This is a genomic window from Streptomyces sp. AB3(2024), from assembly GCF_041862025.1.
GTDB lineage: Bacteria > Actinomycetota > Actinomycetes > Streptomycetales > Streptomycetaceae > Streptomyces.
In genome coordinates this window covers 1-55,099 of record NZ_JBGWAB010000030.1, presented here as the reverse complement: position 1 = coordinate 55,099, position 55,099 = coordinate 1, and the positions used below count along the sequence as shown (strand labels likewise).

The 55,099-nt window shown below is 72.9% G+C and carries 53 protein-coding genes and 1 tRNA gene (1 of these 54 cut by a window edge); 29 read left to right on the top strand and 25 right to left on the bottom strand.

The window, feature by feature from the left end:
* The 4 genes from ACEPPI_RS15255 to ACEPPI_RS15240 all read left to right on the top strand — a co-directional run.
* Window positions 1–898, top strand: partial view of a molybdopterin oxidoreductase family protein gene (locus ACEPPI_RS15255; protein WP_373915758.1) — the 3' portion only. Its footprint begins 1,397 nt before the window's first position; only the last 898 of its 2,295 coding nucleotides appear in the window; its start codon lies beyond the left edge, outside the window; it ends in the stop codon at window positions 896–898.
* Window positions 899–971: 73 nt separating this feature from the next.
* The gene (locus ACEPPI_RS15250; protein WP_373915757.1) at window positions 972–2,459 is read left to right on the top strand and encodes a CitMHS family transporter; all 1,488 of its coding nucleotides are present in this window, start codon (window positions 972–974) and stop codon (window positions 2,457–2,459) included.
* A gap of 98 nt (window positions 2,460–2,557) precedes the next feature.
* Window positions 2,558–3,970 (top strand): aldehyde dehydrogenase family protein, encoded by a 1,413-nt coding sequence (locus tag ACEPPI_RS15245; protein ID WP_373915756.1) that lies wholly within the window; start codon window positions 2,558–2,560, stop codon window positions 3,968–3,970.
* 34 nt (window positions 3,971–4,004) lie between these two features.
* Entirely contained in the window at window positions 4,005–5,084 is a 1,080-nt protein-coding gene (locus tag ACEPPI_RS15240) for a Zn-dependent alcohol dehydrogenase (protein WP_373915755.1), read from the top strand.
* Between the two features lie 59 nt (window positions 5,085–5,143).
* On the opposite strand, the gene ACEPPI_RS15235 is transcribed toward ACEPPI_RS15240, so the two are convergent.
* Entirely contained in the window at window positions 5,144–5,836 is a 693-nt protein-coding gene (locus ACEPPI_RS15235; protein ID WP_373915754.1) for a TetR/AcrR family transcriptional regulator, read from the bottom strand.
* Between the two features lie 89 nt (window positions 5,837–5,925).
* On the opposite strand from ACEPPI_RS15235, the gene ACEPPI_RS15230 reads away from it, so the two are divergent.
* On the top strand, window positions 5,926–7,077 hold the full coding sequence (locus ACEPPI_RS15230) for an acyl-CoA dehydrogenase family protein (RefSeq protein WP_373915753.1): 1,152 nt from the start codon (window positions 5,926–5,928) through the stop codon (window positions 7,075–7,077).
* 91 nt (window positions 7,078–7,168) lie between these two features.
* Window positions 7,169–7,813: a TetR/AcrR family transcriptional regulator gene (locus ACEPPI_RS15225; protein ID WP_373915762.1), complete on the top strand. Its 645-nt coding sequence runs from the start codon at window positions 7,169–7,171 to the stop codon at window positions 7,811–7,813.
* Here the strand turns inward: ACEPPI_RS15225 and ACEPPI_RS15220 are convergent.
* Window positions 7,804–8,265: a MaoC family dehydratase gene (locus ACEPPI_RS15220; RefSeq protein WP_266838238.1), complete on the bottom strand. Its 462-nt coding sequence runs from the start codon at window positions 8,263–8,265 to the stop codon at window positions 7,804–7,806. The two genes, ACEPPI_RS15225 and ACEPPI_RS15220, sit on opposite strands and share 10 nt — an antisense overlap.
* A gap of 117 nt (window positions 8,266–8,382) precedes the next feature.
* Here ACEPPI_RS15220 and soxR point away from each other — a divergent pair, with 117 nt between their 5' ends.
* The gene (gene soxR / locus ACEPPI_RS15215) at window positions 8,383–8,832 is read left to right on the top strand and encodes a redox-sensitive transcriptional activator SoxR (protein ID WP_373915752.1); all 450 of its coding nucleotides are present in this window, start codon (window positions 8,383–8,385) and stop codon (window positions 8,830–8,832) included.
* Here the strand turns inward: soxR and ACEPPI_RS15210 are convergent.
* The 4 genes from ACEPPI_RS15210 to ACEPPI_RS15195 all read right to left on the bottom strand — a co-directional run bounded on the left by ACEPPI_RS15210 (window position 8,807) and on the right by ACEPPI_RS15195 (window position 13,190).
* Entirely contained in the window at window positions 8,807–9,529 is a 723-nt protein-coding gene (locus ACEPPI_RS15210) for a 3-keto-5-aminohexanoate cleavage protein (RefSeq protein ID WP_373915751.1), read from the bottom strand. The two genes, soxR and ACEPPI_RS15210, sit on opposite strands and share 26 nt — an antisense overlap.
* A gap of 59 nt (window positions 9,530–9,588) precedes the next feature.
* Window positions 9,589–10,203: a hypothetical protein gene (locus tag ACEPPI_RS15205; protein ID WP_373915750.1), complete on the bottom strand. Its 615-nt coding sequence runs from the start codon at window positions 10,201–10,203 to the stop codon at window positions 9,589–9,591.
* 154 nt (window positions 10,204–10,357) lie between these two features.
* Window positions 10,358–11,776: a serine-threonine protein kinase gene (locus tag ACEPPI_RS15200; protein WP_373915749.1), complete on the bottom strand. Its 1,419-nt coding sequence runs from the start codon at window positions 11,774–11,776 to the stop codon at window positions 10,358–10,360.
* A 112-nt stretch (window positions 11,777–11,888) separates the two neighbouring features.
* Window positions 11,889–13,190, bottom strand: coding sequence for an exo-beta-N-acetylmuramidase NamZ domain-containing protein (locus tag ACEPPI_RS15195; protein ID WP_373915748.1), 1,302 nt, complete (start codon window positions 13,188–13,190; stop codon window positions 11,889–11,891).
* Window positions 13,191–13,274: 84 nt separating this feature from the next.
* On the opposite strand from ACEPPI_RS15195, the gene ACEPPI_RS15190 reads away from it, so the two are divergent.
* The 3 genes from ACEPPI_RS15190 to ACEPPI_RS15180 all read left to right on the top strand — a co-directional run bounded on the left by ACEPPI_RS15190 (window position 13,275) and on the right by ACEPPI_RS15180 (window position 16,464).
* Window positions 13,275–14,048, top strand: a complete 774-nt coding sequence (locus ACEPPI_RS15190; RefSeq protein ID WP_373915747.1) for an SDR family oxidoreductase — start codon at window positions 13,275–13,277, stop codon at window positions 14,046–14,048.
* Window positions 14,045–15,772: a class I adenylate-forming enzyme family protein gene (locus ACEPPI_RS15185; protein ID WP_373915746.1), complete on the top strand. Its 1,728-nt coding sequence runs from the start codon at window positions 14,045–14,047 to the stop codon at window positions 15,770–15,772. Before ACEPPI_RS15190 ends, ACEPPI_RS15185 begins: the two co-directional genes overlap by 4 nt.
* Window positions 15,773–15,852: 80 nt before the next feature.
* The gene (locus ACEPPI_RS15180; protein ID WP_037688592.1) at window positions 15,853–16,464 is read left to right on the top strand and encodes a TetR/AcrR family transcriptional regulator; all 612 of its coding nucleotides are present in this window, start codon (window positions 15,853–15,855) and stop codon (window positions 16,462–16,464) included.
* Window positions 16,465–16,516: 52 nt separating this feature from the next.
* On the opposite strand, the gene ACEPPI_RS15175 is transcribed toward ACEPPI_RS15180, so the two are convergent.
* From ACEPPI_RS15175 to ACEPPI_RS15140, 8 genes are all read right to left on the bottom strand, one after another.
* Complete coding sequence (locus tag ACEPPI_RS15175) at window positions 16,517–17,716, bottom strand: S8 family serine peptidase (protein ID WP_373915745.1); 1,200 nt, start codon at window positions 17,714–17,716, stop codon at window positions 16,517–16,519.
* Window positions 17,717–17,905: 189 nt separating this feature from the next.
* Window positions 17,906–19,135, bottom strand: coding sequence for an acyl-CoA dehydrogenase family protein (locus tag ACEPPI_RS15170; protein ID WP_373915744.1), 1,230 nt, complete (start codon window positions 19,133–19,135; stop codon window positions 17,906–17,908).
* Between the two features lie 9 nt (window positions 19,136–19,144).
* Window positions 19,145–20,185, bottom strand: a complete 1,041-nt coding sequence (locus ACEPPI_RS15165) for a phosphotransferase family protein (RefSeq protein WP_371679278.1) — start codon at window positions 20,183–20,185, stop codon at window positions 19,145–19,147.
* A 140-nt stretch (window positions 20,186–20,325) separates the two neighbouring features.
* Window positions 20,326–21,237: an MBL fold metallo-hydrolase gene (locus ACEPPI_RS15160; protein ID WP_373915743.1), complete on the bottom strand. Its 912-nt coding sequence runs from the start codon at window positions 21,235–21,237 to the stop codon at window positions 20,326–20,328.
* Between the two features lie 127 nt (window positions 21,238–21,364).
* Window positions 21,365–21,661 carry a hypothetical protein gene (locus ACEPPI_RS15155; protein WP_373915742.1) on the bottom strand — a complete coding sequence of 99 codons (297 nt, stop codon included), beginning with the start codon at window positions 21,659–21,661 and terminating at the stop codon, window positions 21,365–21,367.
* Between the two features lie 73 nt (window positions 21,662–21,734).
* Entirely contained in the window at window positions 21,735–22,055 is a 321-nt protein-coding gene (locus tag ACEPPI_RS15150) for a DUF202 domain-containing protein (protein WP_373915741.1), read from the bottom strand.
* Window positions 22,052–22,450: a YidH family protein gene (locus ACEPPI_RS15145; RefSeq protein WP_030238937.1), complete on the bottom strand. Its 399-nt coding sequence runs from the start codon at window positions 22,448–22,450 to the stop codon at window positions 22,052–22,054. The genes ACEPPI_RS15150 and ACEPPI_RS15145 overlap by 4 nt, the downstream gene beginning before the upstream one ends.
* Window positions 22,451–22,558: 108 nt before the next feature.
* The gene (locus tag ACEPPI_RS15140) at window positions 22,559–23,083 is read right to left on the bottom strand and encodes an NUDIX hydrolase (RefSeq protein WP_373915740.1); all 525 of its coding nucleotides are present in this window, start codon (window positions 23,081–23,083) and stop codon (window positions 22,559–22,561) included.
* A gap of 76 nt (window positions 23,084–23,159) precedes the next feature.
* Here ACEPPI_RS15140 and ACEPPI_RS15135 point away from each other — a divergent pair, with 76 nt between their 5' ends.
* Window positions 23,160–24,818 (top strand): FAD-binding dehydrogenase, encoded by a 1,659-nt coding sequence (locus ACEPPI_RS15135; protein WP_373915739.1) that lies wholly within the window; start codon window positions 23,160–23,162, stop codon window positions 24,816–24,818.
* Here ACEPPI_RS15135 and ACEPPI_RS15130 read toward each other — a convergent pair.
* Window positions 24,815–25,240 (bottom strand): ASCH domain-containing protein, encoded by a 426-nt coding sequence (locus tag ACEPPI_RS15130; RefSeq protein ID WP_373915738.1) that lies wholly within the window; start codon window positions 25,238–25,240, stop codon window positions 24,815–24,817. The two genes, ACEPPI_RS15135 and ACEPPI_RS15130, sit on opposite strands and share 4 nt — an antisense overlap.
* Before the next feature lie 320 nt (window positions 25,241–25,560).
* Here ACEPPI_RS15130 and ACEPPI_RS15125 point away from each other — a divergent pair, with 320 nt between their 5' ends.
* From ACEPPI_RS15125 to ACEPPI_RS15095, 7 genes are all read left to right on the top strand, one after another.
* The gene (locus ACEPPI_RS15125) at window positions 25,561–26,511 is read left to right on the top strand and encodes a hypothetical protein (RefSeq protein ID WP_373915737.1); all 951 of its coding nucleotides are present in this window, start codon (window positions 25,561–25,563) and stop codon (window positions 26,509–26,511) included.
* A 34-nt stretch (window positions 26,512–26,545) separates the two neighbouring features.
* On the top strand, window positions 26,546–28,090 hold the full coding sequence (locus ACEPPI_RS15120; RefSeq protein WP_373915736.1) for an APC family permease: 1,545 nt from the start codon (window positions 26,546–26,548) through the stop codon (window positions 28,088–28,090).
* A gap of 217 nt (window positions 28,091–28,307) precedes the next feature.
* The gene (locus ACEPPI_RS15115) at window positions 28,308–29,753 is read left to right on the top strand and encodes an amino acid permease (RefSeq protein WP_373915735.1); all 1,446 of its coding nucleotides are present in this window, start codon (window positions 28,308–28,310) and stop codon (window positions 29,751–29,753) included.
* A 462-nt stretch (window positions 29,754–30,215) separates the two neighbouring features.
* Window positions 30,216–31,163 carry an AEC family transporter gene (locus ACEPPI_RS15110; protein WP_373915734.1) on the top strand — a complete coding sequence of 316 codons (948 nt, stop codon included), beginning with the start codon at window positions 30,216–30,218 and terminating at the stop codon, window positions 31,161–31,163.
* Between the two features lie 230 nt (window positions 31,164–31,393).
* The gene (locus tag ACEPPI_RS15105; RefSeq protein WP_373915733.1) at window positions 31,394–31,615 is read left to right on the top strand and encodes a hypothetical protein; all 222 of its coding nucleotides are present in this window, start codon (window positions 31,394–31,396) and stop codon (window positions 31,613–31,615) included.
* Window positions 31,616–31,780: 165 nt separating this feature from the next.
* The gene (locus ACEPPI_RS15100) at window positions 31,781–32,212 is read left to right on the top strand and encodes a hypothetical protein (protein WP_373915732.1); all 432 of its coding nucleotides are present in this window, start codon (window positions 31,781–31,783) and stop codon (window positions 32,210–32,212) included.
* A 127-nt stretch (window positions 32,213–32,339) separates the two neighbouring features.
* The gene (locus ACEPPI_RS15095; RefSeq protein WP_373915731.1) at window positions 32,340–32,717 is read left to right on the top strand and encodes a hypothetical protein; all 378 of its coding nucleotides are present in this window, start codon (window positions 32,340–32,342) and stop codon (window positions 32,715–32,717) included.
* A gap of 434 nt (window positions 32,718–33,151) precedes the next feature.
* Here the strand turns inward: ACEPPI_RS15095 and ACEPPI_RS15090 are convergent.
* Window positions 33,152–33,239 (bottom strand) — tRNA-Leu (locus ACEPPI_RS15090).
* A 168-nt stretch (window positions 33,240–33,407) separates the two neighbouring features.
* On the opposite strand from ACEPPI_RS15090, the gene ACEPPI_RS15085 reads away from it, so the two are divergent.
* From ACEPPI_RS15085 to ACEPPI_RS15075, 3 genes are all read left to right on the top strand, one after another.
* The gene (locus ACEPPI_RS15085; RefSeq protein ID WP_373915730.1) at window positions 33,408–34,733 is read left to right on the top strand and encodes a M20/M25/M40 family metallo-hydrolase; all 1,326 of its coding nucleotides are present in this window, start codon (window positions 33,408–33,410) and stop codon (window positions 34,731–34,733) included.
* A gap of 137 nt (window positions 34,734–34,870) precedes the next feature.
* Window positions 34,871–35,104: a chaplin ChpH gene (gene chpH, locus ACEPPI_RS15080; protein WP_373915729.1), complete on the top strand. Its 234-nt coding sequence runs from the start codon at window positions 34,871–34,873 to the stop codon at window positions 35,102–35,104.
* A 148-nt stretch (window positions 35,105–35,252) separates the two neighbouring features.
* Window positions 35,253–36,092 carry a chaplin family protein gene (locus tag ACEPPI_RS15075; RefSeq protein ID WP_373915728.1) on the top strand — a complete coding sequence of 280 codons (840 nt, stop codon included), beginning with the start codon at window positions 35,253–35,255 and terminating at the stop codon, window positions 36,090–36,092.
* Between the two features lie 40 nt (window positions 36,093–36,132).
* On the opposite strand, the gene ACEPPI_RS15070 is transcribed toward ACEPPI_RS15075, so the two are convergent.
* A complete protein-coding gene (locus tag ACEPPI_RS15070) occupies window positions 36,133–36,321 on the bottom strand; it encodes a DUF5703 family protein (protein ID WP_373915727.1) in 189 nt (62 codons plus the stop codon).
* A gap of 47 nt (window positions 36,322–36,368) precedes the next feature.
* Between ACEPPI_RS15070 and ACEPPI_RS15065 the strand changes: the two genes are divergently transcribed.
* The gene (locus tag ACEPPI_RS15065) at window positions 36,369–37,028 is read left to right on the top strand and encodes a hypothetical protein (RefSeq protein WP_373915726.1); all 660 of its coding nucleotides are present in this window, start codon (window positions 36,369–36,371) and stop codon (window positions 37,026–37,028) included.
* An 84-nt stretch (window positions 37,029–37,112) separates the two neighbouring features.
* Here the strand turns inward: ACEPPI_RS15065 and ACEPPI_RS15060 are convergent, their stop codons facing one another.
* Both ACEPPI_RS15060 and ACEPPI_RS15055 read right to left on the bottom strand, forming a co-directional pair.
* Entirely contained in the window at window positions 37,113–39,602 is a 2,490-nt protein-coding gene (locus ACEPPI_RS15060; protein WP_373915725.1) for a helix-hairpin-helix domain-containing protein, read from the bottom strand.
* Entirely contained in the window at window positions 39,599–40,582 is a 984-nt protein-coding gene (locus tag ACEPPI_RS15055; RefSeq protein ID WP_373915724.1) for an aldo/keto reductase, read from the bottom strand. Before ACEPPI_RS15055 ends, ACEPPI_RS15060 begins: the two co-directional genes overlap by 4 nt.
* 108 nt (window positions 40,583–40,690) lie before the next feature.
* On the opposite strand from ACEPPI_RS15055, the gene ACEPPI_RS15050 reads away from it, so the two are divergent.
* Together ACEPPI_RS15050 and ACEPPI_RS15045 are read left to right on the top strand one after the other, a co-directional pair.
* Window positions 40,691–41,740: an LLM class F420-dependent oxidoreductase gene (locus tag ACEPPI_RS15050; RefSeq protein WP_373915723.1), complete on the top strand. Its 1,050-nt coding sequence runs from the start codon at window positions 40,691–40,693 to the stop codon at window positions 41,738–41,740.
* Window positions 41,741–41,971: 231 nt separating this feature from the next.
* On the top strand, window positions 41,972–42,760 hold the full coding sequence (locus ACEPPI_RS15045; RefSeq protein WP_373915722.1) for a ferritin-like domain-containing protein: 789 nt from the start codon (window positions 41,972–41,974) through the stop codon (window positions 42,758–42,760).
* Window positions 42,761–42,796: 36 nt separating this feature from the next.
* On the opposite strand, the gene ACEPPI_RS15040 is transcribed toward ACEPPI_RS15045, so the two are convergent.
* Window positions 42,797–43,789, bottom strand: coding sequence for a magnesium and cobalt transport protein CorA (locus tag ACEPPI_RS15040; RefSeq protein ID WP_373915721.1), 993 nt, complete (start codon window positions 43,787–43,789; stop codon window positions 42,797–42,799).
* 54 nt (window positions 43,790–43,843) lie between these two features.
* On the opposite strand from ACEPPI_RS15040, the gene ACEPPI_RS15035 reads away from it, so the two are divergent.
* From ACEPPI_RS15035 to mshC, 4 genes are all read left to right on the top strand, one after another.
* Window positions 43,844–44,551 (top strand): histidine phosphatase family protein, encoded by a 708-nt coding sequence (locus ACEPPI_RS15035; protein WP_373915720.1) that lies wholly within the window; start codon window positions 43,844–43,846, stop codon window positions 44,549–44,551.
* Between the two features lie 76 nt (window positions 44,552–44,627).
* A complete protein-coding gene (locus tag ACEPPI_RS15030; RefSeq protein ID WP_373915719.1) occupies window positions 44,628–45,218 on the top strand; it encodes a DUF3090 domain-containing protein in 591 nt (196 codons plus the stop codon).
* A 5-nt stretch (window positions 45,219–45,223) separates the two neighbouring features.
* Window positions 45,224–46,018: an SCO1664 family protein gene (locus tag ACEPPI_RS15025; RefSeq protein WP_373915718.1), complete on the top strand. Its 795-nt coding sequence runs from the start codon at window positions 45,224–45,226 to the stop codon at window positions 46,016–46,018.
* Window positions 46,019–46,128: 110 nt separating this feature from the next.
* Window positions 46,129–47,358, top strand: coding sequence for a cysteine--1-D-myo-inosityl 2-amino-2-deoxy-alpha-D-glucopyranoside ligase (gene mshC / locus ACEPPI_RS15020; protein WP_373915717.1), 1,230 nt, complete (start codon window positions 46,129–46,131; stop codon window positions 47,356–47,358).
* A gap of 95 nt (window positions 47,359–47,453) precedes the next feature.
* Here mshC and ACEPPI_RS15015 read toward each other — a convergent pair whose 3' ends face one another.
* From ACEPPI_RS15015 to ACEPPI_RS14995, 5 genes are all read right to left on the bottom strand, one after another.
* Window positions 47,454–48,467, bottom strand: a complete 1,014-nt coding sequence (locus ACEPPI_RS15015) for a PAC2 family protein (protein WP_373915716.1) — start codon at window positions 48,465–48,467, stop codon at window positions 47,454–47,456.
* A 127-nt stretch (window positions 48,468–48,594) separates the two neighbouring features.
* A complete protein-coding gene (locus ACEPPI_RS15010) occupies window positions 48,595–50,202 on the bottom strand; it encodes an FAD-dependent oxidoreductase (protein ID WP_373915715.1) in 1,608 nt (535 codons plus the stop codon).
* Window positions 50,203–50,242: 40 nt separating this feature from the next.
* On the bottom strand, window positions 50,243–51,769 hold the full coding sequence (gene glpK / locus ACEPPI_RS15005) for a glycerol kinase GlpK (protein ID WP_373915714.1): 1,527 nt from the start codon (window positions 51,767–51,769) through the stop codon (window positions 50,243–50,245).
* Window positions 51,770–51,847: 78 nt separating this feature from the next.
* Window positions 51,848–52,630, bottom strand: a complete 783-nt coding sequence (locus tag ACEPPI_RS15000; RefSeq protein ID WP_371679314.1) for an MIP/aquaporin family protein — start codon at window positions 52,628–52,630, stop codon at window positions 51,848–51,850.
* Window positions 52,631–52,954: 324 nt separating this feature from the next.
* On the bottom strand, window positions 52,955–53,722 hold the full coding sequence (locus ACEPPI_RS14995; RefSeq protein WP_356222995.1) for an IclR family transcriptional regulator: 768 nt from the start codon (window positions 53,720–53,722) through the stop codon (window positions 52,955–52,957).
* A gap of 252 nt (window positions 53,723–53,974) precedes the next feature.
* Here ACEPPI_RS14995 and ACEPPI_RS14990 point away from each other — a divergent pair.
* The coding region (locus ACEPPI_RS14990) for a homocysteine S-methyltransferase family protein (RefSeq protein ID WP_373915713.1) at window positions 53,975–55,099 on the top strand (1,125 nt) is incomplete at its 3' end.

Here is a 55,099-nt window from a genome sequence, read left to right as displayed (position 1 = left end):
GGAAGCCGGGCGGCTCGACGAGTGCGAGATCCACGCACGCCTCGTCCTGGCCGTCTCCGGCACGTACGGCGCCGCCGAGCCGTCCGTCGTCGACGAGACGGCGATCCAGGGCGCCCTCGACCGGGAGACCGCGGACCGGAGCTCCCCCCTCCACGGAGCGGCCCCCGCCCGCCTCGCCGAGCTCCTCACGGGCGAGAACGGACCCGAACGGCGGCTCGACCTGATGCTGCGACTCGGCCCGTACGGAGACCTGTTCGGCGCCGCGGGACAGCCGGACGGACAGTCGGACGGGCAGCCGGACGGGTCTCCATACGGGCAGCCGGACCGGTCGGAGGGCGGGCTGAGTCTGGAGCGGCTGCTCGCCCACCCGCACGGAGTGGACCTCGGCCCGCTGCGGCCCCGACTCCCGGGCCTGCTCAAGACCCGCAGCGGCAGGATCGAGCTGCTCCCGGACCCGATCGCGGCCGAGCTCCCCCGACTGCGCGCGGCGCTCACCGGCCGCCCCGCCGCCCTGGTGCTCGTGGGCCGCCGCCACCTGCGGTCCAACAACAGCTGGTTGCACAACGTCCCGGCCCTCACCGGAGGTTCCAACCGCTGCACCCTCCAGGTCCACCCGCGGGACGCGGAGCGGATCGGACTGGCCGACGGAGGGCGGGCCCGGGTCACGGCCGACGGCGGCAGCCTGGAGGTCCCCGTGGAGGTCACCGACGCCGTCCGCGCCGGCGTGGTCAGCCTGCCGCACGGCTGGGGCCACGACCGGGAGGGCACCCGCCTCGCGGTGGCGGCCGCCGAACCGGGAGTGAACGTCAATCAGCTCCTCGACGGCACCCGGCTCGACCCGCTCTCCGGGACGGCGGTGCTCAACGGCTTCCCCGTCGAACTTGCACCCCTGCCCTGAGCTGGGGTTTTGCTCGTATTGCTCACGCGTTGACGTCTTGTTGGCACAAGGAGGCGGCACCTAGGTTCCCTGCATGCTGACCTTCCTCGGCTTCGCCATGATCGCGACCTTCCTGGTCCTGATCATGCTGAAGAAAATGTCGCCCATCGCGGCGCTCGTCCTCATCCCCGCGCTCTTCTGCGTGTTCGCCGGAAAGGGCGCGCACCTGGGGGACTACGTCATCGACGGCGTCGGCAAGCTCGCCCCGACCGCCGCCATGCTGATGTTCGCCATCGTCTACTTCGGCGTGATGATCGACGTCGGCCTCTTCGACCCGATCGTCCGGGGCATCCTGCGCTTCTGCAAGGCCGATCCGATGCGGGTCGTGGTCGGCACGGCCGTGCTGGCCGCGATCGTCTCCCTCGACGGGGACGGTTCGACCACCTTCATGATCACCGTTTCGGCCATGTACCCGCTCTACAAGCGGCTCGGTCTGAGCCTGGTGGTCATGACGGGCGTCGCCGCGACCGCCAACGGCGTGATGAACACCCTCCCCTGGGGCGGCCCCACCGCCCGCGCCGCCACCGCCCTCAAGCTGGACGCGGCCGACATCTTCGTCCCGATGATCCCCGCGCTCGCGGTCGGGCTCCTGTGCGTCTTCATCCTGGCCTACGTCCTGGGCCTGCGCGAGCGCCGCCGCGTCGGCTCCCTGGTGATGCCCGGGGAGGAGGCCGAGGCCGAGGGGGAGTCCCTGGTCGCGGTCGGCTCGGGCGGCAGGACGGACGCGGGCGCGCGGCCGGACGCGAAGGCGGCCGGCGGCGGCTCCGGTTCCGCCCCCGGCTCGGGTTCCGTCTCCGTCGCCGGTTCCGCCCCCGGTCCCGCCTCGGGTACGGGTACGGGTGCCGCCTCCGCCTCCGCCACCGCGCCCGAGGACGACGGCTTCCAGGGGCTCGACCCCGACCGTCCGACGCTGCGCCCGCGCCTCTACTGGTTCAACGCGGGCCTCACCGTCGCCCTGCTCACCGCGATGATCATGGAGCTGCTGCCGATCCCGGTGCTGTTCCTGCTCGGCGCCGCCCTCGCGCTCACCGTGAACTTCCCCCACATGCCGGACCAGAAGGCCCGCATCGCCGCCCATGCCGACAACGTCCTGAACGTCGCCGGCATGGTCTTCGCCGCCGCCGTCTTCACGGGCGTCCTCAGCGGAACGGGCATGGTCAAGCACATGGCCGACTGGCTCGTCGGCGCCATCCCCGAGGGCATGGGCCCGCACATGGCCCTGGTCACCGGCCTGCTCAGCCTGCCACTGACCTACTTCATGTCCAACGACGGCTTCTACTTCGGTGTCCTGCCGGTCCTCGCCGAGGCCGGCGCCGCCCACGGGGTCTCCTCGCTGGAGATCGCCCGCGCCTCCCTGGTCGGCCAGGCCCTGCACATGTCGAGCCCGCTGGTTCCGGCCGTCTACGTCCTCGTCGGCATGGCCAGGGTCGAGTTCGGCGACCACACCCGCTTCACCGTGAAATGGGCGGCCCTCACCTCCCTCGTGGTGCTCGCGGCAGGGATGCTTTTCGGCATCATCTGAGCCGGGCGGCCCCTGGTGCCCCGAAAACTACCGGCGCTAGTTTGTAGGGTGTCGACGACGTCAGCTCTACGCGCTCGTGCGTGCTCGGGAGGAATGCCATGAAGGCCCACGACGGGATGTACATCGGCGGGGAGTGGCGGCCCGCCGCCGGAACAGACTGGATCGAGGTCGTCAACCCGGCCGACGAGCAGGTCATCGCCACCGTCCCGGCCGGGGGCGCCGAGGACGTGGACGCGGCCGTACGCGCGGCCCGCGCGGCCCTCCCCGGCTGGGCGGCCACGCCCCCGGCCGAGCGGGCCGCCCTGATCGGTGCGCTGCGCGACGTCCTGGCGGCCCGCAGGGGCGAGATCGCCGAGACCATCACCGCCGAACTCGGCGCCACCTCCGGCTTCTCGGAGAACGTGCACGTCGGGGCCCCGATCGCGGTGGCCTCCTCCTACGCCGAGCTGGCGGCCGAGTACGCCTTCGAGGAGCGGATCGGGAACTCCACCGTGCTGCTGGAGCCGGTCGGTGTGGTCGGGGCCATCACGCCCTGGAACTATCCCCTGCACCAGGTCGTTGCCAAGGTGGCACCCGCTCTCGCCGCCGGCTGCACCCTCGTCCTCAAGCCGGCCGAGGACACCCCGCTGACCGCACAGCTCTTCGCCGAAGCCGTGCACGAGGCGGGCATCCCGGCCGGAGTCTTCAACCTGGTGACCGGTACCGGCCCGGTCGCCGGGCAGGCGCTGGCCGAGCACGAAGGGGTCGACCTCGTCTCCTTCACCGGCTCGACCGCCGTCGGCAAGAAGATCGGCGCCATCGCCGGCGCCGCGGTCAAGCGCGTCGCCCTCGAACTCGGCGGCAAGTCGGCGAACGTCATCCTGCCCGGCGCCGATCTGCCCAAGGCCGTCGCCGCGGGCGTCGCCGACGTCATGAGCAACTCCGGTCAGAGCTGCAACGCCCTCACCCGCATGCTCGTCCAGCGGGAGCGGTACGAGGAGGCCGTGTCCCTCGCGGCCGCCGCCGTCGCCAAATACCCCACCGGCGACCCCCGCGACCCGGGCACCCGCCTCGGCCCGGTGATCAACGCCAAGCAGCGCGCCCGCGTGCGCGCGTACATCGACAAGGGCGTCGAGGAGGGCGCGCGCCTCGTCGCGGGCGGTTCCGAAGCGCCGCACGAGCACGGGTACTTCGTCGCCCCGACCGTGTTCGCGGACGTCAGCCCCGAGATGACCATCGCCCAGGAGGAGATCTTCGGTCCCGTTCTGGCGATCCTCCCCTACGAGGACGAGGAGGACGCCCTGCGCATCGCCAACGGCACCGTCTACGGCCTCGGCGGCGCCGTCTGGGCCGCGGACGCGGAGACGGCCGTGGCCTTCGCCCGCCGCATGGACACCGGCCAGGTGGACATCAACGGCGGCCGCTTCAACGTGCGCGCGCCCTTCGGCGGCTACAAGCAGTCGGGCGTGGGCCGCGAGCTCGGCCCGCACGGCCTGGGGGAGTACCTCCAGACCAAGTCCCTGCAGTTCTGACCGCGCAGCCCCCGAAGACACGGAGACGAAGACCATGGTCCGCGCCGCCATCCTGCCCGCCGTCGGAGCCCCGCTGGAGATACGGGACATCGTGCTGCCCGAACCCGGCCCCGGGCAGGTCCGGGTGCGGCTCGCCGCAGCCGGGGTCTGTCACTCCGATCTCTCCCTCACCAACGGCACCATGCGGGTGCCCGTCCCCGCCGTCCTCGGCCACGAGGGCGCGGGGACGGTCGTCTCGGTCGGCGAGGGCGTCACCCACGTCGCACCCGGCGACGGCGTGGTGCTCAACTGGGCCCCCTCCTGCGGGGAGTGCCACCACTGCCGGATCGGCGAGGTCTGGCTCTGTGCCAAGGCCCTGACCGGGGTCGGCGCGGTCTACGCCCACGACGCCGAGGGCACCGAGCTGCACCCCGGGCTCAACGTCGCGGCCTTCGCCGAGGAGACCGTCGTCGCGGCGAACTGCGTGCTGCCCGCGCCCGCCGGGATCCCGTTGCCCGAGGCCGCCCTGCTCGGCTGCGCCGTCCTCACCGGGTACGGGGCCGTCCACCACAGCGCCCAGGTCCGCCCCGGCGAGTCGGTGGCCGTGTTCGGGGTCGGCGGGGTCGGCCTGGCCGCCCTCCAGGCGGCCCGGATCGCCGGGGCGGGGACCGTCGTGGCGGTGGACGTCTCCCCGGCGAAGGAGGAACTGGCCCGTGCCGCCGGGGCCACCGACTTCGTGCTCGCCTCCGAGACCACCGCCAAGCAGATCCGCGCGCTCACCGCCGGTCAGGGCGCGGACGTGGCCGTCGAGTGCGTGGGCCGCGCGGAGACCATCCGCGCAGCCTGGGATTCCACCCGCCGGGGCGGGCGCACCACGGTCGTCGGCATCGGCGGCAAGGAGCAGCAGGTCACCTTCCATGCGCTGGAGATCTTCCACTACGCCCGCACCCTCAGCGGCTGTGTCTACGGCAACAGCGATCCGGCCCGGGACCTCCCGGTGATCGCCGACCACGTGCGGGCCGGCCGCCTCGACCTCGGAGCCCTGGTCACCGACCGGATCACCCTCGACGGCATCCCCGCCGCCTTCGACGCGATGCTCGCGGGCAAGGGCGGCCGCTCCCTGGTCGTCTTCTGATCCGGCCGGGCCCGGTCCGACCGGCCGGCCGCACCCCCCCGTGCGGTCGGCCGGGTCGGTCAGGCCCGTGGCTCCCGCAGGGCCTCGTACTGGAGGGACAGGCCGTCCAGCAGGGCCGTCAGGCCCGTCTCGAACGCCCCCTCGTCCACCTCGTGCCTGCGCTCCGCCAGCAGGTGGGCCTGCCCCAGGTGCGGGTAGTCCACCGGGTCGTACGCCGCCTCGTCGTCCACGAACCCCCGGGCGAAGGAGGCCACCGCCGAGCCCAGGATGAAGTAGCGCATCAGGGCGCCGATCCGCGTCGCGTGGGGCGGCGGCCACCCCGCCTCCGTCATCGCCCCGAACACCGCGTCCGCCAGCCGCAGCCCGGCCGGGCGCCGGCCCGGCCCCCGCGCCAGCACCGGCACGATGTTCGGATGGTCCGCCAGAGCGTCCCGGTACGAGTGCGCCCAGGCGTGCAGGGCCTCTCGCCAGTCCCGGCGCGCCCCGCCGTCGCCTTCGAAGCGGCCGGCTCCGTCCTCGCCGCCGCCCGCGTCGAACATCGACAGGTCGACCCGGGCGCTCACCGCGTCCGCCACCGCCTCCAGGATGGCGTCCTTGGTCCGGAAGTGGTTGTACAGCGAGGGCCCGCTGACCCCCAGCGCCGCGGCCAGCCGCCGCGTCGACACCGCCTCCAGCCCCTCCGCGTCCACCAGCGCACCGGCCGCCTCGACGATGCGGTCTCTGCTCAGGAGGGGCTTGCGCGGTCTGGCCATGCGCCACATAGTAGGCCCTGCCAGCCATAAACTACCGGTGCTAGTTAAAGGCCCCGGCATCCGCGACCGCGCCCCGCCCGGAGGCACCCGTGAACCTGGAGCTCAGCGAGGAGCAGGAAGCCGTGCGCCGGCTCGCCCGCGCGTTCACCGAGCGCGAGATCGCCCCGTACGCCGCCGAGTGGGACCGCGCCGAGAGCGTGGACCGGTCCATCGTGAAGAAGCTCGGCGACCTCGGATTCCTCGGCCTCACCGCCCCCGAGGAGTACGGCGGCTCCGGCGGCGACCACGTCTCCTACGCGCTCGTCACCGAGGAACTGGGCCGCGGGGACTCCGCGGTGCGCGGCATCGTCTCCGTCTCCCTCGGCCTGGTCGCCAAGACCGTCGCCGCCTGGGGTACCGAGGCGCAGAAGCGCGACTGGCTGCCCCGGCTGTGCTCCGGCGAGGCCCTCGGCTGCTTCGGCCTGACCGAACCCGGCACCGGCTCCGACGCCGCCGCCCTCACCACCCGGGCCGTGCGCGAGGGGGACGCGTACGTGATCAACGGCAGCAAGATGTTCATCACCAACGGCACCTGGGCCGATGTCGTCCTGCTCTTCGCCCGCACCGGCGGCGCCCCCGGCCATCGCGGGATCTCCGCCTTCCTCGTCCCCGCCGACACCCCGGGCCTGGCCCGCCGGGAGGTGCGCGGGAAGCTGGGCCTGCGCGGTCAGGCCACCGCCGAGCTCGCCCTCGACGGCGTCCGCGTGCCCGCGTCCGCGATGCTCGGTCCCGAGGGCAAGGGCTTCTCCGTCGCCATGTCGGCCCTGGCCAAGGGCCGGATGTCGGTGGCCGCCGGCTGCGTCGGCATCGCGCAGGCCGCGCTGGACGCCGCCGTCTCGTACGCCGCCCGGCGCGAGCAGTTCGGCAAGCCGATCGCCCACCACCAGCTGGTGCAGGAGCTGATCGCCGACATCTCCGTCGACGTGGACGCCGCCCGGCTGCTGACCTGGCGCGTCGCCGACCTCATCGACCGCGGCCGGCCCTTCGCCACCGAGGCCTCCACCGCCAAGCTCTTCGCCTCCGAAGCGGCCGTGCGCGCCGCGGGCAACGCCCTCCAGGTCCACGGCGGCTATGGCTACATCGACGAGTACCCGGCCGGAAAGCTGCTGCGCGACGCCCGCGTGATGACCCTCTACGAGGGCACCAGCCAGATCCAGAAGCTGCTGATCGGCCGCGCCCGCACGGGGGTCTCCGCCTTCTGAGCCGACGGCGGACCCGCCGGAGTCCTGCCTAAGCGCTTGCTCACCCTCCGGTAGGGTGTTCCTTTCACACGGCGAAGAGGGTGAGCGGGCGATGGACAGCGCGGCGGACGGCAGTGGCTACCAGGCGTGGTCGGAGGTCACCCCCGACGCCGCGCGGCGGCTGCTGGTCGCGGCCGTCGAAGCCTTCGCCGAACGCGGCTACCACGCGACCACCACGCGCGACATCGCCGGCCGGGCCGGCATGAGCCCGGCGGCGCTCTACATCCACTACAAGACCAAGGAAGAGCTGCTCCACCGCATCAGCCGGATCGGGCACGACAAGGCGCTGGAGATCCTGGAGACCGCAGCCGCCGGGCCCGGAACGGCCGCCGACCGGCTCGACGCGGCCGTGCGGTCCTTCGTGGGCTGGCACGCCGCGCACCACACCACCGCGCGCGTGGTCCAGTACGAGCTCGACGCGCTCGCGCCCGAGCACCGCGGGGAGATCGTGGCGCTGCGCCGCGAGAGCGACGCCGCGGTGCGCCGCATCATCGCCGAGGGGGTCCGGGCGGGGGAGTTCGACGTCCCCGACGTCCCCGGGACCACCCTCGCCGTGCTCTCCCTGTGCATCGACGTGGCCCGCTGGTTCAGTACCGCCGGGCACCGCACGCCCGACGAGGTCGGCGCGCTCTACGCCGACCTCGTGCTCCGCATGGTGGGCGCCCGGCCGGCCACCGGGCCCGTGGTTCAGAAGTAGTAGCGGGACACCGACTCCGCGACACAGACCGGCTTCGCGCCGCCCTCGCGCTCCACCGTCACCGTCGCCGCGACCTGCACGCCTTCGCCCGCCTCGGTGACCGCCGTGATCACGGCCGTGGCGCGCAGCCGCGAGCCGACCGGCACCGGAGCCGGGAAGCGGACCTTGTCCGTGCCGTAGTTGATGCCCATCCGCATGCCCTCGACGCGCATGATCTGCGGCACCAGGCTGGGCAGCAGCGACAGCGTCAGATAGCCGTGCGCGATCGTGGAGCCGAAGGGGCCCGAGGCGGCCCGCTCCGGGTCCACGTGGATCCACTGGTGGTCGCCGGTCGCGTCCGCGAACAGGTCGATCCGCTTCTGGTCCACCTCCAGCCACCCGCTCGGGCCGAGCACGTCACCGATCCCGGCGCGCAGTTCCTCGGCGGAGGTGAAGATCCTCGGTTCGGCCATGCCCTGCCCCTGTCGTCGGCTGTCACGTCGTCCGCTGTCGCGCAACTAATAAGCGTTTGCTCAGCATGCTGGGGCCCGCATGCGTCTGTCAACGGATCTCCGACTAGGCTCGGCCGCGTGCCGCAGATTCCCGAGAACGTCCACGAACTCACGGTCGGCCAGCTCTCCGCGCGCAGCGGGGCAGCCGTCTCCGCACTGCATTTCTACGAGACCAAAGGGCTGATCAGCAGCCGCCGTACCTCCGGCAACCAACGCCGCTACACGCGCGAGGCGCTGCGCCGGGTGGCCTTCGTACGCGCCGCGCAGCGCGTGGGCATCCCACTGGCCGACATCCGCGTCGCGCTGGTCGAACTGCCGGAGGGGCGCACCCCCACCCCCGAGGACTGGGCGCGGCTGTCGGAGAACTGGCGCGCCGAGCTCGACGAGCGGATCCGGCAACTCAGCGATCTGCGCGACCGGTTGTCGGACTGCATCGGCTGCGGCTGCCTCTCGCTGAAGAAGTGCGCCCTGTCCAACCCGGACGACGTCTTCGGCGCCCGCCTCACCGGATCCCGGCTGTCGCAGTAGCCGCGTCCCGCAGCTCCCGGGCGGCGGCCACCAGTTCGGCATTGGAGCGCGCCGCCCGCCCGTCGGGCAGGTGCAGGACGTCCCCTACGCCGGTCCGCGCGCCGGCACCGCACCGCGCGGCCATCCGCAGCACCGGCCAGGCGGCCGCGTCCCGCCCGTACAGCAGGACCGGCACCGGCGGCAGCCAGCGCAGCGCCGCCACCAGCGCCGGGTCGGCCTCGGCCAGCTCCACCACCAGCCGCACCCGGCCGTGGTCCGGCGGGGCCCACTCCAGGAACCGGGCCAGCGGCTCCGGCCCGGCCCCGCCGCCCAGCGGGACCAGGGCGTCCACCGCCACCCCGCGCGCCAGCAGGGCCCGGCCCAGCGCGCCGGCGCCCGGCTCCGCGAACCGCACCTGGGCCCGGTCGGGCAGCACCGTCCAGGACCGCACCCGCTCCAGCCGCCCGGCGGGATCGGGCTCGGCGTCGACGGCGGCCGGAACCGAGAGGGGTACGCGGACCCCCGCGCCGCGCATCTCCTCCAGCAACGGACCGACCACCCGGGGCGAGAGGCTCTCCCGCCCGCACGGGGCCCTCGGGTGCACCAGTACCTCCCCGGCCCCGGCGGCGACGGCCTCCACCGCCGACTCCGTCAGATCCCGCGGGGTCATCGGCACCGCACCCCCGTCGCCGGCGCCGCGCGATCCGTTGACCGCCACCTGGAGCACCGCCCCCGGCCCCCCGTCCCCGCCCCGACCGCCGTCCCCGCCCGGCCCGCTCACGCCGCGCCCGCCGGGGCCGGGAGCACCACCGCCGGGTGCGCCAGGACCGCGTCCGCGAGCGCCGGTCTCGGCACCACGATCCCGCAGCCCCCGCACACCGGCCCGTCCCACGCCCACGCCCCGGCCCACGCCCCGTGGGCCGTCAGCGCCGCCGACCAGCGCAACTCCCGCTCCCCGCACACCGGGCAGGCCGTCCCGGGCTCCGATTCCAGCGCCTTCACCAGCCGGCGCAGCACCTCACCGAGCGTCCCCTCCGGCCGCACCCCCGGATCGACGCACCGCACCACGGCGTCCCCGCTGCCGCCCCAGGCCCACTCCGGCCGGCGCACCCCGTCGTGCTTCTCACGTCTACGGCGCGCCGCGAACTGCCGCTCGTACTCCAGCCAGACCGCCCGGGCCTCTTCCAGCTCCTCCAGCGCCGCGACCAGGCGCAGCGGATCCGCGCCCCGGTCCTCGGGGGCGATCCCGTGCCGGTCGCACAGGTGCCACCATGTCGCCCGGTGCCCGTAGGGCGCGAACCGTTCCAGGCAGCGGCGCAGCGAATGGCGCCGCAGGGCCCGGTCGTTGCGCGCATCGCGCACCTGGTAGGCCAGACTCCGAAAACCCGCCATCGCACCTTCACCTCCGCCGCCGTGCCCCCGCCCACACCTGTGTTCGCGCTACCCCGTCGAACGAAGCGGCGCGCCCTGACGTGCCCAACATGCCCTGCCGGATGTGGGCGCATGCGGGGGCGGTCGAGGCGTGCGGGTGGCACATGGCCGGAACTCAGCGCCCCATGCGCCCCGCGCCGACCACGATCCGGGCCAGCTCCTCGTGGCAGATGTCGCTGTGCGCCCCCGACGGCGGACCGCCGCGCCGCACCACGGAGCCCGCGTCCACGCTGACGCAACCGGACGCCGGCAGCCCGTCGCGCAGGGCCGCCTCCAGGCAGATCCGCTGTGCGCCCGGCACCGCCTGCACCCCGTCGTGCCCGACCGCGCCCCACCGCTCGTCGAAACCCAGCAGACCGGCCGAATCTCCCGCCATCCGGGACGCCAGGGGGTAGAACAGCCCGAGGGCACTGTCGTGGGAGGAGTGGCAGGCCACCACGGGGCCGTCGACCCTGCGCTGGAGCCCCCGCAGGGCGCCGCCGCGGCGCGGGTCGTGGGGGAGACGGTCGCTGAAGGCGTAGTGGGAGAAGGCTCCCTGGAGCAGGGTCAGCGACTTCAGGTGCCGCGCCCCGTCCGGTACGGCGCGCAGGGAGAAGGACACCACCCGCGCCCCGAAGCTGTGGCCTATCAGGTGGACGCGCAGGGCCGGGCGTCTGCCCGCCAGGTCCGCCAGTACCGGCCCGAGCCCGTGCTCGCCGACGACCCCGGCGCGGTTCTTCATCTCGTAGTACGTCGCCTGGCGCAGCAGCTCCTTGGCCCCGCCCCACAGGGCGCGCATCCCGTCGCCGGGGGCCAGGCGCGGGCCGTCGACGGCGTCCGCCCCGGAGGCGGCCAGGGCGTCGGCCAGTTCCCGGCAGGCCTCCATCACGTCCCGCGCGAAGAGCGCCGGTACCCCGCGGGCGCCGCCCGGATCCGCCGCGGCCGTGGGACCGCCCGCGGTGCCGGCACCGGGCCGGTCGACATTGGCGAGTTCCCGTACCAGGGCCCCGAACTCGGTGAAGGCGGCCTCCGACTCCGGCCTTCCGTCCAGCAGTTCGGCGACCCGGTCGAGCTCCGCCCGCCGGCCCGGCCAGAACGCCCCGAGCGCCCGCCGCGTGTCGGCGTCCAGGCCGGTGGCGGTGGCGGGCGAGGTGCCGGTGGTGGCGGGCGGCATGCCGGTGGCGGTGTCCGGGGCGGCGAGGGCGGGCCGCGGGTCGAAGTCCGGTATCGGCTCGTCGGAGAAGCGGATCGAGGGCCAGACCACCCCCACGTAGCCGAGCCGCACGCCCGTTCCCACCAGCCCCGGGAAGGGGGCGAAGAAGCGGTCGAAGAGCCGGGTCGCGGTGGTCCGGTCGCTGTTCCAGCCGTGCGCGAACACCAGCAGGTCCGTGGCCTCGATCCGGGCCACCGCCGCCCGCGTCGCCGGATCCACGTCCCCCTGGGCGTCGAAGGTCAGCTCCCGGTAGGGCCCGACGCCCACCCCGGTCGTGGTCGTGGCCGCCGTCGTGGCTCCGGCCCGGGCTCCGGTTGCGAATGCGGCTCCGCTGTCCGTCATGACGTCCCCCTCCGTACCGTGCCGTGCCTGCGGTGCACGCAGCATCCCGCCGCGGGCGCCCGTCGGCCAGACCCGCGGCAGCACGGGATCCGTCCGGCCCGGGGGGGTGGGGTCAGGGGTAGAGGAGGTACCTCTCCCGGACCGCCGCGAACCGGGCCAGCCCCGCCGCCCAGTCGCCCGCGATCTCCTCCACCCCCGCCCCCGCGTCCACCAGCGTCCGTACCCGGTCCGAGCCGGTCAGCCGGTCGATCCAGTGGTCCGCGCGCCAGCCGAAGCCGCTCCACGCCCGTCGCGCGGTGACCAGCAGGCCGATCCCCGCCCGCACCGGGTCGAAGGCATCGCGGTCGTGCACGATCAGCCGGACCCCGCCGCAGAGCTTTCCGGCGTGCTTCGAGAAGGAGGGGGTGAACCAGGTCTCCCGGAACCAGACGCCGGGCAGCCCCAGCGCGTTCGCCGCCTCCGCCCACCGCCGGTCCACACCCTCCGCGCCGACCACCTCGAAGGGGGTGGTCGTGCCCCGGCCCTCGGAGAGCGTGGTCCCCTCGAACAGGCAGGTCCCCGCGTAGGCCAGAGCGGTGTCGGGGGTGGGCATGTTCGGGCTCGACGGCACCCACGGCAGCCCGGTGGAACCGTAGAAGGACGCGCGATGCCAGCCCGTCATGGCCACCGTCCGCAGCCGGACCGGACGGGCGCGCAGGAACTCGCCGTTGAAGAGCAGGGCCAGCTCGGCCGCCGTCATCCCGTGCGCGAGAGCGATCGGCTCGCGGCCCACGAAGCTGGCGTACGGCCGCTCCAGCACCGGGCCGGCCGCCCGGCGCCCGCCCACCGGGTTGGGGCGGTCCAGCACCACCACGGCCTTGCCGGCCAGGGCGGCCGCGCGCATGCAGTCGTAGAGGGTCCAGACGTAGGTGTAGAAGCGGGCGCCGACGTCCTGGATGTCGAAGACGACCGTGTCGATCCCCGCGGCCGTGAAGAGGTCCGCCAGGCGCTGCCCGCTCGTGTCGTACGTGTCGTACACGGGCAGGCCCGTCGCCGGATCCCGGCCGGTCCCCTCCGCGCCGCCCGCCTGGGCCGATCCGCGGAAGCCGTGCTCCGGCCCGAACACCGCGACCAGGTCCACCCGCGGGTCGGCGTGCAGGACGTCGACCAGGTGGCGGGCGTCGGAGGTGATCCCGGTCGGGTTGGTGACGATGCCGACGCGCTGTCCGGCGAGCTCCGCGTACCCGTCGGCGGCGAGCCGTTCGCATCCGGTGAGCACCCGTCCCGGCGCGGGGGCGCCCGCCGTGGCCACCGCGCCCGCCGTGTTCGAGGTGCCCGCCGCGGCGGCGCGGGCCGCCGGACCGGCTCCCGCGACGGCCCCCGCGGTCCCCATGGCCCCCGCCAGTCCCAGTACCCCGCGTCGTGACAGCGTCATTCGGACACGCTAGGGCCCGACCCCCTTCCGTCCTCACATACCGACTGGTTAGTCTGCCCGGGATCCGGCAGGCCGTGGCGAAAGGTGATCCCCGTGAACGCGTACCAGGACCAGCGAGTCGTCGTCACCGGCGCGGGCGGCGGCATCGGCGCGGCCCTCGCCCGCCGCTTCGCCGCCGAGGGGGCCACCGTCGTCGTCAACGACCTCGACCCCGCGAAGGCCGCCTCGGTCGCGGAGGGGATCGGCCCCCGGGCCGTCGCGGTCCCCGGAGACGCCTCGACCGTCGTCGAGGCGGCCCGCGAGGCCCTCGGCGGCAGGGTCGACGTCTACTGCGCCAACGCCGGACTTGCCTCGGGCGGGGACGTCTTCGCGGACGAGGCCGTGTGGGAGGCGGCCTGGGACACCAACGTCATGGCGCACGTACGGGCCGCCCGGACCCTGCTGCCGCAGTGGCTGGAGCGGGGCGGCGGCCGCTTCGTGTCCACCGTCTCCGCCGCGGGGCTGCTGACCATGATCGGGGCGGCGCCGTACAGTGTCAGCAAGCACGGTGCCCTCGCCTTCGCGGAATGGCTCTCGCTGACCTACCGCCACCGGGGCGTCCGGGTCCACGCCATCTGCCCGCAGGGCGTGCGCACCGACATGCTGACCGCCGCGGGCTCGGCGGGCGAACTCGTCCTGGCGCCGACCGCCATCGAGCCGGACGCGGTCGCTGACGCACTGTTCGACGGCATGGAGAAGGGCCGCTTCTTGATCCTCCCGCACCCCGAGGTGGCGGACTACCACGCCGCCCGCGCGAACGACCCGGACCGGTGGCTGGGGGCCATGAACCACCTCCAGCAGAAGTGGGAGTCCTCGTGACGCCCGCCCGCACACCCGGGGCGGACGCCGTGGCCCCGGCCGGCTCCGCGTACGCCGCGCGGCCGTGGCTGGGCCGGCTCAGCGCGGCGCAGCTGGCGCCGGTCAGCCCGCCGCCCACCGTGCTCCACGCCTTCCGGGCCGCCGTGGCGCGCGCCCCCGGGCGCACGGCCCTCGCGTACTTCGACGGGCGCGTCGGCTACGCCGAGGCCGACGCCCTGTCCGACTCCCTCGCCGGGTACCTTGCCGCGCGGGGGGTCCGGCGCGGCGACCGGATCGCCGTCATGCTCCAGAACACCCCGCACTTCGTGCTCGCCGTGCTGGCCGCCTGGAAGGCCGGGGCGGTGGTCGTCCCGCTGAACCCGATGTACAAGTCCGCCGAGGCCGGGCACGTCCTGCGCGACTCGGGCGCCGTCGCGCTGGTCTGCGAGGCCCGCGCCTGGACGGCGTACCTGCGCGGGACCGCGCACGAGGCCGGGGTCCGGATCGCCCTCACCACCGACGAGCGCGACTTCCAGACCCGCGACGACGCCCGCCTCTTCCCGCCGCCCTCCCCCTCCCAGGCTCCGGAGCGGGACCGGGAGCAGGGGCGGCTCCCGGGCGGGCCGCAGGACCTGGTGGCCGTGGCGCGGCAGGGGCACCCCGCGCCGGACGGGCCCGATCCGGTCGCCGACGACCTCGCGCTCCTCGGCTACACCTCCGGCACCTCGGGCACCCCCAAGGGCGCCATGAACCCGCACGGGGCGCTGACCTACAACGCCACCCGCCAGGTCACCGGCCACCCCGTCGCCGAAGGCGCCGGTTACTTCGCCCTCGCGCCGCTCTTCCACATCACCGGCCTCGTCTGCGAGCTCGCCGCCTGCTTCGTCAACGCCGGCACCCTCGTCCTCGCCCGCCGCTTCGACGCGGGCGCCGTCCTCGACGCCTTCCTCGAACACCGCCCGGCCTACACCATCGGACCGGCCACCGCCTTCACGGCCCTGGCCGCCCACCCCGAGGCCACCGCCGAGCACTTCGCCTCGTTCCAGGTGGTCTCCTCGGGAGGCGCCCCGCTCCCGCCCGCCCTCGTCGAACGCCTGCGCGCCTCCTTCGGCTTCTACCTCCGCAACGGCTACGGCCTCACCGAGTGCACCGCCCCCTGCGCCTCGGTCCCCGCCCACCGCGAGGCCCCCGTCGACCCCCGCTCCGGCACCCTCTCGGTCGGCCTGCCAGGCGCGCAGACCCTCGTACGGATCCTCGACGAGCGGGGCGCCGAGGTCCCCCTCGGCGAGACCGGCGAGATCGCCGTCCGCGGCCCCCAGGTCGTGCCGGGCTACTGGGGGCTCCCGGACGAGACCGCCGCGGCGTTCCCGGACGGGGAACTGCGCACCGGGGACGTCGGCTTCATGGACCCCGACGGCTGGCTCTACGTCGTCGACCGCAAGAAGGACATGATCAACGCCTCCGGGTTCAAGGTCTGGCCGAGGGAGGTGGAGGACGTCCTCTACACCCACCCCGCCGTCCGCGAGGCGGCCGTCGTCGGCGTCCCCGACGCCTACCGCGGCGAGAGCGTGAAGGCGTACGTGAGCCTGCGGCCCGGAGCCACCGCCGACCCCGCGCAGCTGTCCGCGTACTGCGCCGAGCGGCTCGCCGCGTACAAGTACCCGCGCGAGGTCGAGATCCTGCCTGTTCTTCCTCAGACCACCAGTGGCAAGATCCTGCGACGGGAACTGCGCGAGCGCGGCTGAAAATCGTCGGACGGTCGTACGGCGCAGGACACCCGGCACACGCAGGACAGGCGACGGATCAGGAGAGGAAGGCGAGCACCATGGCCGCCAGCACCACCGCGGGACCCGAGGACATCAACCGGGAGACCCCGGTGCCGCAGCGGCTGCTGGCCGTCGCGACCAGGCTGTTCGCCGAGCGCGGCTACGACCGCACCTCCGTGCAGGAGATCGTCGAGGCGGCCGGCGTCACCAAGGGCGCGCTCTACCACTACTTCGGTTCCAAGGACGACCTGCTGCACGAGGTGTACGCGCGCATGCTGCGTCTCCAGCAGCAGCGGCTCGACGCGGTGGCCGGATCCGATGCTCCCGTCGAGGAGCGGCTGCGGGCCGCCGCCGCCGACGTGGTCGTGACCACCATCGAGAACCTCGACGACGCGATGATCTTCTTCCGGTCGATGCACCAGCTCAGCCCGGAGAAGTACAAGCAGGTGCGGGCGGAGCGCCGGCGCTACCACGAGCGGTTCCGGGCCCTGGTCGAGGAGGGGCAGCGCACCGGGGTGTTCGCCACGGCCACCCCCGCCGACCTGGTGGTGGACTTCTACTTCGGGTCCGTCCACCACCTGTCGACCTGGTACCGCACGGACGGCCCGCTCACCCCGCACCAGGTCGCCGACCACCTCGCCGACCTGCTGCTGCGCTCGCTGCGCCCGTAGCCCCGCACCGGCACCGGCCGCCACGGGACTACGGGACTGCGGGACTACGCCGCTACGGAGCCACCTTCAGCAGCTTGTTCGCCGTGCCCGCGGAGGGGTTGGTCACCGCGCCGCTCGTGGCCGCGGCCGTCAGCGCCGCGGCCGTCTGCGCCGGGGTCGCGGACGGGTGCCCGGCCAGGTAGACCGCCGCGGCGCCCACCACGTGCGGGGTGGCCATGGAAGTGCCGGAGATGGTCTTCGTGCCGGTGTCGCTGTCGTTCCAGTCGGACGTGATGTCCGAACCCGGTGCGTACAGGTCCACCACGGAGCCGAAGTTGGAGAACGAGGACTGCTGGTCGTCGATGGTGCTCGACGCCACGGTGATCGCCTCCGGGACCCGCGCGGGGGAGCCCTGACCGGCGTCGGCCGATTCGTTGCCCGCCGCCACCGCGAAGGTGACGCCGGAGGCGATGGCCCGGCGCACCGCCTCGTCGAGCGCCTCGTCCGCGCCGCCGCCCAGGCTCATGTTGGCCACCGAAGGCCCCGAGTGGTGCTGGGTGACCCAGTCGATCCCGGCGACCACCTGTTCGGTCGTGCCGGAGCCGTTGTCGTCCAGCACCCGCACCGCGACCAGCTTCGCCTTCTTGGCGACGCCGTGCGCGGTCCCGGCTATGGTGCCCGCGACGTGCGTGCCGTGGCCGTTGCCGTCGTCGGCCTTGTCGTCGTCGTCCACCGCGTCGAAGCCGGACGTCGCGCGACCGCCGAAGTCCTTGTGCGTCGTACGTATGCCGGTGTCGATGACGTACGCCGTCACGCCCTCGCCGGCGCTGTCGGGGTAGGTGTACTTCTTGTCGCCCGCCTTGGCCGTCTGGTCGATCCGGTCCAGACCCCATGACGGCGGGTCGTCCTGCGTGGTCTTGATCGTGAACTTCTTGTTCTGCACGACCTTGCCGACGGCCGGGTCCGCGGCGAGCCGCTTGGCCTCGGTCTCGCTCAGGCCCGCGGCCGAGAAACCGTTGACCCCGGAGCTGTAGGTGCGCTTCAGCTCACCGCCGTACTTCTTGGCGAGCTGTTCCTTGTTCGCGGATGCGTCGAGTATGACGACGTAGCTTCCGCTGATCGCACCGGGTGCGCCCAGGCCGTACACCGTGCCCTCGGCCGGTGTTGCCGCTCCCGCTAAGGGGGTGGCGATCAGGGCCACGGCGGCCGCGGCGGCGGCTCCCGTGCCGACCGCCGCGTACCGGAGGGTGCGGCTGCGCTTGTGAGTTGCCATCTGGAGAGTTCTCCTCGTGGTGACGTGTGGGGCGTCGAACCTTCTGGAGAACCCTGTTCCGATTGACAGGCGCAAATCAAGAACGTACCGGCGGTTCGGAGTTGTTCAACAAGGTTTCTTAAAAGGCCCCCCGCACCGCCTTCACCTCGCACATGGGTTCGCACGAACTCCCACACGATTCCCACACGTTCAGGAGCGCCCCGCGTACCTCTTCAGCTCCCGGTGGGCCAGCGAGCGCTGGTGTACCTCGTCCGGACCGTCCGCCAGTCGCAGGGTCCGGGCAGCCGCCCACAGCTCGGCCAGCGGGAAGTCCTGACTGACCCCGCCCGCGCCGTGCAGCTGCACGGCCTGGTCCAGGATCCCCACGACCGCGCGCGGAGTAGCGATCTTGATGGCCTGGATCTCCGTGTGCGCGCCCCGGTTGCCCACCGTGTCCATCAGCCACGCGGTCTTCAGCACCAGCAGCCGCAGCTGCTCGATGGTGACCCGGGCGTCCGCGATCCAGCCCTGCACCACTCCCTGAGCGGCCAGCTCCTTGCCGAAGGCCGTACGGCCCACCGCGCGCCGGCACATCAGCTCGACGGCCCGCTCGGCCATGCCGATGAGCCGCATGCAGTGGTGGATCCGCCCCGGACCCAGCCGCGCCTGGGCGATGGCGAAGCCGGTGCCCTCCTCGCCGATCAGGTTCGCGGCCGGCACCCGGACCCCGTCGAAGACCACCTCGGCGTGGCCGCCGTGGTCGTGGTCCTCGTACCCGTACACGGTCATCGCCCGGCGCACCTCGACGCCCGGGGTGTCGCGGGGGACCAGGATCATCGACTGCTGGCGGCGCGGATCGGTGCCGTCCGGGTCGGTCTTGCCCATGACGATGAAGATCTTGCAGTCCGGGTTCATGGCACCGGAGATGAACCACTTGCGGCCGGTGACCGCGTACTCGGAGCCGTCCGCCGAACGCTCGATCCGCGTCTCGATGTTCGTCGCGTCGGAGGAGGCCACCTCCGGCTCGGTCATCGCGAACGCCGAGCGGATCTCCCCGGCCAGCAACGGCTCCAGCCACTGCTTCTTCTGCTCCTCGCTGCCGAACTGGGCGAGCACCTCCATGTTCCCGGTGTCCGGGGCCGCGCAGTTGGTCGCCATCGGCGCCAGGTGCGGACTGCGGCCGGTGATCTCGGCGAGCGGGGCGTACTGGAGGTTGGTCAGCCCAGCGCCGTGCTCGGCATCCGGCAGGAAGAGGTTCCACAGGCCCTGGCGGCGCGCCTCGGCCTTCAGTTCACCGAAGACGGCCGGGGTGTCCCAGGGCGAGGCCAGCCGTGTGCGCTGCTCGGCGGCAAGGGCCTCCGCCGGGTACACGTGACTCTCCATGAACGCGAGCAGCCGCTCGCGGAGTTCCTCGGTCCGGGCGTCGAATGCGAAGTCCATGGGTGTGGCTCAGCCTTCCTGGAGGGTGGTCAGACCGTGTTCGATGAAGACCGGGACCAGTTCGCCGATCCGGTCGAAGCCCGCGCCGACCGTCTGGCCCAGCGTGAAGCGGTAGTGGATGCCTTCGAGGATCACCGCGAGCTTGAACCAGGCGAAGGCCGTGTACCAGGCGATCGCGCCGGTGTCGCGCCCGGAGCGGGCGGCGTAGCGTTCGACCAGTTCGGCGGGGTCCGGGTGCCCCGGTGCGCGGCTGGTCGTGCTGACCGGGGAGTCCGTCAGGCCGAGGTCGGAGCTGTACATCACCAGCAGCCCGAGGTCGGTGAGCGGATCGCCCAGCGTGGACATCTCCCAGTCCAGCACCGCCCGGATCGAGTCGTCCGGCCCGCCGATCAGTACGTTGTCCAGCCGGAAGTCCCCGTGCACCACGGTCGGCGCGGGGGAGGCAGGCAAGGTCCTGCCGAGCGCGGCGTGGAGCTCGTCGATGCCGGCCAGCTCCCGCCCGCGGGAGGCCGCGAGCTGTTTGCCCCAGCGGCGCAGCTGCCGGTCGAGGAAGCCCTCGGGCCGGCCGAAGTCGCCCAGCCCCACCGCGCCGGGATCCACCGCGTGCAGGTCGACGAGGGTGTCCACCAGGGCGAGCACCGCCCGCCGGGTCCGCTCGGGGCCGATCTCCTCCAGCTGGGCGGCGGTCCGGTACGGGACCCCGTCCACGTACTCCATGACGTAGAACGGCGCCCCCAGCACCTCCTCGTCCTCGCACAGCAGCAGCGGACCGGGCACCGGTACGGCGGTCCCGTGCAGGGCGGCGATCACCCGGTGCTCGCGCCGCATGTCGTGCGCGGTGGCCAGGACGTGCCCGAGCGGCGGGCGGCGCACCACCCAGCGGGCGGAGCCGTCGGTGACCGCGTACGTCAGGTTCGACCGGCCCCCCTCGATCAGCCGGCCGCTCAACGGCCCGCCCACGAGCCCGGGGCGCGCGGCGTCGAGATGGCCGCGCAGCCGCTCCAGGTCCAGGCCGCGCGGGCTCGGGGAGCCTGCCGGGACTGCGGTCATGGTGCGCACCTCCGTACGGGGTTGACGGTGGGGGTTGCTCGGAGGACATCATGCCGACCAGTCGGTATGGCGTCCAGAGGGCGGGCCGGAGGAAGCCTGCGGACACCGCCGCCCGGGCCGCGGCGCCCACGGCCGCCGCGTCAGGCGTGGCACAGGATCGGCGTGCCCCCGTTCATCACCGTCATGTCCCCGAGCACGGCCATGATGTCCAGCGGCGCCCCCTCCGGCTCCCCGGCCAGCTCCGCGTACGCCCGGTGGACGTTCGCCACCAGCCGCTCGCTCTCCCGCCAGGCCGCGAACTCGCCGAGATCGGCCCCCTGCGCGACCTCCAGCGGGGTCAGCCCCTTCTCCCGCCCCTCCCGCGCCAGTTCGGCGACGAACCGCAGGTACCGCTCGGTCGCCCCGTACGCCGCCGCGTCGGTCAGCGGTCCGTGCCCCGGTACGACGGTCTCCGCGCCCAGGGACCGCAGCAGCTCCAGCGCCCGCAGAGATCCGGACAGCGAGCCCATCGCCAGGAACGGCGTGCCCTCGGCGAAGACCAGATCCCCGGTGAAGACCACCCGCTGCCGGGGCAGCCACACGATCGCGTCCCCGGTGGTGTGCGCCACGCCCGGGTGGATGACCTGCACCTCGGTCTCGCCGACGTGCAGGGTCATGCGCTCGCTGAAGGTGAGGTCCGGCGCGGTGATCTCTATCGCCCCGAAGTCGGTCGCGGGCCAGATCAGCTCCAGCTGGTGCCCGGCCGCGAGCTGCTCGGCGCGCGCGTTGTCGTGTCCGACGATCAGGGCCTCGGGCGCGAACACCGCGTTGCCGTAGGTGTGGTCGCCGTGGTGATGGGTGTTGACCACGGTCCGGGGGAGCGGCACCCCGGCCGCCGTGACGGCCTCGCGCAGGGCCAGCGCCCGCCGCTCGGTGGCGGCCGTGTCGACGAGCAGGGTCCGCCCGCCGTCGCTGACGAAGCCGGCGTTGTTCAGGCACCAGCCCCCGTCCGGCTGGACGTAGGCGTACACCCCGGCCGCGGGCTGGACTACGTACGGTGCGTCGACGGTCATGGGCGCTCTCCCCCGGGTCGCTTCGACAGGTGAGCGGCATCCTGTCAGCCGTGGCCCGGCCGGGGGAGAGCGGGGGGTGAGCGGCCGTCAGCGGCCGTCGGCGAGCGTCGGCGAGTGTCGGCGGCCGTCAGTGGTCGTCGTAGTGGCCGTCGTGCTCCGCGTGCCGGTGCCCGTCGTGGAGGTAGTCGACGTGGTCGCCGTGCGGGACCGACTCGTGCCCGCAGTCGGCCCCGTGGGCGTGGGCGTGCCCGTCGTGGGTGGTGTGGTCCGGGGTCTCGCACTCGTCCCAGTGCCCGGAGTGCTCCCGGTGCAGGTGGCCGTCGTGCGCGTAGTCCACGTGGTCGCCGTGCGAGACCGCCCGGTGCCCGCACGAGGGGCCGTGGGTGTGTTCGTGCGTGGGGTGCTCGTGGTGCAGGGTCGTCATGGCGCAGAGGCTAGTGGGGAACGTCCCTTAACGCCCGTTCTGTCCGAGCTCGTGTCGCACAGCCCGGCAGATCTCAGAAGATCACCGTCGTCGCGAACAGCGCCAGCGCCACGGTGCACAGCACCACTCCGAGCGCCACACGCGGTGCGAGCGCCGGAGGCCGCGCCGTCGCCAGCTGGCGCACGCGCACGTGCGCCACACCCAGGAACGCCAGCCAGATCAGCGCGATCACCGCCGTCCCCGCCACCCGCAGGGGGGAGCCGGAGCCGTGCAGGGCTTGCCGCAGCGCCAGTACCGCGGCCACCGAACAGGCCAGTGTCGTACGCCGCCAGGCCAGCCGGGTCCGCTCCGGCTGGAGCCCGGCGTCGCGGGAGGCCGTGCCCGGCCCGCTCACCGGCCCGTCGTCCAGCCCAGCAGCACGACCACCACCATCGCCACCGCGACCAGCCCGACGCCCAGACTGAGCACCACCGGGAACCGTGACAGCGGCAGGTCCTCGCCCCGCCGCATCGCCCGCTCGCACCGTACCCAGTGGTTCACCGCGCGCAGCGCGCAGGCCGCACCGACGGCCAGCAGCGCGAGGGCCATCCCGACGCGCACCCCCCACCGCAGGTCCGGCAGGAACTGGTCCACCGCGAACCCGCCGCCCACCAACGCCAGCGCGGTCCGGATCCAGGCCAGGAAGGTCCGCTCGTTGGCCAGGGAGAACCGGTAGTCCGGGGTGTCGCCCTCGTCCCTCAGCCGCTGTGGCGCGAACCAGAGGCGCACGTCCTTGACGAAGTCGATCATCCGGCCAATCTACGGGCAGCCACCCGGCCGCCCCGGGAGCGCCCCGGCCTTCGACGCCGGCGCTCAGCCCCCGGTGCCCCCCGCCCCCGCCGCCCCGCCTCCCGCCCCTCACCCCGCGCGGTACGCCGTCAGCCGCCGGTACGCCTCCAGCCCGTCCGGCACCCACGCCCAGCTCCCGTCGGCGACCCGCCGCTCCAGCTCCTCCTGCGGGAGCCAGGTGTGCCAGGCCACCTCCGAGGCCTGCGGGGCCACCGGCAGGTCGCACCGCACCTCGTGCACGGAGGACCACCAGGCCCCGCCCGGCCCCTCGTAGAGGAACTTGAACAGCGGCGCCGGCTGCTCCAGCCCGCTCACCCCCAGCTCCTCCTCGGCCTCCCGCAGCGCGGCCCCCGCGTAGTCCTCCCCGGCACCCAGCACCCCGCCCACGAACATGTCGTAGTGCGCGGGGAACACCAGCTTCGAGGCGGTCCGGCGGTGCACGAACACCCGCCCCCGCGCGTCCCTGGCCTGCACGAACACACACCGGTGGAGCAGCCCCCGGGCGTAGACCTCGCCCCGCGGGGCCTGCCCGGTGACCCGGTCGTCCCGGTCCACCACGTCCAGTACCTCATCAGCTGCACTCACGGAACCCATCCAATCACCGCCATTGACTGGTTACCGCTCCGTAGCAAAGGATCTGCCCCACCACCGACCGGAGGACGGGCTACCCATGACGACGTACGACGCCGACGTGATCGTGATCGGAGCGGGCCTCGCCGGGCTCGTCGCCACCGCCGAGCTCGTCGACGCGGGCCGCACGGTGATCCTCCTCGACCAGGAGCCCGAGCAGTCCGTCGGGGGCCAGGCCCACTGGTCCTTCGGCGGCCTGTTCTTCGTGGACTCGCCCGAGCAGCGCCGGATGCGCATCAAGGACAGCCGCGAGCTCGCCCTCCAGGACTGGGCCGGAACCGCGGGGTTCGACCGGCCCGAGGACGCCTGGCCGCGCCGCTGGGCCGAGGCCTACGTGGACTTCGCGGCCGGGGAGAAGCGGCCCTGGCTGCACTCCCTGGGCGTCCGCTTCTTCCCCGTCGTCGGCTGGGCGGAGCGCGGCGGCTACGACGCGAACGGCCACGGCAACTCCGTCCCCCGCTTCCACATCACCTGGGGCACGGGCCCCGGCCTGGTCGCCCCCTTCGAACGCCGGGTCCGGGCCGGGGAGGCGCGCGGCCTGGTCCGGTTCCGCTTCCGCCACCGGGTCACGGGTCTCGCCACCACCGGCGGCGCCGTGGACACCGTCACCGGGGAGGTCCTGGCCCCGTCGGACGCCGTACGGGGCGCCGCCAGCAGCCGCGAGGTCACCGGGGCCTTCTCCCTCCGGGCGCAGGCGGTGATCGTCACGAGCGGAGGCATCGGCGGCAACCACGACCTCGTGCGCGCGCAGTGGCCGGCCCGCCTCGGCACCCCGCCCGAGCGGCTGCTGTCCGGGGTCCCGGCGCACGTGGACGGCCTGATGCTCGGCATCACGGAGCGGGCCGGCGCCAGCCACATCAACAAGGACCGGATGTGGCACTACACCGAGGGCATCGAGAACTGGGACCCCATCTGGGCCCGGCACGGCATCCGCATCCTGCCCGGCCCGTCCTCGCTCTGGCTCGACGCCACCGGCAAGCGGCTGCCCGTACCGCTCTTCCCGGGCTTCGACACCCTCGGCACCCTCGACCACATCATGAAGACGGGCCACGACCACACCTGGTTCGTGCTCAACCAGCGCATCATCGGCAAGGAGTTCGGCCTCTCCGGCTCCGAGCAGAACCCCGACCTGACCGGCAGGTCGGTCCGCGACGTCATCGACCGCGCCCGCCAGGCCGTGCCCGGCCCGGTGAAGGCCTTCATGGACCGCGGCGCCGACTTCGTCGTCGAGCGGGACCTCGCCGCCCTGGTGCGCGGCATGAACGCCGTCACCAAGGAGAACCTCCTCGACGAGGCCACCGTCCGCCGGGAGGTCGTGGCCCGCGACCGGGAGATCGCCAACCCCTTCACCAAGGACCTCCAGGTGACGGCCATCCACGGTGCCCGCAAGTACCTCGGCGACAAGCTGATCCGCACCGCCGCCCCGCACCGCATCCTCGACCCGAAGGCGGGCCCGCTGATCGCCGTCCGGCTCTCGATCCTGACCCGCAAGTCCCTCGGCGGCCTGGAGACCGACTTGTCCTCCCGCGTCCTGACCCCGGCGGGTGAACCGCTCCCCGGCGTCTACGCGGCCGGCGAGGCAGCCGGCTTCGGCGGGGGAGGGGTCCACGGCTACCGCGCGCTGGAGGGCACCTTCCTGGGCGGCTGCATCTTCTCGGGCCGCGCCGCGGGCCGCGCCGCGGCGAGGGCCGTCTCCTAGATCCCGTCCTGGACGAGCCTGAAGCGTTGGGTCACCACCATGGTGTCGTCGTGGACGGTGAAGCGGGGGTCGCCCATGGCCGCGCGCAGGTCGGGGCTGTGCCAGAACCCCTCGTGGGAGGCGCGCCATTCGGCCACGGACGCATATCCCTCGCCCTCGTGCAGCGCGTGCCGCAGTTCGACGTCGGCCAGCCGCAGCACCCGCACCTCCGTCAGTTCCAGGACAGCCAGCGGCTGTCCGGCGGAGTCCATCAGGGCCGCGCGGCCACCCGGTTCGGGCAGCGGCTCGCCCTCCCGCTCGTACTCCTCCAGCAGTCCCGTCGTCGTGGTCTTGGCCCCGCTCAGCACGGCCGCCACCAGTTGGTCCCGCAGTTCCCCGGGGAAGCCCAGGAGGAAGGGGGGCAGGTCGTCGTGGATCGCCATGGCGGCAGCCTACGGGGCCGGTCCCGCGGGCGACACCCATATCCGAACCACCGCAACCATGCCAACTCAGCCAACGGAAACACCAGTTGAAACCCGCCACGCGACGGAGCGGACCTTGACGCGGAGCTGTGCATACCGGTTTGCTGTGCGTGATCATCCGGAACGCTCACCGGCGTGATCCAGCCGCACCACCGGAACCGCCCGCACCACCGGTACCACCGGCACCACCATCCTCTGCGTCACTCCGTGCGTGCTCCCGCGCACGTCGTCCACCCGCGCACGTCGTCCACCCGCGCCCGCGTCCTGGAGGGAACCCGCGGATGTCCCCGCCTCCGCCGCCCCTGGGCCGCGCCCGCAAGCGGGACGCGGCGCTCTTCGACCCCGCCCTGTGCGACACCGAACTGGTCTCCGTGCGCTCCCAGTTCACCCAGGGCCGGTGGGCCAAGGCCCGCGCCCTCCTCGTCGGCACCGGTGACGACTGGGACCGCCGCGGCCACCGCGTCGTCGTCCTCGCCGAAACCCCGGCCGCCACCGCATGGGCCCGCGAATGGCTGCTCGCCGAGCCCGGCAGCGCCGACGCCACGACCCTCCTCGCCTGCGCCGCCGTCTTCGGCGCCCTGCGCCGCAAGGGCACCCCCGAGGCGGCCGAGGAGGCCTGCCGGCGGGCCGCCGCGCTGCTGCCCGCCGACCCCACGCCCTGGCTGGGCCTGCTCATGCTCTCCCGCGCCTTCGGCACCGAGGAGGAGTTCAGCCGCCACTTCGACCAGGTCCGGGCCCGCCACCGGGAGCACCACCACGCCCACCACCTGATGGTCGCCAAGCTGGCCGAACGCACCCCCTCCCTGGGGCACGACCCGCTCCACGAGGTCTACGACTTCGCCGCCTGGGCCGCCGAGGAGTCCCCGGCCGACTCCCCGCTCGCCGTACTGCCCGTCATCGCCCACGCCGAGCGCTACCGGGTCGTCGCCGCCGCCCAGGGGGGTTCCATCCCCGGGTCCGCCGGCCCGCACTGGACCGGCCGCCGCGCCCGGCAGGTGCTGCGCTCCGCCTTCGACTGGTGGCTGGAGTGGGAACGCGAGGACCACCCCCGCAACCGGGTCGACCTCAACTTCCTCGCCCACGCCAAGCTCTGCGAGGGCCGCCCCGCCGAGGCCGCGGCCCTCTTCCACCGCATCGGCAGCCATGCCACCCCCGCGCCCTGGTCCTATCCGGACCGGGACCCGCACAAGGCCTTCCTCGCCGCGCGCAGCGCCGCGCTCGGCACCGACTGACCCCGACCAGCCAGTCCCCCGAAAGGACCCCGCCATGCCGACGGGCAGATCCACCACGCTCCCAGCCGAGGCCGAGATCCGCACGTACAAGGGCCAGGACCGCGCCCTGCGCGCCGACCGTCTCGGCACCGCCGGACTGCTGCTCTCCGTACTCGCCGCGAGCGCGCCCCTGATGGTCGTCGCGGGTGTCATGCCCACGATCTTCGGGGTCATGGGCATCGTCGGCCAGCCGCTGCTCTTCGTGATCCTCGGCGTCGTCCTCGCCCTCTTCGGCATCGGGTACGCCGAGATGAGCCGCCACGTCCACAACGCGGGCGCCTTCTACGCGTACATCGCGCGCGGCCTCGGGCCCACCGCCGGGGCCTCCGCGTCCCTCGTCGCCCTCGTCGCCTACAGCGCCATGCAGGTCGGCGTGTACGGCATCCTCGGCTTCGAGATCTCCGGCCTCTTCGCGACCTACCTCGACACCCGGGTCGCCTGGTGGATCCCGGCCCTGATCGCCGTCGCCGCCACCGGCGCGCTGGGCTGGCTGAAGATCGACCTCAACGCCAAGGTGCTAGGCGTCCTGCTGCTGATCGAGTGCGCCCTCGTCGTCGTGTTCGACGCCGCCGCCCTCGGCAAGCCCGGCCCCGAAGGACTCTCCCTCACCGCCTTCGACCCCGGCACCCTCTCCGGAGCCGGCCTGGGCACGGCCCTGTGCTTCTGCATCGCCGCTTTCGTCGGCTTCGAGCAGTCCCCGGTGTACGCCGAGGAGACCAGCAGGCCCCACATCGTCGTCTCGCGCGTGATGTTCCTCGCGATCGGCTTCGTCGCCGTCTTCTTCGCCCTCAGTGCCTGGGCCCTGTCCGTGGCCACCGGACCCGCCGGGATCACCGCCGCCTCCGCGAAGGCCGGTCCCGGACTGCTCTTCGAGCTGACCGAGGCCCGTCTGGGCGCCGCCTTCACCGACGTCCTGCACGTGCTCTTCGTCACCGGCATGTTCGCGGCCATGCTCAGCTTCCACAACGTCGTCGCCCGCTACGCCTTCGCCATGGGCCGTGAGGGACTGCTCCCGGCCCGCTTCGGCCGCACCAACCCCGGCACCGGCGCCCCCGCCACCGGCTCCTTGCTGCAGACCGTCGTGGCCGCCGTCGTCGTCATCGTCTTCGCGCTCACCGACAGCATGCCGGCCGGCGACCCCACCACTCCCGTCCTGCACCTGTTCACCTGGATGGGCAGCGTCGGAGCCCTCGGCGTGACCGTCCTGATGGCCGCCTCCTCCTTCGCCGTCATCGCCTTCTTCGTCCGCCGAGGCACCGCAGGCGCCCAGGTGTGGCGCCTGATCGCCGCGGCCCTTGCGGGCCTCGCGCTCGTCGCCATCGCCGTCTACACCGTGCGCGACTTCGGCGTGCTGGTCGGCGCCGCGGAGGGCTCCGCGCTGAGCTGGACGCTGCCCGCGATCATCGTCGTGGCCGCCCTGGGAGGACTGGTCCACGGGCTGCTGCTCAAGAGGCGCCGCCCCGAGGCCCACGCCCGGATCGGCCTGGGCAACGAGGCCTTCCGCCTCGACCAGGCCGCGGAGGCCGACCCGGTCGACTGAGCCCCGTAGCCTCGCTTTCGTGCCCGCCGCAGGCCCCCCGCGACCGTTTCCATGGTCGCCGGGGGCCTGCGCGTGCATGGGGCCGATTTTGGCGGGTAGCGGAGCCTCATGGTCTATTGGGGCGACAAAATCACCGGAACGCGGCACGGGGGACACCACCCAGCTCCCCCGCACGCGCCCCCGGCCTGCCCTCCGAACCACGAAGGCGAAGTCCCGAATGAGTGACCGCACCTTGACCGAGGCCCCCGCCGAGGCGTCGTCCCGCCACGTCGACGCCGGTGACGAGGGCTACAGCAAGGACCTCAAGTCCCGCCACATCAACATGATCGCCATCGGCGGGGCGATAGGCACCGGCCTGTTCCTCGGCGCGGGCGGCCGGCTCGCCGGCGCCGGCCCCTCCCTCGCCATCGCCTACGCGGTGTGCGGAGTCTTCGCCTTCTTCGTGGTGCGGGCCCTGGGCGAGCTCGTCCTGTACCGCCCGTCCTCCGGAGCCTTCGTCTCCTACGCGCGCGAGTTCATGGGGGAGAAGGGCGCCTACACCGCCGGCTGGCTCTACTTCCTCAACTGGTCCACGACCACCGTGGCCGACATCACGGCCGCCGCGACGTACGCCCACTTCTGGTCGATGTTCACCGACGTCCCCCAGTGGGTGCTCGCCTTCATCGCCCTGGCCGTCGTGCTGACCGCCAACCTGATCTCGGTGAAGTACTTCGGCGAGATGGAGTTCTGGTTCTCCCTGGTCAAGGTCGCCGCCCTCGCGGTCTTCCTGATCGTCGGCATCTACCTCGTCGCCACCAGCCACGACATCGGCGGCCACACCCCGGGCCTCGCCAACATCAGCGACAACGGCGGCATCTTCCCGTCCGGCGTGCTCCCGATGCTCCTGGTCATCCAGGGCGTCGTCTTCGCGTACGCCTCCGTCGAGCTCTGCGGCGTCGCCGCGGGCGAGACCGAGAACCCCGAGAAGATCATGCCCAAGGCGATCAACTCGATCATGTGGCGCGTGGGCCTCTTCTACGTCGGCTCCGTGGTCCTGCTGGCCCTGCTGCTCCCGTACACCGAGTACTCCGGCGACCAGAGCCCCTTCGTCACGGTCTTCGACAAGCTCGGCGTCCCCGGCGCCGCCGGCATCATGAACCTGGTCGTCCTGACGGCGGCCCTCTCCAGCCTGAACTCCGGCCTCTACTCCACCGGCCGCATCCTGCGCTCGATGGCCGTCTCCGGCTCCGCCCCCAAGTTCACCGGTGTCATGAACAAGGGCAAGGTCCCCTACGGCGGGGTCCTGTTCACCGCCGCCTTCGGCGTCGCGGGCGTCGGCCTGAACTACTTCATGCCCAAGGACGCCTTCGAGATCGTCCTGAACTTTGCCTCGCTCGGCATCCTGGGCACCTGGGCGATGGTCATGCTGTGCTCGCTCCACTTCTGGCGGCGCGCCGGCCAGGGCCTCCTGGAGCGCCCCTCCTACCGCCTGCCCTGGGCCCCGTACACCCAGATCGTGACGCTGGTCTTCCTGGTCACCGTCCTGGTCCTGATGTGGTGCGACGGAGGCGTCGGCCGCACCACGATCCTCTTCGTCCCGGTCATCGGCGCGGCCCTGGTCGGCGGCTGGTTCCTGGTCCGGGGCCGGGTGGCGGAGATCGCCGCCGCCCGCTCCGGCGACTGACGGGCCGGACCACCGTCGTACCGAGGAGAAGGCCCCCGCACACCGGTGCGGGGGCCTTCCCGTCGTACCGGACGTCCCCTGCCCGCGGGCGGCCGGGACGTCCACGGCATTCCTCCGGATGACTTCGCCGGGGATCCACCGCCCGTCGCCATGGCATGCGAGTGTGACGAGCGCCACAATGCAGTCCCTGGACGCACTGCCGCGGCACTGCTCTCATGGGTCTTCGCGCCCGGCCGACGATCTTGGACGGGCGCCGGGGAGCGGTGGCGTGTACGCATTCGGCAGGGCATCGGGAATTCCGCGGCACTTTCCCCCGCGGGCCGCACCGCGGCAGGGGGTGGATTCCGTCGTGCCCGCAGGCCGAAGCGATGGAGCCGAACGAGCCTGCGGGATCCCGCCCGTCGCCCGCATCGACGGCCACGGCCCGATCACGGGCCGCGGTCCGGTGGAAGGGCCGCACGCATGGGGGCGGTAACGGCTCTGGAGAAGCTGCTGCCGGTGGTCCTGGCCTTCGGCTGCGGCGTTCTCCTCGCGCGGCGCAAGGTGGTGCCGGCGGACAGCTCCAAGGTCTTCGCCGACTACGCGTTCCTCTTCGCGGTCCCCTGCTACCTGTTCGGCAACATCTACGCGAGCGACCTGGCCGCCCTCTTCGACTGGAGGGCGATCGGCGGCTACGCGGCCGCGGCCGGCTGCGCGGTCGTCGCCATCGGCATCGCGGCCCGGCTGTCGGGGGTCCTGGACCCCCGGGCCGTCGCGCTGCGGATCATGGCCGGGGTCCAGGTGAACACCGCCTACTTCGCCGTACCGGTGTTCATCATGCTCTTCGGGAACGCGGCGCCGATCTTCCCCGTGCTGCTGTTCCAGGTCTGCGTGCTGTCCCTCGTGGTCATCTCGGTCATGGAACTGGGCCGCCCGGCCGCCGGAGGCCCGGGGGTACGGCTCGCGCGGGCCGTCGGGGCCTCGCTCGTGACGCCCGTCGTCCTCGCCTGCAACGCGGGCATCCTGCTCAACCTGCTGTCGGTGCACCTGCCGAAGGCGGTCCTGGACAGCTTCGCGTTCGTCGGAGACAGCGCCTCCCCGGTGGCGCTGTTCGCCCTCGGGCTGCACCTGGGAGGCGCCGGCCTCACGATCCGGGGCACCACCCTGGAGGAGGTGTGGCTCATCGCCTTCAAGTGCGCGGCCTTCCCCCTCATCGCCTGGGCCGTGTGCCGCTACCTCTTCGGAGTCGAGGGCGAGTGGCTCGGCTACCTCGTCCTGATCGCCGCGATGCCGGCCCCGCAGAACCTCTTCATCTTCGCGCAGCGCTACGACGTCGACGTCGCCATGTCGGCCGAGCTCGTGGTCAAGAGTTCCCTTGCGTCGCTGCTCCTGCTGCCCCTGTGGGTGCAGTGGACCATCCACTTCGGCTGACACCGGAGCGGGCCCACGCGGCCAGTCCCACCTGGAGAACGAAGAAGGACCCCGCCGGAGCGGGGTCCTTCTCTCCTGTGTCCGAGGGGGACTTGAACCCACACACAGGCAGGAAGACGCGGAGACCGTCCCCCTGCGTCCCCGTCCCCGGCCGGTTCCGGGTTGTCCCGAGTGCGCACGGTTGGCGCAGCTGCGCAAGTCCTCCTGCGGATGCACGGGACGGGCCACTGATGGAAATGCAGACCTGGCGGGATTCCTGGGGCCGGGCCGACAACGCTTCGGAGTCCATACGCACGGCCCTGGCCGTCCTCGGCGTTCCCGAGACGGTGTGGAACAGCCTTCGGCCCACGGTGACCCACAACGGAGGGGCCTACGTGGACTTCGGCAAGCTCCCGGCCGATGTGGTTGAGCAGCTTGCCGAAGCTCTTCGTCTGCCCGCAGCTCCCTGCTGACTCCCGCCCCTTGCGGGGGCAGGGCCTTGGCCGGCTCACGCACCGAAAGGAGGTGCAGTGATGACCGACCCCGGTGACAAGGACGGCGGCGGGAAGTTCCCGCCTCCGCCCGCCGCATAACGAGTCCTCAACCGTCGAGAGAGAGGGAATCTCACTGTGACGACCATGCTGGAATCTCCCGTCGCCGTACGGCACGGGCGGGACCTCGTCAGTCCCGAGCTGTTCGAGAAGGTGTCGGAGTTCTGCGCGGAGGAGTACGGGCACGAGCTGTCCACCGCCCGCCGGATCGTGGACCAGGCCCTTGCCTTCCTCAAGGTCGTGGGCGACACCCGGGCGTTCGACATGACCCCGTCCGACGCCGTGGACCCCGGATGGCACTCGTTCGTGCTCCACACCCAGGCATACGCCGCCTGGTGCGACGAGCAGTTCGGGTTCTTCCTCGGACACGAGCCCAAGGCCACCGTCCGCACCCGCCCGCTGATCGGTTCCGTAGTGGACCTCGTCAGGGCCGCCGGGTTCCACGTGGACGACCGGCTGTGGGGCGCGGCGAAGGACTGCAACCCGCCCGCGTGCTGCGGTGACGGCGACGGCTGCTGATCCACTCCCACCGAACGGAAGCGGTCCGGGCGTGGCTAAGGCGCCCGGACCGCCACAGCCAAGGGTTCCAAAGACGAGCAGCAAAGACGAGGGCCTGACCGGACGAGGTCGGGTCACGGTGTTCGCGATGTTCGGCACGGTCGTCGGCTACGCCACCCACCATCTTGACGAACGACGGATCGGCGACGTGGCCGTGATCGGCCCCCTGACCCCTGGTGTCGAGTGGCCACGGCTGTGGCAGACGGCCCGTTCCTGTGGCAGGACCGCAGCCAAGGACACCGAACTCGCACAGTGGATCCTGATCCAGGCGACCCGGGCGTTCGTCTGCGGCAGCGACCGTATCGCCCAGTTCCATGACCAGGGCTGGAAGCTGGAGCCCGGTGGGAAGCGCGTCAGCTTCGAAACCACCTACGCCAACCGAGACCACCTGTGGACCGGCAACCTGACCGTGGACGGACTCGGCCCTGACCAGGTAGCCGAGCGCCCTTCGCTCTACCGCGCGTAGCTCGGTTGCCCTGATGTCCTGCTCCCCGAACGGCTCCAGTTCCCGACCTCGGCGCGGTTCTCCTTACGCTCCGCGCTGGCCGGCTGCGGCTCAGCGTGACGGGAAGCGTCCCGGTTCTGGTCACAGAGTCGGCGCGCCGGCGCACCCTCCGGACGCGCCTGCGCCTGCCCGAGGGCTGCCCGATCCACGACTGGAGGCCGGGGAGACACCCGTAGAGGTCTCCGCCAACGTCCGGCACCACTCGCCGGGCTGCAGGACGGCCCGGTACGGGCAATGACGTAAGGACGGAGCGCGCAGACCGGCCGCCTCCGGAGCGCGCCGACTCGGCCCGCCATCCCTGGTCTGACCTGCGGAATCTCTGGGCCGTTGGCCACGTGGTTGGTCACGCCACAGCCCAGAAAAGCAGAAAACCCCACGTGAAGTGGGGTCCCAGCTGGTGTCCGAGGGGGGACTTGAACCCCCACGCCCGATAAAGGGCACTAGCACCTCAAGCTAGCGCGTCTGCCATTCCGCCACCCGGACAAGGTGTCTGTCTCGCGTCCCTCGCGGGCCGTTCCGACGTGGAAAACATTACCAAACATTCGGGGCCCCCGATCACACCCCCCGGTGACCGGGGAACGCCCTTGGGCGGAGCGGCCCGGAGCGGGAGGATGGGGACGTAGCCGGTACTGATCAGTGGGAGGAAGCAGCGTGAGCGAATCGGGCACGGGCAAGAACGTCTCCGGCGAGGACGAGGTCGTCGACCTCTGCCGGGACCTCATCCGGATCGACACCAGCAACTACGGGGACCACTCGGGACCGGGCGAGCGCAAGGCGGCCGAGTGGGTCGCCGAGAAGCTGGCCGAGGTCGGGCTGGAACCGCAGATCTTCGAGTCGCACAAGGGGCGCGCCTCGACCGTCGCCCGCATCGAGGGCGAGGACCCCTCCCGGCCCGCGCTGCTGATCCACGGGCACACCGACGTGGTCCCGGCCAACGCCGCCGACTGGACCTACGACCCCTTCGCGGGCGAGATCGCGGACGGCTGCGTGTGGGGCCGCGGCGCGGTCGACATGAAGGACATGGACGCGATGACGCTGGCCGTCGTCCGCGACCGCATGCGCAGCGGCCGCAAGCCCCCCAGGGACATCGTGCTGGCCTTCCTCGCCGACGAGGAGGCGGGCGGCACGTACGGGGCACGGCACCTCGTGGACAAGCACCCCGGGCTCTTCGAGGGCGTCACCGAGGCCATCGGCGAGGTCGGCGGGTTCTCCTTCACCGTGAACGAGAACCTGCGGCTCTACCTCGTGGAGACCGCCCAGAAGGGCATGCACTGGATGCGGCTCACGGTCGACGGCACCGCGGGCCACGGCTCCATGACCAACAACGACAACGCGATCACCGAGCTGTGCGAGGCCGTCGGGCGCCTCGGCCGCCACCAGTGGCCGGTGCGCGTCACCAAGACCGTCCGGCACTTCCTCGACGAACTCTCGGACGCCCTCGGAACCCCGCTCGACCCCGACGACATGGACGCCACCCTCGTCAAGCTCGGCGGTATCGCCAAGATGGTGGGCGCCACCCTGCGCAACTCCGCCGCCCCGACGATGCTCGGCGCCGGCTACAAGGTGAACGTGATCCCCGGCCAGGCCACGGCGCACGTCGACGGCCGCTTCCTGCCGGGCTACGAGGACGAGTTCTTCGCCGACCTCGACCGGATCCTCGGCCCGCGCGTGAAGCGGGAGGACGTGCACGGGGACAAGGCCCTGGAGACGGACTTCGACGGGCGGCTCGTGGACGCCATGCAGGGCGCCCTGAAGGCCGAGGACCCGATCGCGCGCGCCGTCCCGTACATGCTCTCGGGCGGTACGGACGCGAAGTCCTTCGACGACCTCGGCATCCGCTGCTTCGGCTTCGCGCCGCTGCAGCTGCCGCCGGAGCTCGACTTCGCCGGGATGTTCCACGGCGTGGACGAGCGCGTGCCGGTCGACGGGCTCAAGTTCGGAGTGCGGGTGCTCGACCGGTTCATCGACAACGCCTGACGGCCTGAAATCGCGCGGATGTGCGCATTCCACTGAGAAGAGTGAATGCACTCATACGCTCGTAGCCCTGGTGATCCCTCCTCGTTACAGGTGGTGCGGTCCGCGGCTGGGACCGCACTTGCCTACTAGGAGGAACAATGCTCAAGAAGGTTGTCGCCGCTGCGGCTGCTACCGGTGGTCTGGTTCTCGCGGGTGCCGGCCTCGCCGCCGCCGACGCGGGTGCGCAGGGTGCGGCCATCGGCTCCCCGGGTGTCCTGTCCGGCAACGTCGTCCAGGTTCCGGTCCACATCCCCGTGAACGTCTGCGGCAACACGATCTCCGTGATCGGCCTGCTCAACCCGGCCTTCGGCAACACCTGCGTCAACGCCTGACGCGTCTGAAGTACTGGCCCCGGAGCGCATTCCAGCGCTCCGGGGCCGCCGGGCTTTCGGACCCGGACCACACCTTCGGCGCGGCAGGCGGGGGAGCCTGTACGGCCTGAGCGCCGACCGACACGTACACACCAGGGGACGAGTACAGATGCGACGACCGGTTCAGGTCACGAGGAAGACGCTGATCACGATGGCGGCGGCGGGGGGCGTCCTCGCGATGGGCGGCGGTTACGCGCAAGCCGACTCCGGGGCGGCCGGGCACGCCGCGAACTCACCGGGCCTGCTGTCCGGGAACAACGTGCAGGCGCCGGTGGACGCACCGGTGAACGCCTGCGGCAACACGATCTCCGTGATCGGCCTGCTCAACCCGGCCTTCGGCAACAGCTGCGCCAACACGTCGGCCACGCCGCAACACCCGGGCCACCCCGGCGGCGGGGACGACGAGGACTGCGACGAGCCGGGTCACCCCGGCAACCCGGGTACTCCGGGCGGGCACACCCCCGGCAACCCGGGCACGCCGGGCGGCCACACGCCCGGTAACCCGGGCGGACACACGCCCGGCCACCCGGGCACCCCGGGCGGACAGACCCCGGGCAACCCGGGCACCCCCGGCGGTCACACCCCCGGTAACCCCGGTACTCCGGGCGGTCACACCCCCGGTAACCCCGGTACTCCGGGCGGTCACACCCCCGGTAACCCCGGTACTCCGGGCGGTCACACCCCCGGTAACCCCGGTACTCCGGGCGGACAGACCCCGGGCAACCCGGGCACCCCCGGCGGACAGCCCCCGGGCAACCCCGGTACTCCCGGCGGACAGACCCCGGGCAACCCCGGTGCTCCCGGCGGCCAGACGCCCGGCACGGGTTCCGGGACGCCCGGACTCGCCGCCACCGGCGCGGGTGACGTCATGACGGCCGGAATCCCGATCGCGGGCGGCCTGCTGCTGGCCGGAGCCGTGCTCTACCGGCGCGCCCGCAACGCCGCCTGACGGCACCGCGACGCGGGCCCCGCCCTCACCGGGGCCCGCGTCACCAGGTCGCGCGGACCTGACGGATGATCCGGCGGCGCAAGCGCACGCGGCGGCTGCCGTTCCGGTACAGGGCCATCCGGTCCAGCTCCCAGTGGCCGTATTCCGCATGATCGGTCAACAGGCGGGTCGCCTCCTGGCGGGAGGTACCGCGAGGCACGTACACGTCGACAAATTCGTATTCCGGCATCGCATCTATTGTGCGGGCACCGGCCCGCTACGGATAGCGTCTGCACTATGTCTGATGCCGCTCTGCCCACTGTTGCCGAGGTACGCGCCGCCGCCGAGGCGGTCAAGGCCGCTCTCGACCGTCACCTCGCCGCGGTCGAGAGCAGGATCGGGGACGAGGACCCGGCCGTCTACGCCGCCTTCAACGAACTCGCCGCCGCCGCCGAGGAGTACGACGAACTCCTCTACGACCGCTACGACGAGGTCACCCCCTTCGAGATCCCCACGCCCGAGGACGGTGTCGCGTACACCGGCCCCGCCGAGCCCGCCGCCTTCAGCGTCCTCATCCGCCGCGACTACGCCGTCGTCGAGCCGGCCCGGCTGATCGCCCAGGCCGAGCGTGTCGCCGCGCACGACCGGGACGCCGAACTCGTCGACGACGCGGGCACCGCGGGGGCGCTCGGCGTGCTCTTCGGGGAGTACGAGCCCGACGAGATCGCCTCCCGCTACAAGGAGTTCGGCCTGGAGGAGGGCGACTCCACCCTCTGGATCGCGGCGCTGGAGGAGGTCGCCGAACCGGGGGACTGGCTGGGCTCGCCCTTCGGGCAGACGGATCCCCAGGACGTGGTGCACCGCTTCGACGTCAGTTCGGTCTTCGACGAGGACGTCGAGGAGGAGGACTTCGAGGAGGGCGAGGAGGCCGCGGCCCCGGGCTTGGCCCCGGCCTGATCCCACCGGCCGCGGGCCGTCGTCGACGCACGCCGCGCCCCCGACCCGCCGTGCGCGGCGGGTCGGGGGCGCGGCCCTTCTCCGCTACCCCTGCGGCTGCTGAGCCGCCGTCAGCGCCCGCAGCAGAGCCGTCAGACGGGTCGTACGGGGCTTCGGCAGCACCTCGGCCACCGCGCGCGCCAGCGCCTGGTCCACCCCGTGCACCACCGACAGGTGCCGCTCGGCCCGCCCGAACGCCGTGTACACCCAGTCCCGGGACAGGGCCTGCGCCGCGTCACCCGGCAGGACGACGACCACCGCGGGCCAGCGCGCCCCGACGGCCTGGTGCGCCGTCACCGCCCAGCCGAGCCGCACCTGCGACTCCACCCGCTCCTTCGGTACGACGACCCGTACGCCCGCCACGTCCAGGTGCAGCCCCTGGGCGTCGGCCGACACCACCCGGCCCGGCACGGCCCGTCCCGGCGCGGGGACGTGGACGACCCGGTCACCGGGATCGAAGCCGCCGAACCGCCCCGGGCCGGGGTTCAGCCGCTCCTTGAGGGCCGCGTTCAGTACCCGGGTGCCCGCCGCGCCGCCGTGGCCCGGGGTGACGACCTGCACGGCGTCCGCGGGGATCCCGAAGGCGCGCGGCACCGATTCGGAGACCAGCTGCACGGTGCGGTGCACGGCCTCCCCGGCGTCGCGCACCGGGACGATGACGATCTCCTTGCCGGGGGCCTCGACCTGGTTCAGCTCCCCGACACCGATCCCCGACACCAGCTCGCCGAGCGGGCCCGGGTCCGGCGTCCGGGACACCACCTGGGGGCAGGCGCGGGCGGCCAGCACGTCGGCGAACACCCGCCCCGGCCCGGCCGACCCGAGCACCCGGGGGTCACCGGAGAGCACCAGACGGGCCCCGTCGGGCACCGACTCCACCAGGGCGGCGGCCGTCTCCACGTCCAGCTGCGGGGCGTCCAGCACGATGAGCAGGTCGAGGTCGAAGCGGCCGTCGGCGTCCCGACCGGGGCCCCGGTCCCCCGAGAGCAGCCCCGCCACGCCCACGGCGTCCCCGGTGGGGGCATGCGCGGCCAGGGCGGCCCGCAGGCCCAGCTTCCGGGCGGCCGCCAGCAGGGCCAGCGGCTCGGCGCGGGCGGCCTCGCCGCCGGTGTGGGTGACCAGGCCGTGGCCGGCGACGGCTCGGACCAGCTCGGCGCCGGGGCCGGTGGCCACCTCGGACCAGTCGGCCGGGCCGCCGAAGGTACCCGTCAGCCGGGCCAGTCCGTCGGCCAGGCTCTCCTCGGCCAGGGCGTGTTCTTCCAGGCCCACGAGGATCCGTACCGGCCGCGGGGCGTCCTCCTCGTCGCCCTCGTCGCCGCCGACGTCCGCCGCCTGCGGGCCGGGCTCGCCCAGCGGTTCGTGGAACACCAGGACCGCACCCTCCCCGATGGCCGCCTCCAGGGCCTCGGCGGGGGCCGGCACCCCGTACTGGGCCAGGGCCTTCTCCAGGACCGGGGCCTCCAGCGCGGTGTGCCCCTTGAGGGCGGCCTGGCCCAGGAGCCAGCCCAGCAGGGCCGCGCCCCGGCGCTCGTCGGCGGGACCGGCCGCGGGGCCCAGCAGGGCCTGCGCGAAGCCGTCGGCCTGCGCCGGGCGCACCCCGGGGACCGCGAGCAGCCGCCAGGGGTCCTCGGCGAGCAGGTCCGCGGCTCCCTCCCCGAGGGTCTCGGCGGCGGCCCCGGCGAGGCCCTCGGGGGCCCCGCCGCGGGTCAGTACGGCGCGCACCGCGCCGATGTCCTCGGCGGTGGGGGCGGGCGCGGCGGCGGGGGCCGTGGCGGGGCGGGGCTGCGGGGGAGCGGGGGCCGCCCGGCGGGGGGTGGCGGGGGCGTCGTCGAAGAAGACGGTGGAGGGCTTGGCGCCGCTCTCCACGGCCCGGACGGCGGCCAGCAGGTCGGCGGCCTTGCCGCTGAGCTTGGCGCCGGCGTCCACGGGGGCCTCGCGTTCCGCCTTGCGGCGTGCGATGCGCTCCCGCTCGATCTTCTGCGCGGCCAGCTCGGCCTGTGCCTCGCTGAGCCCCGGCGCGGCCGCCTCCCCGGTCTCCGCGGCCGCGGTCTCCCCGGTCCCGGCGGCCGAGTCGGCCGAGTCGGGCTCCTCCCCGTTCCCGGCACCGTCGGAGGGGCTCCGGTCCGGCTCGGCGTCCTGGGGGGCGGGGGTGGGCCCTGCGGGGCTTTCCCCCACCCCGCCCCTTCCCGAAACCGGGGGCTCCGCCCCCGGCCCCCCGTCCTCGGCCCCGCCGGAGGCGGGCCCGTCGGCGCCGGTCGCGGAGACCGGGGCTCCGCCCCCGGCCTCGCCGGCCGGGACTTCGTTCCCCGCGCCGGGCACGTCGACCGGGGCGTGGACCTTCTCGCCGTCGGCGTCGGCCGGGACTTCGTCCCCCTCGCCGTCGGCCGGGGCCGTACCCTCCTCCGTCGCGGCCGGCGCGTCGGGCTCCTCGCCGTCGGGTCCGGCGGGGTCGGGCTCCGGGGCCACTGCGGCGACCCCGCTCGTTTCCTCCGCGGTGGCGGGGTCGGCGGGGCCGGTGGCCTCGGGGTCCGTACTCACAGCGTGCTCCAGTCCTGATCGGGGTAGCGGTGCACGGGCGCCGACACGTCGTCCAGAGCCCGGCAGATCTCCTCCGGAAGACTAAGGGCCTCCACCGACAGCGCCGCCCCGAGCTGCGCGGACGTCCGCGCGCCGACGATCGGGGCGACCACCCCCGGCCGGTCCCGGACCCAGGCCAGCGCCACCTGGAGCGGGGTGACGGCCAGGCCCTGCGCGGCCGTCACCACCGCGTCCACGATCCGCCCGGCGGCCTCGTCCAGGTACGGGTCCACGAAGGCGGCCAGCGACTGCGAGGCGCCCCGGGAGCCGGCCGGGGTCCCGTCCCGGTACTTGCCCGTCAGCACCCCGCGGCCCAGCGGGGAGGAGGGCAACAGGCCGACACCGAGGTCCAGCGCGGCCGGGAGCACCTCCCGCTCCACGCCCCGCTGCAGCAGGGAGTACTCCATCTGCGTCGACGCGAGCCGGGTCCGCGTCCCGGGCGCGGCCAGCTGCCAGGTCGCCGCCTTCGCCAGTTGCCAGCCGCTGAAGTTGGAGATCCCGGCGTAGCGGGCCCGGCCGCTGCCGACGGCCAGGTCCAGCGCCTGGAGGGTCTCCTCCAGCGGGGTCTGCGGGTCGAAGGCGTGCACCTGCCACAGGTCCACGTAATCGGTGCCGAGGCGGTCCAGGGAGTCGTCCAGGGCGGCCAACAGGTGCCCGCGCGAGCCGTCGAAGCGCCGGTCCGGGTCGGGCACGCTGCCCGCCTTGGTCGCGATGACCAGGTCCCGGCGCGGCACGAGGGAGCCCACCAGCTGACCGAGGAGGTACTCCGCCTCCCCGCCGCCGTACACGTCGGCCGTGTCGACGAGCGTGCCGCCCGCCTCCCAGAACGTCCTCAACTGCTCGGCGGCGGCTTCCTCGCCTGTGTCACGGCCCCAGGTCAGGGTGCCGAGGCCGATCCGGGAGACGCGCAGTCCGGTGCGGCCGAGATGCCTCTGCTCCATGAGCGCTGAGACTACTGGGGCACTGCCGCGGGGCGGCCGGGCGCGCTACAGTCCCCCGCAGACCTACGTTACTGATCGGTAAAGCGGCACATCGTAAGGGGACGACACATGCGGCTCGGCATCAACCTCGGCTACTGGGGCGCGGGCATGGACGCCGACAACCTCGCCGTCGCACAGGAGGCGGACCGCCTCGGCTACGACGTCTGCTGGGCGGCCGAGGCCTACGGCTCCGACGCGGCCACCGTGCTCGCCTGGGTGGCCGCCCAGACGGAGCGGATCGACGTCGGCTCGGCCATCTTCCAGATCCCGGCCCGCCAGCCCGCGATGACGGCGATGACGGCCGCCACCCTGGACTCCCTGACCAAGGGCCGCTTCCGGCTCGGCCTCGGCGTCTCCGGCCCGCAGGTCTCCGAGGGCTGGTACGGGGTGAAGTTCGACAAGCCCCTCGCCCGGACCCGGGAGTACGTGGAGATCGTCCGCAAGGCGATGAGCCGCGAGCGCCTCTCCTACGACGGCGCGCACTGGACCCTCCCGCTGCCGGGCGGCCCCGGCAAGCCGCTCAAGCTGACCGTGCACCCCGAGCGCGAGCACATCCCGCTCTACATCGCCGCCATCGGGCCCAAGAACCTGGAGCAGACCGGCGAGATCGCCGACGGCGCCCTGCTGATCTTCCCGGCCGCCGAGCACCTGGAGGAGACGGCCCTGCGGCACATCCGCGCCGGGCGCGAGAAAGCCGGACTGACGATGGACGGCTTCGACGTCTGCCCGACCGTGCCGCTGGCCCTCGGCGAGGACGTGAAGGCCCTCGCGGACGTGTTCCGCCCCTACACCGCCCTGTACGTCGGCGGCATGGGCAGCCCCAAGCAGAACTTCTACAACCAGCTCGCCCAGCGTATGGGGTACGAGAAGGAGGCCGCCGAGATCCAGGCCAAGTACCTGGGCGGCGACAAGGACGGCGCGGCGGCCGCCGTACCGCACTCGCTGATCGACTCGACCACCCTGCTGGGCTCCGTCGAGCGGATCGCGGACGGGATGCGCGCCTACGCCGACGCCGGGGTCACCACCCTCACGCTCGCCCCCGCCGGCTTCACCCTGGACGAGCGCCTCGCCGCCCTGCGCGCCGGCACCGAGGCCCTGGAGCTCGCCGGCCTGGCCTGACGCGCGGACGCCGCCCGGGGCACGAGGAACGGTGCGGGGGCGGCGTCCGGATCGAGGTCTGCGGCCGTGGTGGGGGCTCGGGGGGTCTTCCCCGCCACGGCCGACACAGCCAACAACGCGCGGTGCGCCCCCGGGGTTACGCCCCGGGCCGCAGCGGCACGGCTCGTTCATTCGGCCGAGTCGGCCGAGCCCTCGGTTGCCCGCCCGGCAGATCCGCATTTGACTCGTTCCATGCTCTCTGCCCGCAGCCTGTTCCAGGAGATCGTCGGCCACGACGACTCCTTCCAGCTGTTCTGCTCCATCGCCGCCAGCGGGGAGTCCCAGGGCGGCTGGGAGAACGCCAGGATCGCCGCCCTCGTCCCCGACGGCATGCGCGACCTCGCACCCAAGATCACCCGGCACGGCGCCGACGAGGACAAACACGGCCGGATCTTCCGCGCCCTGCTGCGCAACCGCGGCCTGGCGCCCGTCCCCGTACCGCCCGAGACCGACTACACGATGCTGCTGGAGCGCCGCGGCATCGGCCTCGCGCACGACAGGCTGCGCCGCGAGGAAGCGCTGACCGAACGGGACGTCGTCGTCTACCTCGCGCACAGCCGCGTCACCGAACAGCGCGCCTCCGAGCAGATGGTCCTGCTGGTGAACCACTTCGGCGACCACCCCGAGATCGGCAAGGCCGTCCGCCAGATCAGCGGCGACGAGGACGACCACCTCGCCTACTGTCACGAGGAACTGCTGCGCCTGGCCCGCGCCGGACACGGCCGGACCATCCAGCGGGTGCTGCGCGAGAGCGCGCTCGCCGAGATCGCCGTCTACCGGGACGTCAGCCTCGCCGTCATGGCCCACATGGGCCGGCTGCTGCGCTGGCCCGCGCCCAAGGCCGCCGCGCTGGCGGCCGGCATCCGCGGGGTGTACGCGTACGAGCGCTTCGGCGGCTGGCACCGGATGGTCGGCCTGCGCCCGCCGGAGCGGCGCGACCCGCTGGGCGGCGCACCCGCCACCGTGCGCGGCCACGCGTAGGCCGTCTCCCGCGGCCCCCGCAGGCCGGGCCCGCCGCTACAGCCAGCCGCGCCGCTTGAACATCCGGTGCAGGCCCGCGCACAGGCCCGCCATCAGCGCCAGCACCGCCGGATAGCCCCAGCCCTGCCGCAGCTCCGGCATGTGGTCGAAGTTCATCCCGTAGATCCCCGCGACCATCGTCGGGACGGCGGCCATGGCGGCCCAGGCGGAGATCTTGCGCATGTCGTCGTTCTGCCGGACGCCCATCTGCGCCAGGTGCGCGGCCAGCGCGTCCGACAGCAGCCGGTCCAGGCCCTCGATGTACTCGTTGGCCTTCGTCAAGTGGTCGGCCACGTCGCGGAAGAAGGGCTGGGAGTGCTCGTGCACGAACGGCACCTGCCCGAAGGCGAGCCGGTCCATCGGCTGCAGCAGCGGGCTCGTCGCCCGGCGGAACTCCAGCACCTGCCGCTTGAAGCCGTAGATCCGCGCGGCGGTGTTCTTCGAGTCCGAGGCGTTCGGCGCGAACACCTCCGCCTCCAGCTCCTCCAGGTCCGCCTGGAGCTCGGCCGCCACCTCGATGTAGTGGTCCACCACCGCGTCGGACACGGCGTACAGCACGGCGGTCGGCCCGTGCCGCAGCACCTGGGGCTCCTGTTCCAGCCGGTGCCGCACGGCCGTCAGCGCGGCCCCCTCGCCGTGCCGGACGGTGACCACGAACGAGTCGCCTATGAAGACCATCAGCTCCCCGGTGGTCACCGTGTCCGTGTCCTCGTCGTAGAGCACCGGCTTGAGGACCACGAACAGCGAGTCGTCGTAGACCTCCAGCTTCGGCCGCTGGTGCGCGGTCAGCGCGTCCTCCACCGCCAGTGCGTGCAGCCCGAACTCCCGGCTCACGTGATCGAACTCGCTCGCCGTCGGTTCGTGCATGCCCACCCACACGAACGCGTCACCCGAGGCCCGCGCCTCGTCGAGGGCATCGGAGAAGTCCTCCGGTGCCGCGGAGCGGCGGCCGTTCCGGTACATCGCGCAGTCGACAATCACGCCGGGCATTCTCCCCCGACCGGGGCCCACCCGTACAACGGCGGCACGGCATAGGCTTCCCCCATGGCCATGCTGATCCTCGTACGACACGGGCGGTCCACCGCCAACACCGCGGGCGTGCTCGCCGGATGGACCCCGGGGGTGACCCTGGACGACCACGGCACCGCCCAGGCCGCAGCACTTCCCGGGCGGCTCGACGGGGTGCCCCTCGTGGCCGTCGTCACCAGCCCCCTCCAGCGCTGCCGCGAGACCCTCGCCCCGCTGCTCGCCGCCCGCCCCGCACTGCCCCTGCACACCGACGAGCGCATCGGCGAATGCCACTACGGCGACTGGTCCGGCCGCAAACTCTCCGAACTCGCCGACGAACCCCTCATGAAGATCGTCCAGCAGCACCCCTCGGCCGCCGCCTTCCCCGGCGGCGAGTCCATGCGCGCCATGCAGGCACGCGCCGTGGACGCCGTACGCGAGTGGAACGCCCGGATCGACGAGGAGCACGGCACCGACGCCGTCTACCTCATGTGCTCCCACGGCGACATCATCAAGTCCCTCGTCGCCGACGCCCTCGGCATGCACCTCGACCTCTTCCAGCGGATCCACGTCGACCCCTGCTCGGTCACCGCGATCCGCTACACCCCCACCAGGCCCTTCCTGCTGCGCCTCGGCGACGCCGGGGACCTCTCGCCCCTCGTCCCGCGCACCGCCCCGTCCCCCGACACCACGACCGAGGACGGCGGGAACGCCGTCGTGGGCGGCGGCGCGGGCGCGGCCTGATCGAACGGCGCAGTAGGGTGGCATGGCGCCCCCACACGGGCGCAGCCCTGCCCTGCCTCAGACTTGGAGACCGGTCGTGTCCCGTCAGGTGTTCCTTTACGACCCGCCGGACCGCTTCGTGGCCGGCACGGTCGGTCTGCCTGGACGCCGTACGTTCTTCCTGCAGGCCTCCGCGGGAGCCCGGGTCACCAGCGTCTCCCTGGAGAAGACCCAGGTCGCCGCACTGGCCGAGCGGATGGACGAGCTGCTCGACGAGGTCGTCCGGCGCACCGGCGGCAACGCGCCCGTCCCCGCCGTCGCCTCCACCGAGGCCGCGGACACCGCCCCCCTCGACGTCCCCGTCGAGGAGGAGTTCCGCGTCGGCACCATGGCGCTCGCCTGGGACGGCGAGGAGCAGCGGATGATCGTCGAGGCCCAGGCCCTCGTCGAACTCGACGCCGACTCCGACGAGGACCTCGCCGAGGCCGAGGAGCGGCTCCTCCAGGACGAGGAGAACGGCCCGCCGATGCTGCGCGTGCGCCTCTCCGGCGCCCAGGCCCGCGCCTTCGCCAAGCGGGCCCTGGACGTGGTCAACGCGGGCCGCCCCCCGTGCCCCCTGTGCAGTCTGCCGCTCGACCCCGAGGGACACGTGTGCCCGCGCCAGAACGGGTACCGGCGCCAGGTGTGAGCGCCGTGACCCCGATCGAGGAGCTGCTCACCCGTGGTGAGCTCACCGTCCGCGGCCGCATCGCCGAGGCCTCCAACGCCGTACTGCTGTGCACGGTGGCCCACGAGGGCACGAGCGCGGACTGCGTCTACAAGCCGGTCAAGGGCGAGCGCCCGCTGTGGGACTTCCCCGACGGCAACCTCGCCCGCCGCGAGCGCGCCGCGTACCTGGTCTCCGAGGCGACCGGGTGGGGGCTCGTCCCCGCGACGGTCCTGCGCGACGGCCCGTACGGGGAGGGCATGGTCCAGCACTGGATCGACGCCGGAGAATCGCCGGAGGCCGGGCTCCTCGCGCTCGTCGAGGGCGAGGAGGCGGGGGAGGGCTGGAGGCCGGTCGCCTTCGCCGAGGTGGGGGAGGGCCGCACCGCCCTGCTGGTGCACGCCGACGACCCCCGGCTGCGGCGCCTCGCCGTACTCGACGCGGTGATCAACAACGGCGACCGCAAGGGCGGTCACCTGCTGCCCGCCCCCGACGGCCGGCTCTACGGCATCGACCACGGCGTGACCTTCCACGCCGAGGACAAGCTGCGCACCCTGCTGTGGGGCTGGGCGGGGGAGCCGCTCACCGACGAGGCCCGGCGGGTGCTGGGCTCCCTGGAGGCCCAGCTGGCCGAGGGGGGCCCGCTGGCCACCCGGCTGGCCGAACTGATCACCCCGGTCGAGCTGGGCGCCGTACGGGCCCGTGTGGCCCTGCTGCTGCGCAACGGGACGCACCCGAAGCCCTCCGGGCAGTGGCCGGCGATCCCCTGGCCGCCCGTCTGACCGGCCACGGCCCGCGACGCACAGAACCGGCCAGACCGCAAGACGGCCGATCAAGCCAACAGTGCTGCTCCGGTTCGTTTCCGGAACACTCGTCCGGTTAGGCTCGAAGCATGCATGCCTGGCCCGCTTCTGAGGTCCCCGCCCTGCCCGGCAAGGGCCGCGACCTCCAGATCCACGACACCGCGACCCAGGGGACGATCACCCTCGACCCCGGTCCCGTCGCCCGTATCTATGTCTGCGGGATCACCCCGTACGACGCGACCCACATCGGTCACGCGGCGACCTACAACGCGTTCGACCTCGTGCAGCGCGTGTGGCTCGACAACAAGCGGCAGGTTCACTACGTCCAGAACGTCACGGACGTGGACGACCCGCTCCTGGAGCGGGCGCTGCGCGACGGCCACGACTGGACCGAGCTCGCGGAACGCGAGACCGCCCTCTTCCGCGAGGACATGACCGCCCTGCGGATGCTGCCCCCGCGGAACTACATCGGCGCCGTCGAGGCCATACCCGGCATCGTGCCGCTGGTCGAGCGGCTGCGCGACGCGGGTGCCGCCTACGAGCTCGACGGGGACGTCTACTTCTCCGTGGAGTCCGACCCGCACTTCGGCGGGGTCTCGAACCTCGACGCCCGCGCGATGCGGGTGCTGTCCGCAGAGCGGGGCGGGGACCCGGACCGTCCGGGCAAGAAGAACCCCCTCGACCCGATGCTGTGGATGGCCGCACGGCCCGGCGAGCCGAGCTGGGACGGCGGCTCCCTGGGCCGCGGCCGCCCCGGCTGGCACATCGAGTGCGTCGCCATCGCCCTGGACCACCTGGGCATGGGCTTCGACATCCAGGGCGGCGGCTCCGACCTGGCCTTCCCGCACCACGAGATGGGCGCCTCGCACGCACAGGCCCTGACCGGCGAGTTCCCGATGGCCAAGGCCTACGTCCACGCGGGCATGGTCGCGCTGCACGGCGAGAAGATGTCCAAGTCCAAGGGCAACCTGGTCTTCGTCTCCGCGCTGCGCCGGGCCGGCGTCGACCCGGCCGCCATCCGGCTGGCCCTCCTCGCCCACCACTACCGGGCCGACTGGGAGTGGACGGACGAGGTCCTCGCCGAGGCCGTGGCCCGGCTGGAGCGTTGGCGCGCGGCGGTCTCCCGGCCGGACGGCCTGCCGGCGGACGCCCTCGTCGAGGAGGTCCGCGAGGCCCTGTCGAAGGACCTGGACGCCCCGGCCGCGCTCGCGGCCGTGGACCGCTGGGTGGACGCGCAGAACGCCTCGGACGGCGACGACGAGTCGGCCCCGGGCCTGGTCTCCCGCACGGTCGACGCCCTCCTGGGCGTGGCCCTCTAGCACCACAGCGGTAAAGAAGGGGCGCGCCCCTTGCGTTCCACCGCCCACCGCGGCGCCGGATCACCGTAGGACGGAGACCGGGCCGGGCGGGGCCGCTACCGGGTCCCGTCCCCGGGGGCGTCCTCGTCGCCCTCGGGGGTGTCGTCCGGGCCGGAGGGGCCGTCCTGGTCCGCCGGGCCGTCCGGCTTCGGCTTCGCCGGGGGCCGGGGGCCGCCCGACAGGTCGCGGAAGTAGGAGCCCGTGTCGCCGGCCGTCTCCGGACCCGCCGACGGATCCCGCCGCCTCAGGTACCGCTCGAACTCCCGCGCGATCGCGTCCCCCGAGGCCTCCGGCAGGTCGGCGGTGTCCCGCGCCTCCTCCAGCGTCTGGACGTACTCCGCCACCTCGCTGTCCTCGGCGGCCAGTTGGTCCACGCCCAGCTGCCAGGCCCGCGCGTCCTCCGGGAGTTCGCCCAGCGGGACCCGGATGTCGATCAGATCCTCCAGCCGGTTCAGCAGCGCCAACGTCGCCTTCGGGTTCGGCGGCTGCGACACGTAGTGCGGCACCGCCGCCCACAGCGACACCGCCGGCATCCCGGCATGGGTGCAGGCCTCCTGCAGGACGCCCACGATCCCGGTCGGACCCTCGTACTTGGTCTCCTCCAGGTCCATCGTCCGCGCGAGGTCCGCGTCCGAGGTCACCCCGCTCACCGGAACCGGCCGGGTGTGCGGGGTGTCCCCGAGCAGCGCGCCCAGGATGACCACCATCTCCACACCCAGCTCGACGGCGAAGCCGAGGATCTCCTCGCAGAACGACCGCCACCGCATGGACGGTTCGATGCCCCGCACCAGCACCAGGTCCCGCGGCTTCGCGCCGCCGATCCGGACCACCGACAGCCGCGTCGTGGGCCAGGTGATCTTCCTTACCCCGTTGTCCAGCCACACCGTCGGCCGGTTGACCTGGAAGTCGTAGTAGTCCTCGGCGTCCAGTGCCGCGAAGACCTCGCCCTTCCACTCCCGGTCCAGGTGCGCCACCGCACCGGAGGCGGCGTCACCCGCGTCGTTCCAGCCCTCGAACGCGGCCACCATGACCGGGTCGATCAGCTCGGGCACGCCCTCAAGCTCGATCACCCAGGTCTCCTTCCGAAGTTCCCTTGCGTACGTGGGTCAGCCTAAGCCTTGATGAGGCACCGGCCACAGCCCACGACAGAGGGGCGGTTCCCCTCGGAACCGCCCCTCTTCCCCACCTGCGGGACAGCTATGCCTTGCGGCCCAGCATCTCCTCGACCCGGGTCCGTACGGCCTCGTCGTCCAGCCCGCGGACCGTCACCGTGGTACGGCGGCGCAGCACGTCGTCGACCGTCTCGGCCCACTCGTTGTCACGGGCGTAGGCGACCTGCGCCCAGATCTCCGGACCGTCCGGGTGGATCCGCTCGGCCAGCTCCGGGTCCTCGTTCGCCAGACGGGCGATGTCGAAGGCCAGCGAGCCGTAGTGCGAGGCCAGGTGACGGGCGGTCAGCGGGTCCATCCGGTTGCCGGGCTCACGGTCCACCAGCAGCCGGTGCGCGACCGCGTTCGGGTTGGCGACGCCGGGCAGCGCGATGCGGCGCACCAGCGACTTCACCGGCTCCATGTCCTCGGTGAGCGGGCTGCCGGGCAGCTTGGCCAGCTTGTCCATGACCACACGGCCGATGTGCCGGTACGTGGTCCACTTGCCGCCGGCCACCGACAGCATGCCGCCCGCGCCCTCGGAGACCACCGTCTCGCGCTTGGCCTTCTCGACGCCGCCGGGGCCGCCGGGCAGCACCCGCAGGCCGGCGAAGGCGTACGTCATCAGGGAGCGGTCGAGGTCGGCGTCCTTCACGGAGAAGGCCGCCTCGTCGAGGATCTGCTGGATGTCCGACTCGGTGGCGCGCACGTCCGCCGGGTCGCCCTCGTAGACCTCGTCGGTCGTACCGAGGAGCAGCTGGTCCTCCCACGGGAGGGCGAAGGTGATGCGGTACTTGTCGATCGGGGTGGCCATGGCGGCCTTCCACGGCGACTTGCGCTTCATGACGATGTGCGCGCCCTTGGACAGGCGGATCGACGGCATCGCGTGCTTGTCTTCCATGCGCCGCAGGTGGTCCACCCACGGGCCGGTGGCGTTGAGCACGACGCGCGCGTCGACCCCGAACTCGGTGCCGTCGAGGCGGTCCTTGAGCTCGGCACCGGAGACCCGGCCGCGCGTCATGCGCAGGCCGGTGACCTCGGCGTGGTTCAGGACGACCGCGCCGGACTCGACGGCCGCGCGGACCGTCATGACGGCGACGCGGGAGTCGTTCATCTGGTGGTCGTAGTAGACCGCGACGGCCTTCAGGTTGTCCGTCTTCAGACCGGGGTTGTCGGCGACGGCGCGGGCCGGCGAGATGACCTTGCCGATCCCGTCGCCGAAGGCCGAGAGCGCCGAGTACGCGAACACGCCCGCGCCCAGCTTCGCCGCGCCGACCGGACCGCCCTTGTACACGGGCAGGTAGAAGGTCAGCGGGTTGACCAGGTGCGGGGCCACGTCCTTGGCCAGTACCCGGCGCTCGTGGTGGTTCTCGGCGACCAGCTTGACCGCGCCGGTCTGCAGGTAGCGCAGACCGCCGTGGACGAGCTTGGAGGAGGCGGAGGAGGTGGCGCCGGCGAAGTCGCCGGCGTCCACCATGGCGACCCGCAGACCCGACTGCGCGGCGTGCCAGGCCACCGAGGTGCCCAGGATGCCACCGCCGATGACGAGCAGGTCGTAGGTGGCCTTCGACAGCTGCTCACGGGTTTCGGCGCGGCTCGGGTTCGAACCGGCGGTCGGGTGCGTACCCAGGGCGGGAACGCTCTGCAGGGTGCTCATATCTCTTTCAGCTCCTCGTCGATTGACTCAGCTGGTGCGGTCAGCTGGCGTCTTCGTCGTCGACCCAGCCCATGGACCGCTCCACGGCCTTGAGCCAGCTCTTGTACTCGCGGTCCCGCTGCTCGGCGGGCATGCGCGGGGTCCACTCCGCCGCGCGGCGCCAGTTGGCGCGCAGGGCGTCGGTGTCGGGCCAGAAGCCGACGGCCAGGCCGGCGGCGTAGGCGGCGCCGAGGCAGGTGGTCTCCGCGACCATGGGACGGACCACGGGGGCGTCCACGAAGTCGGAGAGGGTCTGCATCAGCAGGTTGTTGGAGGTCATGCCGCCGTCGACCTTGAGGGCCGCGAGCTCGACGCCCGAGTCCTTGGTCATGGCGTCGGTGATCTCGCGGGTCTGCCAGGCGGTGGCCTCCAGGACGGCACGGGCGATGTGCGCCTTGGTGACGTACCGGGTCAGACCGGCGATCACACCGCGGGCGTCGGAGCGCCAGTACGGGGCGAAGAGGCCGGAGAAGGCCGGCACGAAGTACGCGCCGCCGTTGTCCTCGACCGAGAGGGCGAGGGTCTCGATCTCGGCCGCGGTCTTGATCATGCCCATCTGGTCGCGCATCCACTGGACGAGCGAGCCGGTGACGGCGATGGAGCCCTCCAGGGCGTAGACCGGCTTCTGGTCGCCGATCTGGTAGCCGACCGTGGTCAGCAGGCCGCTGTAGGAGTTGATGACCTTGTCGCCGGTGTTCATCAGCATGAACGTGCCGGTGCCGTACGTGGACTTGGCCTCGCCCTCGGCGAAACAGGTCTGGCCGAACAGGGCGGCCTGCTGGTCACCGAGCGCCGAGGCGACCGGGACGCCGGCGAGGACGCCCTCCTTGACGTGGCCGTAGACCTCGGCGGAGGACTTGATCTCCGGGAGGACGTTGAGCGGGACGCCCATGGACTCGGCGATCTTGTCGTCCCAGGCCAGGGTGTGCAGGTTCATCAGCATGGTGCGCGAGGCGTTGGTGACGTCGGTGACGTGCGTACCGCCCTCGGCGCCGCCCGTGAGGTTCCAGATGACCCACGAGTCCATGGTGCCGAAGAGGATGTCGCCGGCCTCGGCGCGCTCGCGCAGGCCCTCGACGTTGTCGAGCAGCCAGCGGACCTTCGGACCCGCGAAGTAGCTCGCCAGCGGGAGGCCGGTCTCGCGGCGGAAGCGGTCCTGGCCGACGTTGCGGCCGAGCTCCTTGCAGAGGGAGTCGGTGCGGGTGTCCTGCCAGACCAGCGCGTTGTGCACCGGCTCGCCGGTGTGCCTGTCCCACAGGACGGTGGTCTCGCGCTGGTTGGTGATGCCGACCGCCTTGACGTCGGCGGCGGTGATCTCGGCCTTGGCGATGGCTCCGGCGACGACCTCCTGGACGTTGGTCCAGATCTCGGTGGCGTCGTGCTCGACCCAGCCCGGCTTCGGGAAGATCTGCTCGTGCTCCTTCTGGTCGACGGCGACGATGCGGCCGTCGCGGTCGAAGACGATGCAGCGGGAGGAGGTGGTGCCCTGGTCGATCGCGGCGATGAAGGGGCCGGTGCTGCTGGTCATGGTGGCTGCTCCTGGCGGATCTGAGGAGTTGGCGGAATCAGGAGGGCGGTGCGGATCTTGCGATCTTGCCGATGCTGATCAGGCGAACGCGATGTTGTACAGACCACCGGCGAGGGCGGCACCGACGAGCGGGCCGACGACCGGGATCCAGGAGTACCCCCAGTCCGAACCGCCCTTGTTGGGCAGCGGGAGCAGGGCGTGGACGATGCGCGGACCGAGGTCGCGCACCGGGTTGATGGCGTAGCCGGTCGGACCGCCCAGCGAGAGGCCGATGCCGACGACCACGAACGAGGTGATCAGGACGCCGATGACACCGAGCCCCTTGCCGTCGTCCTGGAGGCCCTGGGTCAGGATGGCCAGCACCAGGACGGCGGTACCGATGATCTCGGTCGCGAGGTTCTGCACGACATTACGGATCTCGGGGCCCGTGGAGAAGATGCCGAGCACCGGACCGGCCGTGTCGTGCGGGTGCGGGTCCTCGGGGCCGAGCTTCGCGTCGCGGATGTGCTCCGGGTCGGACAGGTGCACGAGGAACTGGCCGTAGTACGTGATCCACATCAGGACCGCGCCGATCATGGCGCCGAGGAGCTGGCCGGCGAGGTAGACCGGTACGTCGCCCCACTCGCCGGTCTTGACGGCGATGCCGACGGTGACCGCCGGGTTGAGGTGCGCGCCGGAGAGCGGTGCGGAGACGTAGGCGGCGATCAGGACGGCGAAACCCCAGCCGAAGGTGATCGCGAGCCAGCCCGCGTTGCGGGCCTTGGAGCTCTTGAGCGTGACGGCGGCGCAGACGCCACCACCGAGCAGAGTGAGCAGGGCGGTACCTATGGTCTCGCCGATGAAGATGTCGGAGCTGGACACCCGCGACTCCTTTGTCTTACGTCCAGGGGTGGGCGGACACCGGGTCCCTCCGGTGGTCCACGCACTCGGTGAGTGCTGCACCGGTCCTTGGCCTCGCCATAGCCTAACGCGTATTGCCGGTAGGTGTTCGACAATGCCGACCGATGAACGGCAGTTTTCCGCCTGGGTGAAGAACGCGTCAAGGGCTGGCCAGGTCAAAGAACCGGATCGTTACCACTAGGTGCGATCAGCCAAAATCAGCCATTGGGTGATCGGTAAAAGACAAAATCCACCCAAACGGCCCACAGGGGGGCCGCTGGGTGGATCAGGTGGATCAGGTCAAGCTCAGAACCGGCCCGCCCCGAGGTCGCGCGAAACCGACCGCGCGCAGTCCCGTACGGAGGCCACGAGCGCCGCCCGCGGCTCCCCGGAGTCCCCGCAGACCCGCTCCACGGCCCCCGCCACCGCGACGGCGCCGACGGGCATCCGCCGCCGGTCGTGGATCGGCGCCGCCACCGAGGCGATGCCCTCCCAGGTCTCCTCGACGTCCGCGGCCCAGCCCCGCGCCCGCGTCAGGTCCAGGACCTCCTCGAAACCCGCGGCGTCCGTGACCGTACGGGGGGTGAAGGCCTCCCGCTCCGCCTCCACGGCCTCCGTGTGCGCCACGGGGTCGTAGGCCGACAGGACCTTGCCCAGCGCCGTGGAGTGCAGCGGCTGCATCGCCCCCACCTCCAGCACTTGACGGCTGTCGTCCGGCCGGAACACGTGGTGCATGATCAGCACCCCGCTCTTGTGCAGCACCCCCACGTACACGCTCTCGCCGCTCGCCCGCGCCAGGTCGTCCGTCCAGACCAGCGCGCGGGCGCGCAGCTCGTGCACGTCCAGATAGCTGTTGCCCAGGCGCAGCAGCTCCGCGCCCAGCTGATAGCGGCCCGAGGCCGCGTCCTGCTCCACGAAGCCCTCGGCCTGCAGCGTGCGCAGGATCCCGTGCGCCGTGCCCTTGGCCAGGCCCAGGGAGGACGCCACGTCCGAGAGACCCAGCCGGCGTTCCCCGCCCGCCAGGAGTCGCAGCATCGCAGCGGCTCGTTCGAGCGACTGGATGTTCCGTGCCATCGCGCAGCCTCCTGCTGACGTAGTTCGACAATGCTGAACACTATCGGTCGATGCCGACCTTGTGCAGGGACGGGTGATTTCCGGCGCGCCGCGTGCCGCACCGTCCCCCGTCCGGGCCCCGCGCACAGAATGCAGTCCGCCACGTGGGACGACCGCACCGGGTCCGGTGCGGCGCGGTTACCCTGACCGCGTGCGCCCTTGACACCGAAGGGGCGCAAAGCCGACAGCCGTCGCATCCCAGGGAGCTCAACCATGGCCTCGTTGCCGAACCCGCCCGCAGACACCCAGACCCGGGCCGATGCCCTCCGGGAGGCGCTCGCGACCCGCGTGGTCGTCGCCGACGGAGCCATGGGAACGATGCTCCAGGCGCAGGACCCCACGATGGAGGACTTCCAGCAGCTCGAAGGCTGCAACGAGGTCCTGAACGTGACCCGCCCCGACATCGTGCGCTCCGTCCACGAGGCCTACTACTCGGTGGGCGTGGACTGCGTCGAGACCAACACCTTCGGCGCGAACTTCGCGGCGCTGGCCGAGTACGACATCGCCGAGCGGAACTTCGAGCTCTCCGAGGCCGGCGCCCGGATCGCCCGCGAGGTCGCGGACGAGTTCACCGCCACGACCGGACAGCAGCGCTGGGTGCTCGGCTCCATCGGCCCCGGCACCAAGCTCCCCACCCTCGGCCACATCACCTACGCGCAGATCCGCGACGCCTACCAGATCAACGCCGAAGGCCTGATCTCCGGCGGTGCGGACGCCCTCCTGGTGGAGACCACCCAGGACCTGCTCCAGACCAAGTCCTCCGTCATCGGCGCCCGCCGCGCGATGGAGGCCCTCGGCGTCTCCGTGCCGCTGATCTGCTCCGTGACCGTCGAGACCACCGGCACCATGCTGCTCGGCTCCGAGATCGGCGCCGCGCTCACCGCGCTGGAGCCGCTCGGCATCGACATGATCGGCCTGAACTGCGCGACCGGCCCCGCGGAGATGAGCGAGCACCTGCGCTACCTCGCCCGCAACGCGCGCATCCCGCTCTCCTGCATGCCCAACGCCGGCCTGCCCGTCCTCGGCAAGAACGGCGCGCACTACCCGCTGTCCGCCCCCGAGCTCGCCGACGCCCAGGAGACCTTCGTCCGCGAGTACGGGCTCTCGCTGGTGGGCGGCTGCTGCGGTACGACGCCGGAGCACCTGCGCCAGGTGGTGGAGCGGGTCCGCGGTACGGCCATCACGGCGCGCACGCCTCAACCGGAGCCCGGCGCTGCCTCCCTCTATCAGACGGTGCCGTTCCGGCAGGACACCGCGTACATGGCGATCGGTGAGCGGACGAACGCGAACGGGTCGAAGAAGTTCCGTGAGGCGATGCTGGAGGCCCGCTGGGACGAC

Excerpts from the sequence above, each read along its gene's own strand:
- ACEPPI_RS15250 (WP_373915757.1), top strand. The coding sequence starts at position 972 with ATGCTGACCTTCCTCGGCTTCGCCATGATCGCGACCTTCCTGGTCCTG.
- ACEPPI_RS15245 (WP_373915756.1), top strand. The coding sequence starts at position 2,558 with ATGAAGGCCCACGACGGGATGTACATCGGCGGGGAGTGGCGGCCCGCC.
- ACEPPI_RS15240 (WP_373915755.1), top strand. The coding sequence starts at position 4,005 with ATGGTCCGCGCCGCCATCCTGCCCGCCGTCGGAGCCCCGCTGGAGATA.
- ACEPPI_RS15235 (WP_373915754.1), bottom strand. The coding sequence starts at position 5,836 with ATGGCCAGACCGCGCAAGCCCCTCCTGAGCAGAGACCGCATCGTCGAG.
- ACEPPI_RS15225 (WP_373915762.1), top strand. The coding sequence starts at position 7,169 with ATGGACAGCGCGGCGGACGGCAGTGGCTACCAGGCGTGGTCGGAGGTC.
- ACEPPI_RS15220 (WP_266838238.1), bottom strand. The coding sequence starts at position 8,265 with ATGGCCGAACCGAGGATCTTCACCTCCGCCGAGGAACTGCGCGCCGGG.
- ACEPPI_RS15205 (WP_373915750.1), bottom strand. The coding sequence starts at position 10,203 with ATGGCGGGTTTTCGGAGTCTGGCCTACCAGGTGCGCGATGCGCGCAAC.
- ACEPPI_RS15200 (WP_373915749.1), bottom strand. The coding sequence starts at position 11,776 with ATGACGGACAGCGGAGCCGCATTCGCAACCGGAGCCCGGGCCGGAGCC.
- ACEPPI_RS15195 (WP_373915748.1), bottom strand. The coding sequence starts at position 13,190 with ATGACGCTGTCACGACGCGGGGTACTGGGACTGGCGGGGGCCATGGGG.
- ACEPPI_RS15180 (WP_037688592.1), top strand. The coding sequence starts at position 15,853 with ATGGCCGCCAGCACCACCGCGGGACCCGAGGACATCAACCGGGAGACC.
- ACEPPI_RS15175 (WP_373915745.1), bottom strand. The coding sequence starts at position 17,716 with ATGGCAACTCACAAGCGCAGCCGCACCCTCCGGTACGCGGCGGTCGGC.
- ACEPPI_RS15170 (WP_373915744.1), bottom strand. The coding sequence starts at position 19,135 with ATGGACTTCGCATTCGACGCCCGGACCGAGGAACTCCGCGAGCGGCTG.
- ACEPPI_RS15165 (WP_371679278.1), bottom strand. The coding sequence starts at position 20,185 with ATGACCGCAGTCCCGGCAGGCTCCCCGAGCCCGCGCGGCCTGGACCTG.
- ACEPPI_RS15160 (WP_373915743.1), bottom strand. The coding sequence starts at position 21,237 with ATGACCGTCGACGCACCGTACGTAGTCCAGCCCGCGGCCGGGGTGTAC.
- ACEPPI_RS15155 (WP_373915742.1), bottom strand. The coding sequence starts at position 21,661 with ATGACGACCCTGCACCACGAGCACCCCACGCACGAACACACCCACGGC.
- ACEPPI_RS15145 (WP_030238937.1), bottom strand. The coding sequence starts at position 22,450 with ATGATCGACTTCGTCAAGGACGTGCGCCTCTGGTTCGCGCCACAGCGG.
- ACEPPI_RS15140 (WP_373915740.1), bottom strand. The coding sequence starts at position 23,083 with ATGGGTTCCGTGAGTGCAGCTGATGAGGTACTGGACGTGGTGGACCGG.
- ACEPPI_RS15135 (WP_373915739.1), top strand. The coding sequence starts at position 23,160 with ATGACGACGTACGACGCCGACGTGATCGTGATCGGAGCGGGCCTCGCC.
- ACEPPI_RS15130 (WP_373915738.1), bottom strand. The coding sequence starts at position 25,240 with ATGGCGATCCACGACGACCTGCCCCCCTTCCTCCTGGGCTTCCCCGGG.
- ACEPPI_RS15125 (WP_373915737.1), top strand. The coding sequence starts at position 25,561 with ATGTCCCCGCCTCCGCCGCCCCTGGGCCGCGCCCGCAAGCGGGACGCG.
- ACEPPI_RS15120 (WP_373915736.1), top strand. The coding sequence starts at position 26,546 with ATGCCGACGGGCAGATCCACCACGCTCCCAGCCGAGGCCGAGATCCGC.
- ACEPPI_RS15115 (WP_373915735.1), top strand. The coding sequence starts at position 28,308 with ATGAGTGACCGCACCTTGACCGAGGCCCCCGCCGAGGCGTCGTCCCGC.
- ACEPPI_RS15110 (WP_373915734.1), top strand. The coding sequence starts at position 30,216 with ATGGGGGCGGTAACGGCTCTGGAGAAGCTGCTGCCGGTGGTCCTGGCC.
- ACEPPI_RS15105 (WP_373915733.1), top strand. The coding sequence starts at position 31,394 with ATGGAAATGCAGACCTGGCGGGATTCCTGGGGCCGGGCCGACAACGCT.
- ACEPPI_RS15100 (WP_373915732.1), top strand. The coding sequence starts at position 31,781 with ATGCTGGAATCTCCCGTCGCCGTACGGCACGGGCGGGACCTCGTCAGT.
- ACEPPI_RS15095 (WP_373915731.1), top strand. The coding sequence starts at position 32,340 with ATGTTCGGCACGGTCGTCGGCTACGCCACCCACCATCTTGACGAACGA.
- chpH (WP_373915729.1), top strand. The coding sequence starts at position 34,871 with ATGCTCAAGAAGGTTGTCGCCGCTGCGGCTGCTACCGGTGGTCTGGTT.
- ACEPPI_RS15075 (WP_373915728.1), top strand. The coding sequence starts at position 35,253 with ATGCGACGACCGGTTCAGGTCACGAGGAAGACGCTGATCACGATGGCG.
- ACEPPI_RS15070 (WP_373915727.1), bottom strand. The coding sequence starts at position 36,321 with ATGCCGGAATACGAATTTGTCGACGTGTACGTGCCTCGCGGTACCTCC.
- ACEPPI_RS15065 (WP_373915726.1), top strand. The coding sequence starts at position 36,369 with ATGTCTGATGCCGCTCTGCCCACTGTTGCCGAGGTACGCGCCGCCGCC.
- ACEPPI_RS15055 (WP_373915724.1), bottom strand. The coding sequence starts at position 40,582 with ATGGAGCAGAGGCATCTCGGCCGCACCGGACTGCGCGTCTCCCGGATC.
- ACEPPI_RS15050 (WP_373915723.1), top strand. The coding sequence starts at position 40,691 with ATGCGGCTCGGCATCAACCTCGGCTACTGGGGCGCGGGCATGGACGCC.
- ACEPPI_RS15045 (WP_373915722.1), top strand. The coding sequence starts at position 41,972 with ATGCTCTCTGCCCGCAGCCTGTTCCAGGAGATCGTCGGCCACGACGAC.
- ACEPPI_RS15040 (WP_373915721.1), bottom strand. The coding sequence starts at position 43,789 with ATGCCCGGCGTGATTGTCGACTGCGCGATGTACCGGAACGGCCGCCGC.
- ACEPPI_RS15035 (WP_373915720.1), top strand. The coding sequence starts at position 43,844 with ATGGCCATGCTGATCCTCGTACGACACGGGCGGTCCACCGCCAACACC.
- mshC (WP_373915717.1), top strand. The coding sequence starts at position 46,129 with ATGCATGCCTGGCCCGCTTCTGAGGTCCCCGCCCTGCCCGGCAAGGGC.
- ACEPPI_RS15010 (WP_373915715.1), bottom strand. The coding sequence starts at position 50,202 with ATGAGCACCCTGCAGAGCGTTCCCGCCCTGGGTACGCACCCGACCGCC.
- glpK (WP_373915714.1), bottom strand. The coding sequence starts at position 51,769 with ATGACCAGCAGCACCGGCCCCTTCATCGCCGCGATCGACCAGGGCACC.
- ACEPPI_RS14995 (WP_356222995.1), bottom strand. The coding sequence starts at position 53,722 with ATGGCACGGAACATCCAGTCGCTCGAACGAGCCGCTGCGATGCTGCGA.